Annotated in this window: 55 protein-coding genes and 2 tRNA genes (1 of these 57 running past the window's edge); 40 read left to right on the top strand and 17 right to left on the bottom strand. The window is 52.7% G+C overall.

The window, feature by feature from the left end:
- A protein-coding gene (locus PHN51_11505; protein ID MDD2819403.1) for a maleylpyruvate isomerase family mycothiol-dependent enzyme crosses the window boundary here: on the bottom strand, window positions 1-483 show its 5' portion. 336 nt of this gene lie to the left of the window's left edge; the window shows 483 of its 819 coding nt (coding positions 1-483); it begins with the start codon at window positions 481-483; its stop codon lies beyond the left edge, outside the window.
- A gap of 47 nt (window positions 484-530) precedes the next feature.
- On the opposite strand from PHN51_11505, the gene PHN51_11500 reads away from it, so the two are divergent.
- A complete protein-coding gene (locus PHN51_11500; protein ID MDD2819402.1) occupies window positions 531-1,331 on the top strand; it encodes a carbon-nitrogen family hydrolase in 801 nt (266 codons plus the stop codon).
- Here PHN51_11500 and PHN51_11495 read toward each other — a convergent pair.
- Entirely contained in the window at window positions 1,321-2,061 is a 741-nt protein-coding gene (locus PHN51_11495; GenBank protein ID MDD2819401.1) for a L,D-transpeptidase family protein, read from the bottom strand. The two genes, PHN51_11500 and PHN51_11495, sit on opposite strands and share 11 nt — an antisense overlap.
- Entirely contained in the window at window positions 2,058-4,067 is a 2,010-nt protein-coding gene (locus PHN51_11490; protein ID MDD2819400.1) for a cytochrome c oxidase assembly protein, read from the bottom strand. Before PHN51_11490 ends, PHN51_11495 begins: the two co-directional genes overlap by 4 nt.
- 129 nt (window positions 4,068-4,196) lie before the next feature.
- Between PHN51_11490 and PHN51_11485 the strand changes: the two genes are divergently transcribed.
- The 6 genes from PHN51_11485 to PHN51_11460 all read left to right on the top strand — a co-directional run bounded on the left by PHN51_11485 (window position 4,197) and on the right by PHN51_11460 (window position 10,438).
- Window positions 4,197-4,706, top strand: a complete 510-nt coding sequence (locus PHN51_11485; GenBank protein MDD2819399.1) for a DUF6069 family protein — start codon at window positions 4,197-4,199, stop codon at window positions 4,704-4,706.
- Window positions 4,703-5,608, top strand: coding sequence for a decaprenyl-phosphate phosphoribosyltransferase (locus tag PHN51_11480; protein MDD2819398.1), 906 nt, complete (start codon window positions 4,703-4,705; stop codon window positions 5,606-5,608). Before PHN51_11485 ends, PHN51_11480 begins: the two co-directional genes overlap by 4 nt.
- Before the next feature lies 1 nt (window position 5,609).
- Window positions 5,610-6,974: an FAD-binding oxidoreductase gene (locus PHN51_11475; GenBank protein ID MDD2819397.1), complete on the top strand. Its 1,365-nt coding sequence runs from the start codon at window positions 5,610-5,612 to the stop codon at window positions 6,972-6,974.
- A gap of 24 nt (window positions 6,975-6,998) precedes the next feature.
- A complete protein-coding gene (locus PHN51_11470) occupies window positions 6,999-7,757 on the top strand; it encodes a decaprenylphospho-beta-D-erythro-pentofuranosid-2-ulose 2-reductase (GenBank protein MDD2819396.1) in 759 nt (252 codons plus the stop codon).
- 99 nt (window positions 7,758-7,856) lie between these two features.
- A complete protein-coding gene (locus tag PHN51_11465) occupies window positions 7,857-9,431 on the top strand; it encodes an MFS transporter (protein ID MDD2819395.1) in 1,575 nt (524 codons plus the stop codon).
- A gap of 35 nt (window positions 9,432-9,466) precedes the next feature.
- Window positions 9,467-10,438: an aldo/keto reductase gene (locus tag PHN51_11460; protein ID MDD2819394.1), complete on the top strand. Its 972-nt coding sequence runs from the start codon at window positions 9,467-9,469 to the stop codon at window positions 10,436-10,438.
- Between the two features lie 18 nt (window positions 10,439-10,456).
- Here PHN51_11460 and PHN51_11455 read toward each other — a convergent pair whose 3' ends face one another.
- The gene (locus PHN51_11455; protein MDD2819393.1) at window positions 10,457-11,560 is read right to left on the bottom strand and encodes an AI-2E family transporter; all 1,104 of its coding nucleotides are present in this window, start codon (window positions 11,558-11,560) and stop codon (window positions 10,457-10,459) included.
- A gap of 27 nt (window positions 11,561-11,587) precedes the next feature.
- Between PHN51_11455 and PHN51_11450 the strand changes: the two genes are divergently transcribed.
- Window positions 11,588-13,111 (top strand): MFS transporter, encoded by a 1,524-nt coding sequence (locus PHN51_11450; GenBank protein MDD2819392.1) that lies wholly within the window; start codon window positions 11,588-11,590, stop codon window positions 13,109-13,111.
- Between the two features lie 2 nt (window positions 13,112-13,113).
- Here PHN51_11450 and PHN51_11445 read toward each other — a convergent pair whose 3' ends face one another.
- From PHN51_11445 to PHN51_11435, 3 genes are read right to left on the bottom strand one after another with little or no spacing between them, the layout of a single operon-like run.
- On the bottom strand, window positions 13,114-13,938 hold the full coding sequence (locus tag PHN51_11445) for an ABC transporter ATP-binding protein (GenBank protein ID MDD2819391.1): 825 nt from the start codon (window positions 13,936-13,938) through the stop codon (window positions 13,114-13,116).
- Window positions 13,939-13,962: 24 nt separating this feature from the next.
- Window positions 13,963-14,877 (bottom strand): ABC transporter permease, encoded by a 915-nt coding sequence (locus tag PHN51_11440; protein MDD2819390.1) that lies wholly within the window; start codon window positions 14,875-14,877, stop codon window positions 13,963-13,965.
- Window positions 14,878-14,889: 12 nt separating this feature from the next.
- Window positions 14,890-15,786 carry a sulfotransferase gene (locus tag PHN51_11435; GenBank protein ID MDD2819389.1) on the bottom strand — a complete coding sequence of 299 codons (897 nt, stop codon included), beginning with the start codon at window positions 15,784-15,786 and terminating at the stop codon, window positions 14,890-14,892.
- Between the two features lie 88 nt (window positions 15,787-15,874).
- Between PHN51_11435 and PHN51_11430 the strand changes: the two genes are divergently transcribed.
- Window positions 15,875-18,118 carry a bifunctional glycosyltransferase family 2 protein/CDP-glycerol:glycerophosphate glycerophosphotransferase gene (locus PHN51_11430; GenBank protein ID MDD2819388.1) on the top strand — a complete coding sequence of 748 codons (2,244 nt, stop codon included), beginning with the start codon at window positions 15,875-15,877 and terminating at the stop codon, window positions 18,116-18,118.
- Here the strand turns inward: PHN51_11430 and PHN51_11425 are convergent.
- Window positions 18,090-19,775, bottom strand: a complete 1,686-nt coding sequence (locus PHN51_11425; protein MDD2819387.1) for a sulfatase — start codon at window positions 19,773-19,775, stop codon at window positions 18,090-18,092. The two genes, PHN51_11430 and PHN51_11425, sit on opposite strands and share 29 nt — an antisense overlap.
- A 173-nt stretch (window positions 19,776-19,948) precedes the next feature.
- Between PHN51_11425 and PHN51_11420 the strand changes: the two genes are divergently transcribed.
- Both PHN51_11420 and PHN51_11415 read left to right on the top strand, forming a co-directional pair.
- Entirely contained in the window at window positions 19,949-21,985 is a 2,037-nt protein-coding gene (locus tag PHN51_11420) for an acyltransferase family protein (GenBank protein ID MDD2819386.1), read from the top strand.
- A 55-nt stretch (window positions 21,986-22,040) separates the two neighbouring features.
- Window positions 22,041-22,439, top strand: a complete 399-nt coding sequence (locus PHN51_11415) for a DUF2237 domain-containing protein (GenBank protein MDD2819385.1) — start codon at window positions 22,041-22,043, stop codon at window positions 22,437-22,439.
- Window positions 22,440-22,518: 79 nt separating this feature from the next.
- Here PHN51_11415 and PHN51_11410 read toward each other — a convergent pair.
- A tRNA-Gly gene (locus tag PHN51_11410) sits at window positions 22,519-22,589 on the bottom strand.
- 60 nt (window positions 22,590-22,649) lie between these two features.
- On the opposite strand from PHN51_11410, the gene arfB reads away from it, so the two are divergent.
- Window positions 22,650-23,078 carry an alternative ribosome rescue aminoacyl-tRNA hydrolase ArfB gene (gene arfB / locus PHN51_11405; GenBank protein MDD2819384.1) on the top strand — a complete coding sequence of 143 codons (429 nt, stop codon included), beginning with the start codon at window positions 22,650-22,652 and terminating at the stop codon, window positions 23,076-23,078.
- On the opposite strand, the gene PHN51_11400 is transcribed toward arfB, so the two are convergent.
- Window positions 23,079-23,549 (bottom strand): hypothetical protein, encoded by a 471-nt coding sequence (locus tag PHN51_11400; protein MDD2819383.1) that lies wholly within the window; start codon window positions 23,547-23,549, stop codon window positions 23,079-23,081. It abuts the gene before it with no gap.
- A 145-nt stretch (window positions 23,550-23,694) separates the two neighbouring features.
- Here PHN51_11400 and dcd point away from each other — a divergent pair, with 145 nt between their 5' ends.
- From dcd to clpB, 6 genes are all read left to right on the top strand, one after another.
- Window positions 23,695-24,270, top strand: coding sequence for a dCTP deaminase (dcd, locus tag PHN51_11395; protein MDD2819382.1), 576 nt, complete (start codon window positions 23,695-23,697; stop codon window positions 24,268-24,270).
- A 233-nt stretch (window positions 24,271-24,503) separates the two neighbouring features.
- On the top strand, window positions 24,504-26,330 hold the full coding sequence (gene dnaK / locus PHN51_11390) for a molecular chaperone DnaK (protein ID MDD2819381.1): 1,827 nt from the start codon (window positions 24,504-24,506) through the stop codon (window positions 26,328-26,330).
- Window positions 26,327-26,884 carry a nucleotide exchange factor GrpE gene (gene grpE / locus PHN51_11385; protein MDD2819380.1) on the top strand — a complete coding sequence of 186 codons (558 nt, stop codon included), beginning with the start codon at window positions 26,327-26,329 and terminating at the stop codon, window positions 26,882-26,884. Before dnaK ends, grpE begins: the two co-directional genes overlap by 4 nt.
- Window positions 26,885-26,897: 13 nt before the next feature.
- Window positions 26,898-28,052: a molecular chaperone DnaJ gene (gene dnaJ / locus PHN51_11380; GenBank protein ID MDD2819379.1), complete on the top strand. Its 1,155-nt coding sequence runs from the start codon at window positions 26,898-26,900 to the stop codon at window positions 28,050-28,052.
- Between the two features lies 1 nt (window position 28,053).
- Window positions 28,054-28,398, top strand: coding sequence for a MerR family transcriptional regulator (locus PHN51_11375; GenBank protein ID MDD2819378.1), 345 nt, complete (start codon window positions 28,054-28,056; stop codon window positions 28,396-28,398).
- 12 nt (window positions 28,399-28,410) lie between these two features.
- Window positions 28,411-30,990 (top strand): ATP-dependent chaperone ClpB, encoded by a 2,580-nt coding sequence (clpB, locus tag PHN51_11370; protein MDD2819377.1) that lies wholly within the window; start codon window positions 28,411-28,413, stop codon window positions 30,988-30,990.
- On the opposite strand, the gene PHN51_11365 is transcribed toward clpB, so the two are convergent.
- Both PHN51_11365 and PHN51_11360 read right to left on the bottom strand, forming a co-directional pair.
- Window positions 30,980-32,155: an aminotransferase class I/II-fold pyridoxal phosphate-dependent enzyme gene (locus tag PHN51_11365; GenBank protein ID MDD2819376.1), complete on the bottom strand. Its 1,176-nt coding sequence runs from the start codon at window positions 32,153-32,155 to the stop codon at window positions 30,980-30,982. The genes clpB and PHN51_11365 overlap by 11 nt on opposite strands.
- A 16-nt stretch (window positions 32,156-32,171) precedes the next feature.
- Window positions 32,172-33,575: a serine protease gene (locus PHN51_11360; GenBank protein MDD2819375.1), complete on the bottom strand. Its 1,404-nt coding sequence runs from the start codon at window positions 33,573-33,575 to the stop codon at window positions 32,172-32,174.
- Between the two features lie 59 nt (window positions 33,576-33,634).
- On the opposite strand from PHN51_11360, the gene pyrE reads away from it, so the two are divergent.
- Entirely contained in the window at window positions 33,635-34,177 is a 543-nt protein-coding gene (gene pyrE / locus PHN51_11355) for an orotate phosphoribosyltransferase (protein ID MDD2819374.1), read from the top strand.
- A gap of 9 nt (window positions 34,178-34,186) precedes the next feature.
- Here pyrE and PHN51_11350 read toward each other — a convergent pair whose 3' ends face one another.
- Complete coding sequence (locus PHN51_11350; GenBank protein MDD2819373.1) at window positions 34,187-34,846, bottom strand: VTT domain-containing protein; 660 nt, start codon at window positions 34,844-34,846, stop codon at window positions 34,187-34,189.
- A 23-nt stretch (window positions 34,847-34,869) separates the two neighbouring features.
- Between PHN51_11350 and PHN51_11345 the strand changes: the two genes are divergently transcribed.
- The 8 genes from PHN51_11345 to purD all read left to right on the top strand — a co-directional run bounded on the left by PHN51_11345 (window position 34,870) and on the right by purD (window position 43,311).
- Window positions 34,870-35,490, top strand: coding sequence for a TrmH family RNA methyltransferase (locus PHN51_11345; protein ID MDD2819372.1), 621 nt, complete (start codon window positions 34,870-34,872; stop codon window positions 35,488-35,490).
- Window positions 35,491-35,493: 3 nt separating this feature from the next.
- Window positions 35,494-36,711 (top strand): MFS transporter, encoded by a 1,218-nt coding sequence (locus PHN51_11340; GenBank protein MDD2819371.1) that lies wholly within the window; start codon window positions 35,494-35,496, stop codon window positions 36,709-36,711.
- A gap of 90 nt (window positions 36,712-36,801) precedes the next feature.
- The gene (gene fbaA, locus PHN51_11335) at window positions 36,802-37,824 is read left to right on the top strand and encodes a class II fructose-bisphosphate aldolase (protein MDD2819370.1); all 1,023 of its coding nucleotides are present in this window, start codon (window positions 36,802-36,804) and stop codon (window positions 37,822-37,824) included.
- Between the two features lie 74 nt (window positions 37,825-37,898).
- On the top strand, window positions 37,899-38,306 hold the full coding sequence (locus PHN51_11330) for a DUF3151 domain-containing protein (protein ID MDD2819369.1): 408 nt from the start codon (window positions 37,899-37,901) through the stop codon (window positions 38,304-38,306).
- On the top strand, window positions 38,299-39,303 hold the full coding sequence (locus PHN51_11325) for an NAD(P)-binding protein (protein MDD2819368.1): 1,005 nt from the start codon (window positions 38,299-38,301) through the stop codon (window positions 39,301-39,303). Before PHN51_11330 ends, PHN51_11325 begins: the two co-directional genes overlap by 8 nt.
- Window positions 39,304-39,365: 62 nt before the next feature.
- Window positions 39,366-40,652 carry an adenylosuccinate synthase gene (locus PHN51_11320; GenBank protein ID MDD2819367.1) on the top strand — a complete coding sequence of 429 codons (1,287 nt, stop codon included), beginning with the start codon at window positions 39,366-39,368 and terminating at the stop codon, window positions 40,650-40,652.
- A 37-nt stretch (window positions 40,653-40,689) separates the two neighbouring features.
- Window positions 40,690-42,027: an aspartate aminotransferase family protein gene (locus tag PHN51_11315; GenBank protein ID MDD2819366.1), complete on the top strand. Its 1,338-nt coding sequence runs from the start codon at window positions 40,690-40,692 to the stop codon at window positions 42,025-42,027.
- A 24-nt stretch (window positions 42,028-42,051) separates the two neighbouring features.
- Entirely contained in the window at window positions 42,052-43,311 is a 1,260-nt protein-coding gene (gene purD, locus PHN51_11310; GenBank protein ID MDD2819365.1) for a phosphoribosylamine--glycine ligase, read from the top strand.
- A gap of 133 nt (window positions 43,312-43,444) precedes the next feature.
- On the opposite strand, the gene PHN51_11305 is transcribed toward purD, so the two are convergent.
- Window positions 43,445-43,517 (bottom strand) — tRNA-Val (locus PHN51_11305).
- A 114-nt stretch (window positions 43,518-43,631) separates the two neighbouring features.
- Between PHN51_11305 and purB the strand changes: the two genes are divergently transcribed.
- The 11 genes from purB (at window position 43,632) to purM (ending at window position 53,839) form a co-directional block, all read left to right on the top strand.
- The gene (gene purB / locus PHN51_11300) at window positions 43,632-45,059 is read left to right on the top strand and encodes an adenylosuccinate lyase (protein ID MDD2819364.1); all 1,428 of its coding nucleotides are present in this window, start codon (window positions 43,632-43,634) and stop codon (window positions 45,057-45,059) included.
- Window positions 45,056-45,955 (top strand): phosphoribosylaminoimidazolesuccinocarboxamide synthase, encoded by a 900-nt coding sequence (locus PHN51_11295; GenBank protein MDD2819363.1) that lies wholly within the window; start codon window positions 45,056-45,058, stop codon window positions 45,953-45,955. The genes purB and PHN51_11295 overlap by 4 nt, the downstream gene beginning before the upstream one ends.
- Complete coding sequence (gene galE / locus PHN51_11290) at window positions 45,952-46,914, top strand: UDP-glucose 4-epimerase GalE (protein ID MDD2819362.1); 963 nt, start codon at window positions 45,952-45,954, stop codon at window positions 46,912-46,914. Before PHN51_11295 ends, galE begins: the two co-directional genes overlap by 4 nt.
- Before the next feature lie 28 nt (window positions 46,915-46,942).
- Window positions 46,943-47,158, top strand: a complete 216-nt coding sequence (locus tag PHN51_11285) for a ribbon-helix-helix domain-containing protein (GenBank protein ID MDD2819361.1) — start codon at window positions 46,943-46,945, stop codon at window positions 47,156-47,158.
- Window positions 47,155-47,565, top strand: coding sequence for a PIN domain-containing protein (locus tag PHN51_11280; GenBank protein MDD2819360.1), 411 nt, complete (start codon window positions 47,155-47,157; stop codon window positions 47,563-47,565). Before PHN51_11285 ends, PHN51_11280 begins: the two co-directional genes overlap by 4 nt.
- 81 nt (window positions 47,566-47,646) lie before the next feature.
- Window positions 47,647-47,898, top strand: coding sequence for a phosphoribosylformylglycinamidine synthase subunit PurS (gene purS, locus PHN51_11275; GenBank protein ID MDD2819359.1), 252 nt, complete (start codon window positions 47,647-47,649; stop codon window positions 47,896-47,898).
- A 3-nt stretch (window positions 47,899-47,901) separates the two neighbouring features.
- Complete coding sequence (gene purQ, locus PHN51_11270; GenBank protein ID MDD2819358.1) at window positions 47,902-48,573, top strand: phosphoribosylformylglycinamidine synthase subunit PurQ; 672 nt, start codon at window positions 47,902-47,904, stop codon at window positions 48,571-48,573.
- Window positions 48,570-50,861, top strand: a complete 2,292-nt coding sequence (purL, locus tag PHN51_11265; protein MDD2819357.1) for a phosphoribosylformylglycinamidine synthase subunit PurL — start codon at window positions 48,570-48,572, stop codon at window positions 50,859-50,861. Before purQ ends, purL begins: the two co-directional genes overlap by 4 nt.
- Window positions 50,861-51,205, top strand: coding sequence for a sterol carrier family protein (locus PHN51_11260; GenBank protein MDD2819356.1), 345 nt, complete (start codon window positions 50,861-50,863; stop codon window positions 51,203-51,205). The genes purL and PHN51_11260 overlap by 1 nt, the downstream gene beginning before the upstream one ends.
- 10 nt (window positions 51,206-51,215) lie before the next feature.
- Window positions 51,216-52,751, top strand: a complete 1,536-nt coding sequence (purF, locus tag PHN51_11255) for an amidophosphoribosyltransferase (GenBank protein MDD2819355.1) — start codon at window positions 51,216-51,218, stop codon at window positions 52,749-52,751.
- Window positions 52,748-53,839, top strand: a complete 1,092-nt coding sequence (gene purM, locus PHN51_11250) for a phosphoribosylformylglycinamidine cyclo-ligase (GenBank protein ID MDD2819354.1) — start codon at window positions 52,748-52,750, stop codon at window positions 53,837-53,839. The genes purF and purM overlap by 4 nt, the downstream gene beginning before the upstream one ends.
- Here the strand turns inward: purM and PHN51_11245 are convergent, their stop codons facing one another.
- A complete protein-coding gene (locus PHN51_11245) occupies window positions 53,840-54,061 on the bottom strand; it encodes a DUF3073 domain-containing protein (protein ID MDD2819353.1) in 222 nt (73 codons plus the stop codon). It lies immediately after the preceding gene.
- A 276-nt stretch (window positions 54,062-54,337) separates the two neighbouring features.
- On the opposite strand from PHN51_11245, the gene PHN51_11240 reads away from it, so the two are divergent.
- Entirely contained in the window at window positions 54,338-54,547 is a 210-nt protein-coding gene (locus tag PHN51_11240; GenBank protein MDD2819352.1) for a BldC family transcriptional regulator, read from the top strand.
- On the opposite strand, the gene sulP is transcribed toward PHN51_11240, so the two are convergent.
- Both sulP and PHN51_11230 read right to left on the bottom strand, forming a co-directional pair.
- A complete protein-coding gene (gene sulP, locus PHN51_11235) occupies window positions 54,544-56,250 on the bottom strand; it encodes a sulfate permease (protein ID MDD2819351.1) in 1,707 nt (568 codons plus the stop codon). The two genes, PHN51_11240 and sulP, sit on opposite strands and share 4 nt — an antisense overlap.
- A 25-nt stretch (window positions 56,251-56,275) precedes the next feature.
- A complete protein-coding gene (locus tag PHN51_11230) occupies window positions 56,276-56,980 on the bottom strand; it encodes a Pr6Pr family membrane protein (protein MDD2819350.1) in 705 nt (234 codons plus the stop codon).
- A gap of 132 nt (window positions 56,981-57,112) precedes the next feature.
- Here PHN51_11230 and PHN51_11225 point away from each other — a divergent pair, with 132 nt between their 5' ends.
- Window positions 57,113-57,508: a hypothetical protein gene (locus PHN51_11225; protein MDD2819349.1), complete on the top strand. Its 396-nt coding sequence runs from the start codon at window positions 57,113-57,115 to the stop codon at window positions 57,506-57,508.
- Window positions 57,509-57,671: the final 163 nt, after the last annotated feature.

The raw sequence follows: 57,671 nt of genomic DNA, 5'->3' as shown, positions 1-57,671 counted from the left end.
CCCACCTGGTTGGCCGATGGCAGTGCGGATATCTTGGCCGTGAACCCAGGTGTCATTGATGCGCATCTCAAATGATTTTTGCAGAGTCCAGTCAGTGCCAGTAGGCCCCTTGACGAGTGATGTGAGGTCATGGGAACCAGACATCAATTGAGTTTGACGTTGGGCGATGACCTCATCAAATTCATCGAGTAACTCCGCCAGGTTGTGGTTTCGGCGACCATCAACACCAACTTCAGTCACGCGACCTGAACGCCCTAGTTCTGGAAGTGATTCCCAGTCGGGTTCGTGGTCCATAGGTGGCTGCCCTGACATCAACCATTCGATGTCGATGATGTGGGCGAAAATATCTTGCACGTTCCATGCACTACACCCAGTGGGCAGAGCAAGTTGCTCAGGTGCCAGATCGGCGACGATCTCTCGCACTTCCAGACTGGCCGATAGCCAAGCAGTGAAGAGATCGTCGAAGGTAAGAGAGGAATGCATGGTGCGAACATTAACCGCAATTGATGGGTTGCACTTAGGCTTTGGTGATGCCAGTGAACGTTGCTTTAGTGCAGCTAGATGTTTCCAGCCGAGAGTCAGTTACTGCTCGCATCGCTCGAACAGTCGAGCTCATCAATGAAGCAGCACAAACAGCAGATGTGGTTGTGCTGCCAGAGCTATGGCACGTAGGCGCCTTCGACATTCCTGCGGCTGCGCAATTCGCCGAGTCTGCAAGAGGCCCACTAGTGACATTGATGAGTGAATTAGCAGCAAGCAACGGAATCTGGTTACACGCGGGCTCTTTTGCCGAACGAGATACTTCCGGAAATCTCTACAACACAAGTGTGCTTATTGATCCAAATGGGGAAGTCATTGCGACCTATCGCAAAGTGCACCTCTTTGGTTTTGATTCCGGTGAGGCGGCTGTGCTCACTGGGGGCAATGAACTTGCTGTTGTGCAAACTGTGCTGGGAAGTACGGGTTTGAGTACGTGCTATGACCTCCGCTTCCCCGAACTTTTCCGACTCCTTGGTCAACGCCATGCCACAACCGTGATCGTCAGTTCCGGCTGGCCAGCGGCGCGTATTGAAGCTTGGAATGTTCTCGTTCGTGCGCGCGCAATTGAAAATCAATGCTGGGTCATTGCATGTAATGAAATTGGTGTGCAAGGTGATGTGGTTTTGGGTGGATATTCCCAGGTTGTGAATCCCCAAGGCGATGTCGTTGCCATGGCTGGAAGTGACGAGTGCATTCTTTATATAGATGTTGACCCAGAAATGCCATTGCGCGTTCGCGAGGAGTTTCCCGTGCTGCGAGATATTCGTATTACTGGTTCAGTCATGAATTGAAATCTTTCGCAAGCCCAATCACGACAACCGGGTGAGCTGAAGGCTCAAGCCACTGAAGTAGGGCACGCATGACATTTCTTTGCATACTCACGCAACCGGCTGTAGGGATGCCTTTTGAGACGTGCAGAAAAATTCCGCCACCCCGATGAATATTTGCATGCGATGTTGCTCGATTCACGCCATCGTGGCCTTGAGCGATCGGGCCTGGAGGTTGATTAAAGCTCGTGGTGATGACGTAGTCATATTGCGGACCTAGCTGCCACAGATGTTCAACGTATTTCCCGTACGTTGCCCAGGTTCGGTCAACGCTTTGAAATACGTTGTAGGTACTAGGAACCTTGGGGTTATAGGTCCAGGCATCGTTGTGATCAACGCGCGTATACGCCATTTGGGTGCCGGGATTAGTTTTGCGACCAAAGGCTGTGAGAAGGTCAAACGTGCCCATGGGGGTAGTGCCACTTGACTGCACTCGCGCGACACCCGGTACCAACCCTGATCGCCCTAAAAATACTGCAGCGGGTGACTGAATCAAATCCCATTGACCATTGACTCGTTGATACGCGCGAAGCGTGCCTACCGTTGCGGATCGGTGGGTTGCGGTGACAACGACAACTTGATCGCTCGTAGTTATGGCGTTTAGCCATTGAAGCTGTTGTGCCTCTGCTGGTGTTTCTAAGAATGCAATAGGTATCGCGAGGGCAACGAATATCGCGGCAACTCGCTTGATCATTGGGAGTTGTGTTTGTCGTATTCAGCCAAGCGTGCAAGACGCTCGTTGTAGGCATTCATTTCCGCATTGCCATCCCGATCGGCTTGCCTATCGTTGCGCTTGGATTCCCGGTCATCATTTCTAGCCCATTGGATAGCAATGATGATCATGACAAGCACGGTTGGAATTTCTGCGAGAGCCCAAGCGATTTGGCCGCCCGTTTCAGAATCCGCAACTAGATCAGTCACCCACGGCGGACGAACGATTGAATACCACTCTGGTGCCAAGGACAGATCCGTACTCATCATCAGAATCACGGCGAAGAAGCCATGGACCGAAATTGCCATGAGCAGCAACATGAAACGGCCCCAGTACGGCAAAGGTTTTGGCCTTGGGTCGATGCCAATCACGATCCAGTAAAAAAGATACCCGGCGAAAAGAAAATGCATTTGCATATAGATGTGACCAACGTGGCTACCCATCAACCATCCAAATGCTGGCGTCAGGTAAAGGCCGTACAAACCAATAACGTAAATGAAGAACACATAAAACGGATTCGTCAAAATCTTTGTTGGCCAACTGTGCAAAAACCACACCAGCCATTCGCGTGGCCCACGGTCGTTGCCATGACTTGGCTTAATTGCACGCAATGCCAGAGTTGCGGGTGCACCCAGTACCAACAGAATTGGTGCAAGCATTGCCATGGTCATGTGCTCTGTCATGTGCAATGAAACGGAAACTTGTGAGTACATCGCGATACCTGAATTCGTGCACCAGATCACGACGCCAATCCCCAATAGCCAGGAAACGGTTCGACCTATTGGCCATTTGTCGCCACGGCTACGTAGGCGGGCGACGCCAAAGCAGTACAAGCCGGCTGCGATCAATGAACCTGTGAAGAACAGGGGATCAAGACGGAACCCAAGCATCACCGAGGAGATCGTTGGCGCTGGCGGATAACCAAAGCCAAGGAGACTCTCACCAAGCGAACTGAATTGCGTTTCAATTCGAGGGGGCGCAGATGAAGCCAGAGCAACGCCAAGTGCAATTGCAATACCCATTGCCAACAATTCAAGCGATGCCACGCGAGCAAATACCCATGTGCGGCTGGTCGATAACGAATTGGAAATTCTCGAGCGAATGATCCAGGCAATGGTTCCCAGTGCGATGAGTACGATCAATTTTGCAACGGTGATTTGACCATATCCAGTTGTGATCAACTGTGAAATTGAATCAAGGCGGGTATAGGCATTCGCGAGTCCACTTACTGCAACCAAGATAAATGCAACAAGGGCGATCGAAGAAAACCGTTGGACTGCTTTGTGAATAGGGAAGTCTTTGCGTGCCGCATGAATTGCGAGTGCGAGTAAGCCGCCGATCCATAAGAATGCGCCAAGCACGTGGGCAATGCCTGCTGTAAGTGCCAGAGCGTGGTCACCTAAACCCGCGCCGTGTCCACCCAATGATGGAAGTGAGGCTGCAACTAGCCCGACAACTAGCCAGCTGAGTGCAGCGCCTGTTGTCGCGCTGACCAAGGCGCCAACACCGATGACGAGGGCGAGTACTGAGACCGCCACAAGTGCACGTGTCAGGGGTACCTCGTTGGCGAAGGTACCGATGACCTGAGGGTTAAACACTTCACTGAGTGGTAGCCCGAGGATGTTTGCCAAGGCAAAGATCATTTGGGTGATGGCCAAGAACGCCCAAATAAAGGCAGCGATGGCTGCACGCATGAGGTCACGGCGACCAGCGGGCGAGACCACCCCGCCCTTACCGGCCGGATCCAAGATGCTTGCGGCCAGGAGCCAACCAATCGTGGCGATAGCGGCGAGATCTGTGAGGAGTCGAAGGATTGGGGTTCCCCAGACCACCAGGGCGCCCGGGTCGGGTAGCCCAGGGGCTGGAACGGAGTAGGAGCCCCCGGAAATCACGAGGGAAACCATCAAGACACTCACCATCGCAATGACCAAGGAAACTGCCACCAAACCCAAGGGGGTCGAAGGTGTTTTTACGGTGGGCTTGGTCATTCCTGATGCTCCTGATGCACCCCTTGACCTTACGCCGAACCCTCGCATTGTTGCGAGGGGATGGGGCAAGGTCACATATTGGGCAATCCACCTCCCGCCAATACAAGCCGCATTCGACACAATGGGTCCATGACCTCCCGTCCGTGGCTGCGCTCGGTGACCCCGATTGCACCCCCAAAGGCGCTCAACCCCAAGGTCCGGTTTTTGCTCTACGCGGGGCTTGTGACCGGGATTTGGTCTGGCCTGTTGAGCCTGATCGTGTTTGGGATCGCTGTGCTCTGCGGTGTGCCTTTTGATGTCAGTCGATCGCAAGATGCAGACCCCACGTCATTGTCATGGGTATTCGTACTCCTCATGCCGGTGGCTGTCGCACTTGTTGGAGCACTCTTGTCAGGTCTAACCCTTGGTCGTCGTTTTGCAAAACGAATCGTGTTTTGGATAGGGACTCTGATTGCTCTGGTGTCACTTGCAGGACCGATCATGCAGCCGGAATCCGTGCTTTGGTCAACACGAGTGTTGCTGATCGTGATGCATGTCATCACGTGGTTCTTAGTGGTTCCTCAACTTGCCCGAATCGTGGGTGATTCCGAGCCACGCAATAGTGAGATTCGAACTTTTGATCTTGGCGTGAGCGCATGAGCACAGACATGAAGCAGCGCTCAAGGCTAACTGCAGCCTTCGTTGCATTACGACCACGACAGTGGCTCAAGAACGTTTTAGTTTTTGCGGCACCGTTAGCAGCCGGTTCAGTTTTCGAAGTTGACGTGTTCTGGCCAACAGTGGGCGCCTTTATTGCATTTTGTTTAGTATCGAGTTCAACATACTTAATCAATGACCTACGAGATATTAAGAATGATCAGCAGCATCCAATAAAGCGTTTTCGCCCGATTCCCGCAGGAGAACTTTCCCCAGCAGTAGCAACGGTTATGGCCGCAATGCTGGTTGTGGCTTCAGGAGTTCTCGCGTTTGCGATTAGGCCAGAGCTCGCAGGTGTCATCGGGATCTACTTTGTCTTCACGCTTTCGTATTCACTTGGGTTAAAGCATGAGCCAGTCATTGAACTTGCGCTGCTCTCCATGGGCTTCCTTTTGCGGGCCGTCGCCGGCGGTGTTGCATCAAATCTTCCTATCTCGCAATGGTTCTTAATTGTCGCTGGTTTTGGATCCCTGTTCATGGCAGCAGGTAAGCGCTATTGCGAGCTTGCTTGGCTAGAAGCAGCTGCTGACGATCAGCCGAAAGTTAAGCGCAAGAGCCTTGAGGGTTACACCTTGAGTTATTTACGATTTGTCTGGGGAACTGCGGCAGCGGTAACCATCACGGCATATTGCTTGTGGGCATTTGAAGTAGGTGCGGCACCATCAACCCTGCCCTGGGCACAATGGTCAGTGCTCCCTTTCGTTTTAGCCATCTTGAGATACGCAGTGGGCATCGATAAAGGTAAAGCCGAAGCACCCGAAGATGCCGTACTGCACGACAAGGTGTTGCTGATTCTTGGCTTTGCTTGGATCGTGCTCTTTGGTCTCGGCGCGTTGGGAGTTTGAAATGACACAGTCACTCTCGCTCACTCACGGTGAGCAACTTCTTACTGGTTGGGGTCGCACCTGCCCAAGTTCTGCACGAGTCACTGAGTGCTCATCGGTTGAGCAAGTACAGGTAGCCATTCGTGCGGCCGGGCCACGTGGCGTTCTAGCCCGCGGATTGGGGCGTTCTTACGGCGATGCGGCTCAAAGCGGTGGGGCAACAGTCCTGAATTTGCGGGCGATGAATTCCATTTCATATGACGCGAAAGCGGGAACTATCACCGCTGGTGCAGGCGCAAGCCTGGATGCGATCATGCGCGCGACAGTCCCGCAAGGTGCATTTGTACCTGTAACTCCGGGCACTCGCATGGTCACAGTTGGTGGAGCCATTGGCGCCGATGTGCATGGCAAGAACCACCATGTTGATGGAACCTTCGGATCGCACGTGAAGTCATTGACTCTTGTTGATGGCGCTGGCGAAGTGCGTGAGCTAACCCCTGAAGGCGCAACTCAAGAACAGTTTTGGGCAACTGTTGGTGGCATGGGGCTCACGGGCGCCGTCACACAGGCAACTTTTGATGTCATCCCGGTCACGAGTTCACTGATCAGCGTTGATACCGAGCGTGTGAACGATCTTGATGAAGTGATGTCGAAGATGGTCGCAGGCGATAATAAATACCGCTACACCGTTGCATGGATCGACACTGTTTCACCAAGTGGTCGAGGGGTAATTACCAGCGGAGACCATGCTCCAATAGAGCAACTGAATGCAAAGCAGAAAAGTGAAGCACTCGCGTTTGATCCCAAAGCGATCGCCACAGCGCCTTCAATCATTCCGGGTGGGTTGTTGAACAAACTCACCATTCGCGCATTCAATGAAGCGTGGTTCCGCAAGGCACCAAAGTCGCGCACTGATGAACTTCAATCGATTGGCGCCTTCTTCCATCCACTGGATGGTGTTGCTGATTGGAATCGAATCTATGGGCCTCGGGGCTTCCTGCAATATCAATTCGTGGTGCCTGATAGCGCCGGACACCTCATTCGCACTGCACTAGATCGGCTACGCGAAGTTGGTGCACCGAGTTTCCTCACTGTGCTGAAGCGATTCGGCGCTGCAAATCCTGCGCCATTGTCTTTTCCGCAAGCAGGTTGGACACTTGCCGCAGATGTGCCTGCAGGCATTGATGGGCTAGGTGCTGCTCTGGATGAGTTGGATGAGCTTGTCGCGAATTCAGGAGGGCGTCTGTATTTGGCAAAAGACTCTCGTCAGTCACCACAAATATTTGCACGGACCTATCCACGGTTAGGTGAATGGCAAAAGGTTCGAGATGCTCTAGATCCGCAAGGTGTATTCACATCAGACCTTGCTCGCAGACTTTCTATTTAGTACGTCACTTATAAAGGGGAACACATGAACGACGCTCTCGGTGAACCACAGTCAGTACTCGTACTGGGAGGATCCAGTGAGATTGCATTGGCAACCGTTAAGGCGCTGCCACACCGCCGCCTGCGTCGCGTAATTCTTGCTGCGCGCCCTTCAGCTGCCCGTGACCTTGCAGTTTCGACATTGACCGCCGAAGGTATTTCAGGAGTTACGGCTGTTGACTTCGATGCCAAGAGCACGGATTCACACAGCGCTTTTATTAATGAAATCTTCGATGCAGGAGATATCGATATCGTGCTGTTGGCGTTCGGTGTTCTTGGTGATCAAGAGGCTGCCGAAGCAGATCCTGCTCTGGCTGTAGAAATCGCAACAACGAACTACACAGGTGCCGTAAGTATTGGCCTTCACGTTGCTCGTCGATTGCGTATACAAGGGCATGGTTCACTCGTTGTGTATTCAAGTGTTGCCGGTGACCGCGCTCGTCGTTCGAACTTCATCTACGGTTCAACGAAAGCTGGTCTCGATGCCTTCGCGCAAGGGCTCGGTGATGCACTGCACGGAACTGGTGCTCATGTGCTCGTTGTTCGCCCGGGAATGGTGCGTACAAAGATGAGTGCGGGATTACCTGAAGCACCAATGACAACCGATGCCAGCGTAGTTGCTGACATCGTGGTGAAGTCGTTGCGTAGGGGCAAGGAAACCGTATATGCGCCTGGTCCTTTGCGCTTTGTGATGGCGGGTCTTAAGTCAATGCCACGATCGGTATTTCGCAAGCTTCCTCGGTAAGGCTTCGATAAGCATGATCCCTTTGTGATCTTGCTTACTATGCGGGTTACTTTCGCAAAGGCTTGAGCGCCCGTGTGTGCTTCGTGCCAAACTGCGAATATGTCGCAATCAGCTCACCTGGGTCACCCACGCCGGTGGCTAGTGCTGATTGTGTTGTGTCTTGTACTGGTGACAGTCACGATGCAGGTGTCAATTCTGAATACTGCACTACCTACCTTGGTGCATGAACTTGATGCATCGGATTCACAACTTCAATGGATCGTGGATGCCTACATCGTGGTGTTGGCAGGGCTCACGCTGACCGGCGCAGCAATTGGTGACAAGTACGGCCGAAAGAAAGCGTTGCTCCTGGGTCTAGTGCTCACAATGATCACTATCGGTGGAGCTTCAATGGCTACCGACCCAACTCAATTAATAGTGTGGCGCGCATTGATGGGCGTGGGAGCTGCACTCACCATGCCAGCAACACTGTCGATCTTGGTTGATGTGTTTCGCGAGAAGAAGGAACGCCGAAAGGCCATCGCCTACTGGTCGCTGATGAATGCAATCGGTTCCTTCATCGGGCCGATCACGGGAGGCTTACTTCTGGCTTGGTTCAGTTGGCAAGCGTGCTTCATCGTGAACCTGCCAGTGCTCGCTATCACCGTGGTGTTGTGTGCGCTCCTAGTTCCGGATTCATATGACCCGGACACTGCACGCTTTGATTTACTCGGAGCCCTCTTTTCTACGGTTGCGCTGGCAACCCTCATTTGGGCAGTGATTGAAGCTCCTGGCCACGGGTGGACGAGCCCACCAATCCTTGCTGGCTTCGCAGTTGGATTCCTGTTCGCCTTGTTGTTCTTTTGGTGGGAGAACACGACGTCTTCACCAATGTTCGAACTGACACTCATGAAGAATCGTCAATTGAGCGCCGCAGCGGTCACACTTACCTTCGCGTTCATTGCGATGTCAGGTGCAATGTTTTTGGCAACGATCACGTTGCAACTCGTAAAAGGATATTCGCCACTGCAAGCCGCGATCGCTACCTCTGGTCCCATCGTTTGCGTGAACCTGCTCGTTGTACCTCGAGCACCATGGATCATGCAAACCTTTGGGCTGCGGCGCACGATTGCCTTTGGCACAGCGATGACAGGTGTTTCCGCATTAGCAATGACTGCAACAAGCGCGACCTCCCCATATTGGATGCTTGGGTTGGCCTTTGCATTCATGGCGACATCATTCAGCGTATTTATGCCTGCCAGTACAGAGGCCATGATGACTGCGGTACCACCAGATAGATCAGGCGGCGCATCGGCACTGAATCAGATCACGCGCCAATCGGGACAAGCCCTTGGTATTGCGCTCCTGGGAGGTATTGCCACCGTTGGTTTCCAGAGTCGATTCAGCCAATCAGCAGATTCAATTCCAGGTCTCACACCTGAACAACTCCAAGGAGCTGATGCATCGCTTTCGGCAGCTGTGCACCTTGCTGACACGCTTCCGATCGAGAGTCATCAAGCACTCATGGAGGTTGCGGGAACTGCGTATCTCTACGGCATGAAGATTGCTTTGATCGTGGCAGCAGTTCTCGCCTTCTCTGGAGCGATATTCGCTGTCCGGTCGATTCCTCATCGCATCACACATGTTGGTGACGTGGAAGAAAGTTGGGACGAAGAACAGGATTATGCGAAATGATGGGTAATCAATAGGTGAGATGAAAGTGGGCCGCTGTGCGTTACACCAAGTTGGGCAACTCAGGACTATCAGTTTCAAAAATCTGCCTTGGCGCAATGAGTTTCGGCGCCCCTGATCGTGGGCCTCACGCATGGACGATGAATGAAGATGACAGTCGCGTCATCATCAAGAGCGCACTTGAAGAGGGAATCAATTTCTTTGACACAGCTAACGTCTATTCAGCGGGTAGCAGTGAAGAGATCCTCGGTAATGCACTTAATGATTTTGCAGATCGAGATGAAGTAGTGATTGCGACCAAGCTCAACGGCGCGATGCGAAAGGATGCAAATGCAGCCGGTCTTTCTCGCAAGGCAGTGATGACAGAAATCGACCATAGCCTGCGTCGACTTGGTACGGACTATGTAGACCTTTATCAGATCCACCGTTTCGATCGACGCACGCCGGTTGAAGAAACGATGGAAGCTCTTCACGATGTTGTGAAAGCAGGAAAAGTTCGTTACATCGGCGCATCCTCAATGTATGCCTGGCAGTTTTCGAAGATGCAATACACAGCAGAACTCAATGGCTGGAGCAAATTCATTTCTATGCAAGATCACTACAACCTGCTGCATCGCGAAGAAGAACGCGAAATGCTGCCATTGTGTGTCGATCAGGGTGTTGGTGTAATTCCATGGAGCCCGCTGGCGCGCGGTCGACTTACCCGCCCTTGGGACACGGTGAGTGCTCGCAGCGAAACGGATGAGTTTGGGCAGAGCCTGTATCACGACAGTGACAAGGCCATTGTTGAACAAGTAGAAGCGGTAGCCCATCGCCATGGAGTGCCAGCAGCGCAGGTTGCTCTCGCATGGGTGTTAGCAAAGCCTGGAATCACATCACCGATTGTTGGCGTGACAAAGCCTCACCATTTATCTGATGCAGTCGCCGCACTCGATGTGAAACTGACGGAGGATGACATGGCGGCCCTCGAGGAGCCTTACACGCCTAGGGCCATCGCGGGATTCCAATAACAACTTGGCTTGTGTTGCCTACTGGTCAATCTGTGCAGCGACATCGGCGCGCACAGAGTGTCGAGCATTGTTCGCTTCACCCAACGCAATGATCATTGCGCAGACAGGTACTGCAAGCAGGGCACCTGCCACTCCAAAGAGAGCTGCGCCAAGCATGACTGATGCGAATGCAACGGCTGGGTGCACATTCACTGCGCGTGCGCTTATTTTAGGTTCGATGGTGAGGTTTTCAACTTGCTGGTACACCAGTGCCCAAGCCAAGGCCATGACACCGATCCATGGGTTGGGGCTAAGGAAGCCAACGATTGCAGGGAAAATTACGGCGATGTAGGTACCAATCGTCGGAACAAATTGCGCAACGATGCCAACCCAAATTCCAAGGGCAAGCCATGAGGGCATACCGATGATCCAAAAAACCAGGGCAGTGGAGGATCCATTGATTGCTGCGAGTAACACACGCGCAGCCACGTAACCGCCAACTTTGTCTTGGGTGATCGTCCACACTTGCATGGCACCTGCCTGTGCCTGCTGTGGAAAGAGCGAAGCAAAGTATTTCTTGAAGCGCGGGCCATCTGCTGAGAAATAGAAAGTAAACAAGCCAAAGGTAAACAGGCCAAAGACGCTGCCGACAACCGATCCAAGAATTCCTAGAACGCCACCTAGAACCTGTGTGGCGTAAGAAGCGACGTCATTTGGTGTCAGATTCAGTTGGTTCAGCACATCTTGTGGCTGGTAGTTTGAATTGAACTTCTCATTGGCCCAAGCAATTACCTGATCAATGAGTTCAGGTAAGGCCTTGATCAATTGTGCAATTTGATCGACGAAGAGTGAACCGAAGGCAAGAGTGAAGACGACCATGAAGGCAATAACCATGCCCATAACTAACAAGGTCGCTAGGCCGCGCTTCATGTGTTTTGCGAAGCGACGGACAGCCGGCTCCATTGCAATCGAAGCGAACCAAGCCATCAACAAGGTGAAGAGGACCGAGCCGCCATCTTCCATCAGGAATTTGACGAACAGGGCTACCGCAACAACGCCGAGCACCACGAAGCCGATCTGCCAAATATTTCGCGGATCGAGCTTGATGGTGGTCTTGGTCGGGGTGGTTGGTTCCTCACTCATGAGGAAGACCCTATATAGAGTGCCGGCATGAGACAGGTCAACCGCTGGGCAGTGCTGATTGTGCTGTCATCAGCACTGGCAATCATTTCCCTGGATAACACGATCGTGAATGTCGCCTTGCCAAGGTTACAGGAGGATCTAGCGGCTACCACCTCACAATTGCAGTGGGTGGTCGATGCCTATTCAGTGATGTTTGCCGGCTCCTTACTCCTAGCTGGCTCGCTTGGTGATCGGTTTGGGCGCCGAAAGATGCTGATTCTTGGATTATTGATTTTCACGGCGGGCTCATTGCTGGCTATTTTCGTGAACCAGGCAACCACCCTGACCCTTTGTCGAGGGCTCATGGGTATGGGTGGGGCCTTCATCATGCCTTCGACTCTGAGCATTTTGGTTCAGGTATTCAAAGAGCCCAAGGAGCGGGCTCAGGCAATTGGTATTTGGGCGGCGGTGGCTGGGCTAGGTGTAGCAATCGGCCCCATCGTGGGTGGTCTCTTACTCGAACATTTCACTTGGCACGCGATTTTTTGGGTGAATCCACCTATTGCGGTAGCGGTGATCGCAGCGGTGTTGATTTTTGTTCCTGAATCAGCGGACCAGTCCAAACCTCGTCTGGACCTGGTCGGTGCAGTGTTATCCGGCCTTGGCCTTGTTGCTCTCGTTGTAACAATTATCGAATTGCCTGAAGCAGGTATCGAGGCGTTCACCGTTACAGCTGCTGTGTGCGCAGTTCTTTTCTTAGTTGGATTCGTATTGTGGGAAAAGCGCGTGTCACGCCCGTTGCTACCGATGCAGTATTTCAAAGAGCGATTGTTTTCGACTTCAATCGTGATTGTCGCACTTGTGTATTTCGCACTTATGGGTGCGATGTTCTTTCTTCCACAATTTTTACAACTCGTGAAGGGAATGTCGCCACTTCAGTCAGGTATTGCAGTGTTACCAGGTGCTGGCGGCCTACTCCTTGCTTCACTTGTGAGCCCAAAACTTGCCGAGCGGTTCGGCACCCGCAGGCTCGTGGTTATTGGAATGTCAGTGGTGACAGCTGGAATGCTCGCCTTTAGTTACCTGCAGACAGACACCGCGTACATCTTTATTGCAGTCGTGTTTGGATCTATTGGTGCAGGTCTTGGACTCACGTTGCCCCAGGCAACAAATGGCGTTCTGGCCTCAGTTCCAGCAGAGCGGTCGGGCATGGGGTCAGCCGTCAATGATGCTATGAGCGAGTTGGGCGGATCGTTTGGTGTCGCAATTCTGGGTGCGACCATGTCGATTTTCTACCGACAAAATATTGAACAGGCAATCTCTAATGCGGGAGAAAAAATTCTGCTCCTTCCGCCGCATGCGATTGAGGCGGCCCGGGAGTCTCTCGCTGCAGCATCAATTGAAGCAACACGCATTCCGGATGCAATTGGAAAGGTGTATCGCGATGTTGCTGGCCAGGCATTTGTTACTGGAATGACGTGGGCTTTATTTATTGGGGCAATTATTACTTTTGCGGGCGTTCTGATTGCTTGGAAATTCTTGCCACAACATGTCGAACGTATTGAGGAATAGCGTTACATGTCATTCATGGTTGCACTGGTCTTCTTGACATGCACAAAATCTGTGTAGGCATCGACTACTTCTTCAGGATTGCCGCGCATCATCAATTTTCCATGATCCAGCCAGATACATTCAGTGCTCATATTGATGATTGTTCGCAGCGCGTGCGAGATCAGTAACATCGTGCTTGAGTTATCAACGAGCTCCTGCATGCGTGCCGTGGCTTTTTCTTTGAAGACCGCATCTCCCGTTGATAGTGCTTCGTCAATCAAGAGAATATCTGGATCAAGGTGCACCGCAACGCTAAATGCAAGACGAGCACCCATGCCTGATGAGTAGGTGTTCATTGGCATATCAATGAAGTCACCCAAGCCGGCAAATTCTGCGATGCGCTCGTATCGATCTTCAAGTTCGTCTTTGGTAAGCCCTGCGGCAAGACCACCGAGAATTACATTCTCACGACCGGTGAGTGCCCGATTAAAGCCAACGCCGAGGGAAAGCAGAGTGCTGGTGCGACCAACCACTTCAATGCGGCCTTGGGTTGGCGGCACGATGCCCGCGATTGCTCGCATGAGGGTACTTTTTCCCGCACCGTTATGACCGACGATTCCAAGTACTGAGCCTCGGTTCACATCAAAGGACACGTTTTTGAGTGCTTCAACTGTTTTGACGGAGCGCTTTCCTCGGCCAAGGCGCACGATTGCCTGCTTGAGCGTTGGCTTCTTCTCGAAGGTAGTTCGATACGTGACATCGAGTTCTCGAACTGAAATCGCGATTTCATCAGAGATCGACCGGTCAGGAGCAACAGGAATAGTTGCGCCAGTTTCTTCATCAATCATCGTTGCCTCCTTTCCAAGTTCTCATTAAATCCGCACCGCAAATTCACGTTCTCGCGACATAAAGAAGAATACGCCGATGAACAATGACGCGAATGCCCAAGCTGCAGATCCCAGCCACCAAGACAACGGCGGAATAGTGCCTTCCACCAACGTCTGACTCCAAATACCGAGCAGTGGGTACAGCGGATTCAAAATTTCCAGTTTCAGCATCCAAGGCTTCATCTGGTCTGCGTAGTAGAGCACGGGAGACAGGTACAACCAGATGCGAGTTGCGTATGGGAGCAGCTGTGTGGTGTCGCGGAAATAAATCTGCACGGATGCCATCAGTGCAGATAGGCCGGCTGCGAAAATGAAGATCAGCAACAACGCTGGAATCGCCATGAACATAATTGGCGTGAAATGAATCGTGTTGAGTTCTTCGCAAACTCCGGTTACGGCATCGCATGCTTGTGAGTGCGTGCCGAAGTAGTCAAAGTAAATGAAGAAGGCAAGCAAAATGATGAGTGACGGGACAAACCTGAAGAATGCGGTTCGCAATGCCGAAAAGGGAAGCAGCAGGAGTGGGAAAGCAGTGTTCAACACCAAATTGCCACCCTTGGTTACCGAGGTAGCGCCGTTAGACATCACTGCCTGAATGAAGTTAAAGGCAAAAAGGCCAGCGAGTAAGTGCATAAAGAAATTCGGGCCGGCATTGCCGCCACGAATCACACTGACAAGTAGGAAATACACGCCGGCGTTAAGTGCGGGACCGATAACTAACCAGAACTGTCCAAAAAAGGTATTGGTGTGGGCCGAACGCATCGAGGCCCGTGACAACTCAACTGCAAAGTGGCGACGATTCCAAAGGTTCTTGAAATATGGCGCCAAGCGAGGCAAACCTGCGCGGTGTGGCAGGAAAACCTGAACCGGGCGCGTTTCCGCGGGAGTTGGAGAGCTCATGACCTAGGCAGTCTATGACTCAAGCGGAATCTGAACGCCTTGAGCCCGAAGACGTTCAACCATTTCCCCGTAGACCCGGTCGATTTCCTTCGTGGTTTCTGCATCAAACTGTGTACGCCAGCGGCCCACATTCGCATTCTGGGCATTAACTGTCTCGTTAAACCAGGCCTTCATGCCTGGGTCAACAGGAACATCAATGAAGTCACAGATGAGTTGCAGAGTGTTATCGCGATCTCGATCAACAAGGTCAAGCATGTCAACGATGATGCAGCGACCTGGTCGACTGGCCAAGGTCGCCTGATGGATCAGCAATGAACGTTTTTCCCACTGACGAAGTGAAGCAAAGATTTCGTTTGGGCCAAAGGTTTGTGCAACGAAGGATGCAGCAACATCTCGACCGTCGCGGATCATTGAAATGACCTGTGAATCGGGATAGATGGGTTCGATTTGCTCTGAGATTCGCGAATTTGCGGGAGTGGTGTCCACCCAGCGGCGGCCTTCTGCCTTGGCTGCCACCTTGCGCATGATCGCGTAAGTGAAAGTCCGTGAAGCTGCTACCGGATCGCGCCCAAAATCATCGAGGTAGGACTTGCCCAGTGCATCGACTTCTTCAATAGAAATGGAGGTATGCAGACCAATCTTGGCCGCTCGCCAGAACCAAAGCGTTTTCGTGCGTTCTAGGCAGAATTTGGCCTCAGAATTAGCTTTTCGGCGGGACATCCAGCCACCACGCGTCATGGTGAGCGCCTCGGCAACGCCGTGGTCATTGGCCAGAAAACGGATCTCAGGGGGATCCGTCAAAAAGAGATCGGGATGCTGCCCAAGGAGCTGACCTGTGATGGTTGAGCCGCTACGGCCGGTACCACCAACGAGAACGGGATTTAAGCAATCTGAGCCGCCTGAATTCACCTGTTGACCCTACTACAGCGCGGCTTTTTTCCTCCCCAAAGTTTCGTGCGTGGGAGAGTCGCAAAGACACCGCCTATTCTCATCACCTATGGCGTTCTTCTCCATCATCGTTCCGGTCTACAACGTGCAGTCATACCTGCGCGCTGCAGTGGAATCTGTGCTTGAGCAGGACTTCGAAGATTTTGAGGTCGTCATCGTTGATGACTGCACGCCAGACCACAGTGGTCAGATTGCAGATGACCTTGCGCGCGCGGATTCACGGGTGCGTGTTCTTCACTTGGACAAGAACGTTGGTCTTGGTCAGGCGCGTAACACAGGCGTGGAAGCCGCTCACGGTGACTACATCTTGTTCCTTGACGGGGATGACACATTTGCCCCAGGTTCACTCAAGGCGATTTCGGAAAAACTTCAACGAAATCAGCTCCCAGAAATTTTGATCTACAACTACTCACGCGTGTGGTGGGACGGCAAGGAAGCCGTGAGCTGGGGCGCCGAACTCCTAGCGAATCTTTCAGTTGGATCATTTAGGCCTCAGGATCATCGACGCTTATTCAATCTGCTTCCAATTGCTTGCAACAAGGCTTATCGCAGAGATTTCTTGCAGGCACTTGGTGTGCAATTTCCAGCAGGTCTCTATGAAGACATTTCTTACACGTACGCAGTACTCCTCAATGCGCAGCGTGCTGTTTCGTTAAATCGCGTGGTGCTGCTTTATCGCCAGCGACGCTCAGGCGGCAACATTCTTGGGACGCCTAGTCCTCGGCATTTTGATGTATTTGCGCAGTACGACCGCGTGTTTGTTGAAGCAGACCGCGCAGACGTAAGTGATGGAATGCGTAAACATTTGTACGACATCATGGTGAATCACTACGTCACCATCATTCGTCACCGTGGTCGGATTGCAAAGTCAGAACGGAAACGTTTCTTTGCGGCTGCCTCGGAATCATCCAGAAAGCACTATCCAAAAAATTCCGATGAGCACGGTAAAAATCTTCCGAGCAACATTCGAGGAAAACTCTTTCGCAATAACTCGTACACGACATTCAAGTTGTATAGCTGGGTAGATGAGCGCCGCGTACCTACCCGTCGCTTCTTAGGCAAGATCTACTGGCCAGTTCGCCGTACTGTGCGCAAAGTCCGTGCAGTTGGGCGCCTTTGGTACGGCTTCTTCCGCATGTTGCCCATCAAAAAAAATGTTGTGGTGTTCTCTGAATATTGGGGAACTGGTTATGGTTGTAATCCGCGTGCAATTTATGAAGCGATGCCTCTGCATGCACCGAATCTCACTGCTGTGTGGGTGATTGAGAAAGACAAGGTCGGAAAGTTGCCGACAGGCGTGAAGCATGTAGCGCCGAATACTTTGAGGCAGTGGGCTGTCTTTGCTCGTGCGAAATTCTTTGTGAACAATGTGAATTTCCCCGGTGCATTTAAGAAACGGCCAGGTCAAATAGTCATACAGACAATGCACGGCACGCCATTGAAGTACTGCGGTTTGGATGTCATGAACAACGCAGTGGCAAGTTCGGCAATCGATCCAAAGCGGGTAGCTCCTCGCAAGGGTGACCAAGTAGTAGCCCTTGATCCTTCGCGCAGTCGCCAAGAGTTTGCTGACCTGTTACGCAGAAGCGATAATTGGGATTACGCGATCAGTTCCAACGCATACTCAACCGAAATGTGGGGCCATGCCTACCCATGTCAGTACACCTGGCTTGAAGTGGGTTATCCGCGCAATGACGTGCTTGTGAATGCTGGTCCGGATGAGATTGCCACTGCGCGAAATCGGATCGGAGTTCAGTCGAGTCAGAAAGTCGTTCTCTATGCGCCTACGTACCGAGATGTCGAGGGCGACAGTTCCCTTCGTATTAACTTCGAAGAACTCATCGACAATGTTGATGACTCTTATGTTTTTATCTTGCGCGCGCACCACACCACGAATTTGGGCCCCAAAGTAAAAGAACTCGTCAGCACAGGTCGAGTTATCGATGGGTCAGCGTTCCCATCGATCACTGATTGCTACCTGGCTGCTGATGTACTTATCACTGACTATTCGTCTGTGATGTTCGACTACGCGGTGCTTAATCGACCAATCGTGATCTTTGCTGATGATTGGGAAGCGTACGGTGATGCGCGAGGAACATACTTTGATCTCCTGGCCACTCCTCCTGGCGCTGTTGCAACGAATCAAGCCCAGATCAATGCGATTTTCAAGGATGAAACCTTTAGTTCTTCTGAAAGCAATGAACGACTACGAGCGTTTCGTGCTCGTTTTTGTGAGTTTGATCAGGGAACTGCAGCGCAACAAGTTATTGAACGAGTGATGTTGCAGAAGTAGTTGGCGTTGGTGTCGCAGTAGCGGAAACCGAAGGTGTTGGCGTTGGTTCACCGGTTACCTGAGGAAATGGCAAGATTGATGTCCCGTTCGGCATCGCATCGGCAATGCGGCAGGTCGCTGCTTTGCAATGAATCATTGCTTGTAACTGCGCATGTAATTGAGCCACGATCGCTGGATTTGTCGATGCTTGCACGTTGTGCATTTCGAATGGGTCCGACTTGAGGTCGTATAGCTCAACATCGTTGTTGCGGTACTCAATATAGAGCCAGTGCTCACTTCGTAGCGCATGAAATGGTGGCGCAGTTACGGGTGAGTAATCGGGATCACCGGGCAACGTGCGGCTGAGGTTTTCAGTCAAGGTTGCCGTACGCCAGGAGACATCCTTTTCTCCGCGCAGAAGAGGCGAAAGGTCACGCCCATCAACATATGAAGGTGTGCGAGCGCCAAACACTGAGCTGATCGTTGGGCCTAGATCCACCATTGATGTGACCTGAGAGATAACGGCACCCTTTGAAATGCCGGGTCCAATAAAGATGGCAGGAACAACCGAGTCTTCTTTGAACGCTGTTTGCTTCCCAGTCTTCAGTCGATGAACTCCTGCGTGGTAGCCATTGTCAGAAGTAACGATGATTAACGTGTCATCAGCGTGACCCGTGGCCTCCAGTTGAGCCTTCAGGGCCACATACGTATCAGCAATTGATTCTGTTGATCGAAGTCGGTTCTGCCAAAGCCGATCTAAATTATTGACTCGCTTGGAATTCAGCACATCATGTGAGGCCAGCCAGCCCACCTCATTGGTGCCTGGTGAGTTGAAGGAAGGTGTTCGTGGAACCGTTCCCGTGGAATACGCAGTTGCGTACTTAGCATCAAAGGGTGCGGGGGTATGCGGGTTGTATGAAGAGAATTCCAAAAAGAATGGGGCCTTCACGGTTTTCAGGTAGTTCTTGGCATTTCGGACGAGCACGGCATTCATATAGTCCGCTGGTTTATGCCCGTAATCCTTGAGTGTGCCATTCTCGTTCAAGGTGTAATCGAATCCTTGGTAAGCCTGATTCTTTGATGTTGAGGTTACGAAGTAGTCGTAGCCTGGCGGGATATACGTTGGTGTTGGGGTGTTATTCGGAAAGCCATTGAGGTACTTACCTATCAGGGCTGTCTCAACGTCAGACTTTTGTAACCACGTTGGTAGGCAGTCATCTTCTAGACCTCGTGCTTGAAATTTTTCCCAACCGCCGCCGGTCGCCGGGATATTTGAGATGACTCGGTGGTTATGGACATATTGCGCACGCATGAAGGAGGTGCGAGATGGGCAGCACAGTGAATTGGTTACGACGAAATTTGAAAGCGTTGTGCCTTCTTTCTTCAATGCAGCCAATCGTGGCACTTCATCAAATGTCGGCCAGTCCAAGTCGTCAGCCAAAATCATGACGACATTCTTGATGTCAGACAGCGATCCCTCTGCTGGCGCAATCACAGGTGCTGACGTTGCATCGGTGCTGGAACCAATTGTCGGAGTGGCGTCTGGTCCGGCCTCACCCGCACGTGCGGCCTTTGTCGTGCCCATCAAGATCAACGCAAACACAGCCAAGACAACGCCGATGGTGACCAAGGTGGCAGTCGTGAGTTCGATCCGCTTTCGGCCGTGTACTTCGGTCAAGATTGCGCTCCAGGGGAAGGTGAAGGACTGTCCTACAGATAGGTAATGAAGAATACGGCAGGTTTACGGCACCGGCGGACCGCTCGTGGGTGGTGTTGCTCTCGTCCATGTGGCCTAAGAGGCCCCATAGACTTCCGATTCGCCACCGCGGTGAGCTAATTCTGGAGGGTTCAATGGCACAGAGCAGCCAAGCTGAATCCTTACGCTCATCCCAGCAAAATCGCCGCGATGACATCCAGGGCCTGCGCGCGATTGCGGTGGGTACCGTCGTGGCTTTTCATGCTGGTCTTCCCATGCCGGGGGGTTTTCTTGGCGTTGATGTGTTCTTCGTCATTTCTGGTTTTGTGATAACGGCCATGCTTGGCCGGGAATGGGCAAAGAATCAAACCATCCGGTTTTCGACGTTTTATGCACGCAGATTTCGTCGCTTAACTCCAGCACTTGCACTGCTCGTCATTGGTGTTGTGCTGTTGTCTGTATTCATCGCTTCGCCCATGGGCGATCAGCAAGTCGCAGCCCAAACGGGTATAGGTGCCTTGCTATTGAGCGCCAACATCGTGATTGCCAACACCACAGGTGGCTATTTCGACGCTCCCGCAGCAGCGAATCCACTCTTGAATACTTGGTCACTTTCCGTTGAAGAGCAGTTTTATTTGATTTTTCCGCTCGTTCTTTTCCTTGGATGGAAGATGGCGCGCAATCGGGCGACGCGGTTTATGCCCTATGTGTTGGTGGGAATTGTCGGAGTGGTGTCGTTCGCAATTGCCATGCTTGAGGCTGCGGGCCACACCATTCCTTTGCTACCAAGTTGGCTGAGCGGTTTCTACGGACCAACAAGTCGTGCATGGGAGTTTGCTGCCGGTGCCGTGTTGGCTCTCTTCGCGTTCAGAATCGAACCAATAATTTCCAAACGCATCGGTTTCGTTCTCGGTGCACTTGGCATCGCGGGGCTTGCGCTTTCGCTTTACCTTGTGAATGACCAAACAATCTGGCCAGGGCCACTTACGCTTCTTCCGGTTGTCAGCACCATGTGTTTACTTGTTGCCGGTTATGCAGAATCCAATGCCGTGAGTCGTTTCCTTGGGCGCTCACCTTTCGTTCATGTCGGCAATATTTCTTATTCCCTGTACCTCTGGCACTGGCCGTTCATTGTTTTCGCATTGATACTTTGGCCAACCACGCCAGGCATTGCGGTGCTTGCCGCCGCCGCATCTCTCATTCCCTCATTAATGTCGTATCAATGGCTTGAGCAGCCGATTCGCAATCTTCGTGATGTCACCAAGCGCAAGATGACTGTCATCATCACTTGCACAATGGTGCCCCCAATTGTCTTGGCCCTGGGTTTGTGGACGGCGGCTGACAACGGATTTTGGAACACGAGAGTGCAGCAATTCATAGCGACAGTTCAGCCAATGCACGCCGGCAACGCAGAAGGCTGTAACAAGTCAATTGCACCGAGTGACCGCAAAGCCACGAAGTGTGTGTGGAATGCCAATGGCGTTGGAACACCTGTGTATCTCATTGGTGATTCGCACGCAGATCATTTGAGTGAGGCAGTAATCGCTGCAACGAGAGAACTGAACGATCCACTGACGATCGCTACCGCGAATGCATGCCCATTTTTTGACGTGTATTTACATTCAACTGCCGCACCGAAATCCCGGTGCCGTGCGTTTGTGCAAAAAACTTTGACATGGCTCAAGCAACAACCACCTGGAACTGTGATTCTCTCGTCTTCCAGTGTGTATTGGAACTCCAAGGTATTCAGTGCGGGACTCTCGAAAGATTCACTCACCAATGACGTTGTTGCCAAGCGTGCAAGCCTTCAGGCTGGGTTGACCTCTGCGGTAGAGCAACTTGAAGCAAGCGGCCACCGAGTAGTGCTCATCCAAGATGTTCCGTACTTTGCAAAACCTTATGCATCGGACCCACATCAATTCTCTGTGCTGCAGATTGCAAGTGGAGCAAATCTTGGAAGTCAGATGCCGCGCAGTTTCGCGGACCAGAATCAGCAAGCTGCCCGCGAAGCAATTGATGCCGTCGGTGAAAAAACGGGCGCAACGGTGGTGGACCTACGTGATCATTTCTGCCCACAGGATTCATGCACGACCCAATTAGGAACGACTTATCTCTACCGCGATGACGGGCATATCTCGATTGGTGCGGCCAAGGAACTCGCACCGATATTCACTCAAGCCTTACAGCGCTGAAACAGCAAGCAGTGTCGTGCCTGTGGAACGCCTTCTTTATTCATAGACTCACATCATGAGTCAGCGCAATGTGTTCGGAGACGAACTAGAAGTGTGCAGCCTCGAGCCGGTCACAGGGTTTTATCGTGACGGCTACTGCAACACAGGCCCGGAAGATATTGGTTCGCACACCGTATGCACGGTGGTCTCGGCCGAATTTCTTGAGCATCAAAAATCCATCGGTAATGATCTTTCAACACCTATGCCGCAGTTTGGCTTCGCTGGGTTACAGCCGGGGGATCGTTGGGCCGTGTGTGCTGGACGTTGGTGGCAAGCCTTTGAAGATGGCATCAAGGCACCAGTGGTGCTTCAGGCAACCAATGAAGCTGCGCTAGAAATCATCCCGAGCTGGGCGTTGCGTGAATGCATGGCTGATGTGCCAAACGATTTGTCGGAACTCCTTGGCGACGAATAGCGTGCCGAGGCCTCTCCTGCGGAGCGGGCGACGGGATCCGTCACTACGTTCCTCCCGATTCGAAAGGCCTCTCCTGCGGAGCGGGCGACGGGAATCGAACCCGCATATCCAGCTTGGGAAGCTGGTGTTCTACCACTGAACTACGCCCGCGAAGGTACTCAATTACTTTAGCGGTTTTCAATTGTCAGCGTTCTGCTCCATGCTTATGGAATGGCAGACGACCTCGTCATTCGTGGGGCTGTGGTGATTCCGCAGGCCGAGTTGGTCGTGAAATTTTCCCGCTCGTCCGGCCCTGGCGGACAGGGGGTCAACACAGCGGATTCGCGTGTGCAGCTCAGCTATGACATTGCTAAATCCCTAAGCCTGCCCGAATACCTACGCCAACGAGCATTGAAAAATTTGAAGTCGAAGTTAGTAGACGGCTGCATCACCATTACGGCCTCAGAGCAACGGTCTCAATTACAAAACCGAAGAGCGGCTGAACAGCGCTTGGCTCAACTTCTGCGTGAAGCAATTGCGCCGCCGGCGCGTACACGCAAGGCAACCCGGCCCACAAAGGGATCAGTTGAACGCAGACTCAACTCGAAGAAGTCGCGAGGTGAAACAAAACGTTTGCGAAGTTCCAAGGAACACGACTAGTTAATCGGCAAGTGTGTGAAGTTGCCTGCCCAGCGTTTCAAAGGCTTGAAGTGATTGATCCAAATCATATTTCGCACGAAATGCTTCAAAGAGTGAGAGCTTTGGCTGCAATATTGGTTGAACTTTTTCAAGACTTGTCATCGCATGTGAGTAGGCGATGTCGAACGACTTTGCCGCTGTGCGAGCTGCGTCTTTTTGTTTCGCCTTGGCCGCGTGCTGTTGTGCAAGTTTGGCACTTGCCTGAGTTTTCCTTTGAAGAACAGAAAGTTCTTGGTCAACTTGTTTCATAAGTGTGCTCATCTGTGCTTGCTCCGCAAGTGAAAGTCGACTTCCGTAGGTTAAGTAATACGAGTTCAACACGGTTCCAATGGATTGTCGAAAATCGGAAACGCTGGATGAGACTGTTGTCGGATTTAGTTGTGATGCGGCCTGAGCCATAGTCGGAATTATTCCGATGACAAGAAGAGCCATCGGTGCAATAAGTAGGCGTGTTACCCATGAGCGCTTCACACGGCTTGGACGGGTACAGCTGAAGGAAAGTTCCCCGAGAAGCCGCAGGACGGACTCTTTGGCGGGCGTCTGTGCATTAACGGGCGGGGTTAGATAACCTCGTCCCGTGCTGCTTTCAGATGGAGATTTCAAGGCCGAGATCGCTTCGGGTCGCGTTGCTGTTGAGCCTTATGACGAGGCGATGATTCAGCCTTCGAGCATCGACGTGCGCCTGGACCGTTGGTTCCGCGTATTCGAGAACCACAAGTACCCGTTCATTGATCCCAGCACTGAACAGCCAGAGCTCACTCGCCTGATTGAGCCAGAGGGCGACGAGCCTTTTGTGCTGCATCCTGGGGAATTCGTGCTGGGTTCCACCTATGAAGTGGTGTCACTTCCCGATGATTTGGCTGGCCGTCTAGAGGGCAAGTCTTCCCTTGGCCGCTTGGGCTTGCTCACTCACTCGACGGCTGGATTCATTGACCCTGGCTTTTCTGGTCACGTGACCTTGGAATTGGCAAACGTTGCGAACCTGCCGATCCTGTTGTACCCAGGCATGAAGATTGGCCAGCTGTGCCTATTCCGTCTCTCTAGCCCAGCCGAACACCCATATGGCTCAGAAAAGTACGGCTCGCGCTACCAAGGTCAGCGCGGACCAACCCCGAGTCGGTCATTCGCGAATTTCCATCGCACCTCGATCTAGATTCAGCCAGCATGAGCCGCCCTTCGGGGCGGCTTTTGTTTTATGTGATCCAAATCACATAATTTCCAAGAAAAGCCGGGAATGAAAGCTCAGCACTCTGAGTTGTATACATATGAGTCCACTCGACTCAAAGGATCTGATGCAGGACTTGCAACAGACCTTGAGGGCGAGGAAACTAGAAGACATGAACTTCTGACGATCCGGTCAGGTAATAAAGAAGGAGTACGACCACTATGTCCCGTGCAGTAGGTATCGACCTGGGTACAACCAACTCCGTTGTCTCAGTTCTTGAAGGCGGAGAACCCGTCGTCATCGCTAATGCTGAAGGTGCTCGGACCACCCCGTCCGTTGTCGCATTCGCTAAAAACGGCGAGGTGCTCGTTGGTGAAGTTGCCAAGCGCCAAGCTGTGACCAACGTTGATCGCACTATTCGGTCGGTCAAGCGTCACATGGGTACTAACTGGACTGTCGACATTGACGGTAAGGCGTACACCCCCCAGGAAATCAGTGCCCGCACGCTCATGAAGTTGAAGCGCGACGCCGAGGCCTACTTAGGTGAGAACGTCACAGATGCAGTCATCACTGTTCCTGCGTACTTCAGCGATGCTGAACGTCAGGCAACCAAAGAAGCCGGCGAGATTGCAGGTCTGAACGTACTTCGCATCATTAACGAGCCAACATCAGCAGCACTTGCTTATGGTCTTGATAAGGGTGACATCGAACAAACTATCTTGGTCTTCGACCTTGGCGGCGGAACGTTCGACGTTTCACTTCTCGAAATTGGCGACGGTGTTGTTGAAGTCAAGGCAACCAGTGGTGACAACCACCTTGGTGGCGACGACTGGGATAACGCAGTTGTTGACTGGATGGTGACGTCGTTCAAGAACGCACACGGCGTGGACTTGTCGAAAGACAAGATGGCTACGCAGCGTCTTCGTGAAGCGGCTGAAAAGGCAAAGATCGAACTCTCAAGTTCAATGTCGACATCAATCAACTTGCCGTACATCACTGCAAGCACTGAAGGTCCATTGCACTTGGAGGAGACTCTGTCTCGTTCACAGTTCGAGCAGATGACTGCTGACTTGTTGGAACGCACCAAGAAGCCAGTGCGTGCCGTCCTCAAGGATGCTGGCATTGATGTGAAGAACATCGACCAGGTCGTACTTGTTGGTGGATCAACTCGTATGCCAGCAGTGAGCGAATTGGTGAAGGCGGAAACCGGCAAGGAGCCAAATAAGGGTGTTAACCCTGATGAGGTTGTTGCAATCGGAGCAGCTCTTCAGGCTGGTGTACTGAAGGGCGAGGTGAAGGATGTTCTTCTTCTCGATGTGACTCCACTGTCGCTTGGTATTGAAACCAAGGGCGGCGTGATGACCAAGCTCATTGAGCGCAACACCACTATTCCAACAAAGCGTTCAGAAACCTTCACAACTGCTGAAGACAACCAACCATCCGTGTTGATTTCGGTGTACCAAGGTGAGCGCGAGATGGCTGCATACAACAAGCGGCTTGGAACCTTCGAGCTCACAGGTTTGCCACCAGCGCCACGTGGTATCCCTCAGATCGAAGTGACCTTCGACATCGACGCCAACGGCATCGTGCACGTTTCCGCTAAGGACCGCGCAACGAGCAAGGAGCAGTCGATGACCATCTCGGGTGGTTCAGCACTGAGCAAAGACGACATTGATCGCATGATGCGTGATGCAGAAGCACACGCTGATGAAGACAAGGCTCGTCGCGAAGAAGCTGAAGTACGCAACACCGCAGAGTCTCTCGTCTACCAGACTGAAAGGTTCCTGGCAGACAACGCTGACAAGGTGCCAGCAGATGCAAAGGCAAATGTCGACGGCCCACTTGAAGAACTCAAGCAGGCAATCGAGGCCAATGACCTGCCAGCAATGCGTGAAGCTACCGAAAAGGTTGCTCAGGCAAGCCAGGCACTTGGCGCAGCTATGTACGAAGCAACCGCAGCTGCTGATGCGGCAGGTGGCGATGCACAAGCTGACAACGATGACGACGTTGTTGACGCAGAGATCGTTGATGAGGACGAGACCAAGTGAGCAACGACGAAACCGACGAAGTCGGCGTTCGGGTAACCGATAAGCGCCGCATCGATCCGGAGACCTTCGAGGTACGTCAGCAGGAAACTGCTGACGTACCTGAAGAGGGTGCTCAGGTTGAAGGTGACATCAATGAAGTCGAAGCAAAGGTTGCTGAACTCACTGGAGATCTCCAGCGAGTTCACGCTGAATACGCCAACTACCGCAAGCGTGTTGATCGTGACCGCGAAGTCAGTCGAGAAAATGCAATCGGTGGCGTGCTCAACGAGTTGCTTCCGTTGTTAGACGACATCAATCGGGCGCGGGAACATGGCGAACTTGAAGGTGCCTTCAAAACTATTGGTGAGTCACTAGAAGCAACATGTACCAAGCTCGGCCTTGAAACCTTTGGTCAAGCAAATGAACCATTTGATCCAGCAGTGCATGAAGCACTCACGAGTGAATCAAATGACGCTGTTGCAGAACCGACCGTTGTTTCGGTGTACCAAGTTGGTTACCGATACGCAGGAAGAGTGCTTCGCCCAGCTCGGGTAGCCGTAGCTGGAACGGACTAAGCAAGGAAGAATTGTGAATAAGGATTGGCTTGAGAAGGACTTCTATGCCTCATTGGGTGTGAGCAAAGATGCCGCAGCCGATGAGATCAAGAAGAAGTACCGCAAGCTAGCCCGTGAATTGCATCCGGATAAGAATCCAGACAATCCAAAGGCAGAAGAGAAGTTCAAAGAAGTCTCCGAGGCCTATGACGTGTTGTCTGATGCAGATAAGCGTCGGGAGTATGACGAAGCCCGTGCCATGTTTGCATCAGGTGGATTCGGCCCAGGCGGCTATGGCGCAGGTGCACCAGGTGGCGGTTCCTACAACGTCAATATGGATGACCTCTTCGGCGGGCAAGGCGGTGACTTCAGTGATCTCCTCGGCGGCATCTTTAACCGCGGCCGAGGCGGCGCACGTTCACCACAACCACGTCGTGGTGACGATCTGGAAACTGAATTGAATCTCAGTTTCGATGATGCACTCGATGGCGTGACTGTTCCCTTGAATCTGCGCACTGAAGCAGCATGCGATTCATGTCGCGGTACTGGTGCAAAGCCTGGAACGATGCCGCACACCTGTCCAAGTTGTGGTGGGCAAGGTCAGGTGGCTCGCAATGCTGGTGGGTTTGCCTTCCCTGAAACTTGCCCAACATGTCGCGGCCGAGGTCAACTCATTGATGACCCCTGCACCGCATGCCGTGGTGCAGGGCGTGCAATGAAAACACGCACAGTTCAGGCGCGCATCCCAGCAGGTGTGAAAGATGAGGCTCGTATTCGTCTTGCCGGTAAGGGCTCACCCGGCGAGCGTGGCGGACCAGCCGGTGATCTCATGGTGAACATCCACGTGGCATCGCATCCGCTGTTCACGCGCAAGGGCGACAACATCGTCTTCACAGCGCCTGTCACCTTTAGTGAAGCCGCATTGGGGTCACAGATCACTGTGCCAACACCTCGCGATGGCAATGTCACGTTGAAGATTCCTGCGGGAACGACAACAGGCAAAACCTTCCGGGTGAAGGGCAAGGGGATTAAGCGCAAGGATGGCAAGCAGGGAGATGTTCTTGTCACTGTTGAAGTTGCTGTGCCGCAGAAGCTCACCGATGAAGCACGCAAAGCATTAGAAACCTACGCAGGTCTCACCGAGGATCACGACCCTCGTCGAGATCTTATGAATCTGGCAGGGCAGTGAGATGGACCGCTTCCAAGTAGCCGATGACCATCCGGTCTTTGCTATCTCGGTCGCGGCGCAGCTTGCAGCCTTGCATCCGCAGACCCTGCGTCAATATGACCGACTCGGGCTGGTGTCACCAACGCGAGTGGGCGGCCGAAACCGGCTTTATTCTGCGCGCGATATCGCGCGTTTACGAGAGATCGCAGATCTCTCTGCTGAAGGCCTTTCCTTGGAAGGTATTCGACGCATTCTTGTGCTGCAAGAAGAAGTCGAAGGATTACGCAATCAAGTGCGTGAATTCCATAAGGAAAAGTCCTCAACTGCTCTTGTGGTGTGGCGCCCAAATCGTCGCTCCCAGCGATAAGGAAAGCAAACGATGGACATTCAATTCACAACAAAAAGCCAGGATGCCCTTGGCGCTGCTGTGCGAATTGCAGCAGCAAAAGGCAATCCTCAGGTAGAGCCACTTCATGTACTTGATTCTTTGCTTCAGCAGGGTGAAGGCATAGCAAGTGCACTTCTCAATGCTGTAGGTGCAGATGTATCTGGCTTAACTGCACAAGTTCGACAGGCGCTTGATGCACTTCCAAGCGCAAGTGGTTCCTCTGTTTCGTCTCCACAACTCAGTAATGCCACATACAAGGTGCTCAACGCTGCTCAGGATCTCGCCAAAGAACGCGGCGATGAATATGTCAGTACAGAACACCTCCTCATTGGACTTTCCAAAGATGGCGGTGTTGGAGTCAGTGATCGACTCGCTCAGGTTGGTGCAACGCCAGCTGCACTTATTGATGCACTACAAAATGTACGGGGGTCAGCACGCGTGACATCTCAAGATCCAGAACAAACCTTCCAAGCACTAGAAAAGTTTGGTGTTGACCTCACTGCTCGGGCACGCGAGGGAAAAATTGACCCCGTTATTGGTCGGGATGAAGAAGTTCGACGCACGATTCAGGTGCTGTCGCGCCGCACCAAGAACAACCCAGTACTTATTGGTGAACCTGGTGTCGGAAAAACTGCAGTAGTTGAAGGCCTTGCCCGACGCATTGTTGAAGGTGACGTTCCAACGTCATTACAAGGCAAAACTTTGTACTCCCTTGATTTGGGTGCCATGGTTGCTGGAGCGAAGTACCGCGGTGAGTTTGAAGAGCGCTTGAAGGCTGTCCTTGATGAGATCAAGGAATCAGATGGCCAAATCATCACCTTCATCGACGAGCTTCACACCGTTGTTGGCGCCGGAGCTGGCGGTGAAGGCGCGATGGATGCTGGCAACATGCTCAAGCCGATGCTTGCTCGTGGTGAACTTCGCATGATCGGTGCCACCACTCTTGATGAGTACCGCCAATACATTGAGAAAGATGCAGCACTGGAACGTCGTTTCCAGCAAGTGATGGTGAACCAACCATCAGTTGAAGACACGATTGCAATCCTGCGCGGAATCAAAGAGAAGTACGAGGCTCATCACAAGGTGGTCATCTCTGACTCTGCCTTGGTTGCCGCAGCTACGCTTTCTGATCGCTACATCACTGCGCGATTCTTGCCGGACAAAGCAATCGACCTCATGGATGAATCTGCATCTCGCCTTCGCATGGAAATTGACTCGTCTCCAGTAGAGATCGATGTGTTGCAACGCCAAGTGGATCGTCTACGCATGGAAGAGCTTGCGGTCGCCAAGGAAACTGACGATGCATCGAAGGATCGCCTGAAGAAAATCCGCGATGAAATTGCGGATAAAGATGAAGAACTCAAAGGCCTACGCGCTCGTTGGGATGCTGAAAAGGCAGGTCTTGATCGTGTAGGTGAAATTAAGGTACGCATTGATGACCTACGCGCGATCGCGGAACGCGCTCAACGTGAAGGTGACTTCGAGCAAGCTTCTCGAATCCTTTATGCAGAAATCCCAGGCTTGGATGAAGAGCTGGTGCGCGTTTCAAATGAGGCAAATGAGCGCTCGGCTATGGTGAAAGAAGAAGTCACGGCCGACGATATTGCTGAAGTTGTTGCGGCATGGACGGGCATTCCGGCGGGGCGCTTACTTGAAGGTGAAACGCAAAAGCTGCTTCGCATGGAAGAAGAACTCGGCAAGCGAGTCATCGGCCAAAAGGAAGCAGTTCAAGAGGTCAGCGATGCTGTGCGTCGTGCACGCGCGGGCATCTCAGATCCCAACCGTCCAACAGGTTCATTCATGTTCCTTGGTCCAACAGGTGTCGGTAAAACCGAACTCGCCAAGGCTCTTGCTGAGTTCTTGTTTGATGATGAGCGCGCAATGGTGCGTATCGACATGAGCGAATACTCCGAGAAGCATTCGGTTTCGCGGTTAGTTGGTGCCCCACCGGGGTACGTCGGTTATGAAGAAGGCGGGCAGCTCACTGAAGCAGTACGTCGTCGCCCGTACTCGGTTGTACTGCTCGATGAGGTTGAGAAAGCACATCCAGAAGTCTTCGACATCTTGCTACAGGTTCTCGATGACGGTCGCTTAACAGACGGTCAAGGTCGCACGGTTGATTTCCGCAATGTGATCTTGATTCTCACTTCGAACATGGGCAGTCAGTTCCTCATTGAAACTGACGTGCCATTCGAGGAGCGTAAGGAGCAGGTGCTGGCAGTTGTGCGTCAACAATTCCGACCGGAATTCTTGAACCGACTCGATGGCATGATCACGTTCGAGCCACTTGATCGTGCTCAACTGACCAAAGTTGCCGATATTCAGATCGCGGCCCTGCAACAACGTCTTGACGACCGACGCATCACCCTGGATCTTTCAGAAGATGCGAAATTGTGGCTTGTGAATATGGGCTTTGACCCTGCTTACGGTGCTCGACCATTGCGTCGTTTGGTGCAAACCGCCATTGGCGACAAGCTTGCAAAGGTTTTACTCAGTGGTGAAGCCCATGATGGTGACACTGTTCATATCGGAGTTGCGTCAGACGGTTCAGCACTCACTGTCACCGTGTAATCGCTGATGCCATTCGATCGAGTGCCCCTTGAAGCACTGCTGGTTGCTTGCAAAAAGCCCAGCGCACATAAGGGGCACCGATCGAAACATCTGCACAGAAGACTTGGTGGGGAATAGCGACCACTCCGGCCTTAAGTGGGAGCTCTCGGCAAAATTCCAAGCCATTCTCATAGCCAAGTGGGCGTACGTCGGTGGTGATGAAATAGGTGCCCTGTGGAGTGATCACATCAAAGCCAAGATCACGCAATCCGCAACCGAGTAAATCTCGCTTCATGAGTAAATCAGACCGCAGATTCTCAAAGTACGAATCTGGGAATGCAAGGCCTTCGGCGATTGCCCATTGGAATGGTCCGCCAGATACATAGGAAAGATGCTGACGTACGGTTCGCACAGCACCGATGAGGTCAGCTGGTCCGCTTGCCCAGCCAACCTTCCAACCAGTAAATGAAAACGTCTTGCCACCCGAACCCACAGCGATGGTGCGCTCAAACATTCCTGGCAATGTGGCAACTGGAATGTGTCGCGATTCGTCGAACCACAAATGCTCATACGCTTCATCGGAAATCACGATGAGGTCGTGCTTGATGGCTAGATAAGCAACAACTTGAAGTTCTTCGCGCGTGAAGACGGTTCCTGTTGGATTGTGTGGTGAATTCAGCAAGATCACGCGAGTGCGCGCAGTGATCGCAGCTTCGAGTTGTTCAAGGTTGGGCCGCAAACCACTGCTATTCATTGGCACACCAACACGCACACCGTGCGCCATATCAATGATGGCTTCATACACGTCGAACCAAGGTTCAAACATGATGACTTCGTCGCCAGGTTCCATAAGTGCCAGCATGGAAGCAGCGAGAGCCTCTGATGCACCAGTTGTCACGACAACATCGGTATCTGGATCAAGCCCGATCCCATAAAACCGCTGCTGATGGTCAGCGATTGCTGAACGAAGCGCAGGAACCCCGTGCACAGGTGGGTATTGATTCCCGCGACCTTCGGAAATTGCCAGCCATGCTGCGTCTTTAAGTTGCTGTGGGCCGTCTGTATCTGGAAAACCTTGGCCGAGGTTTATTGCGTCGAGCTCTAAAGCGAGCTTTGACATCTCGCCAAAGATTGAAGTTGCGTGACGAGCCATTCGAGGAGCAAGGGGTGGGTTGCGTCGAGCCATTGCAAAACGCTATCGGTTACACACCGATACGAACGAGACGTTCAGGGCCTCGAGCCGAACCAAGTTCATTGCGCGCAATTACGGCACATGTGTAGTCACCTGCCTGGAGACTTTTCACTATCGCCGATCCTTCAATGAGCTTGGCACTGCGACCGGCACCGCCGCTAACGGGCAAACAGGCAACTCGTTCTCCGAGAATTGGAGTTGTGCTTACGGATTTGGTGGCTTTCACGATTACTCGCTGACCTGAGACTTGAGCCTTCTTGATACGTCCAGCATCGGGAACCGCGATTGGTGTTGATGTAAGTGAGTTACTTGCTGCAGACATTCCAGCTGCAGATGATCCTGTCGCAGCTATTGCGTAGGAGGTTCCATTCGCAAGGCCAATGATGTCGCATGATGCTGCACGCCCGTTGGTTGTTGCAGCAGCTGAGCACTGTTGGGTTGTGCTGCCCACAACTGTTGCAGTAAACGAGGCAAAGTTTGCATTTTCAGATTTTTTTGGAAATGTGACTCGCACCCGCTCGTTGAGGGGGGTAAGCGAGAGTTGTGGTGGCGCTGAAATACCTAAAGCGCCAGTACTCGTGAGGAAATCAGTCATCGCAGAAAGTTTCGTGTACACACCGGGATGACGGGTCGCACAGTTAAGTCCCCAACTCACTAAACCAATAAGGCGCTGAGCGTCACCGTCACCTGCAACAAGCGGACCTCCAGAGTCCCCCTTGCAACTATCGATGATTCGCCCTGTCGGTGAGACCCCGATCGCGCATAACATCACCGCAGAGTTGGCCTCCCCTGGTTGATAGGCCAAGAAGGTAATGCCATTGAGTGACGTGTTCTGACCCTGACCGCAGGCTCCCGCCGGTAAAAGAGTGAGTTCACCTACGCGGAACGCATCGGCAAAGGAATTGCCAAAGGAGTTGATCGATCCCCAACCGGCGACCGTGACCTTCGTTCCCGGTTGTTCAAGCACGGAGGCTTCCTCTGCGGCAGTTGGCTTAATCGTCGATATATCGGTGACAGGTGAAGTGAGAGTCAAAACAGCGACATCGTTATCACCGTTACTGATGTTGTAGTTCGGATGCACAGTGATGAGTGAGACCCCAACAGTGCGAATCGAAGGGTCATTGAGTGATCTTCCAAATCCCACGACAACACTCGTTGGCAAATCACGAACCCCTGATTTTTGATCAACCAGGCAATGGGCAGCCGTGACCACGGTGGTGGGTGTCGTCAGTGATCCGCCACAAAACTGGGATTGAAAGACTCCTTGAGAGGCTAGGCGTTGTGTATCAAGCAGCGCCACAAGGAAGCCGAAGGTGCCAGGGGTTGAGGGCGCTCCATTCACGACAGCCCCGGCTGGAGCGGCTATGCCAACTCCGATAGCAAGGGCGATGAAGAGGGTGAGGAACCTGCGCACCTGCCTACGGTATGTCTCCACCAAACTTGGACGTAGCAGGGTTCCCCTAGGATTCATCTGTGCCTTCAGAATCCTGGGAAAAACTTCGTCAGTTGATCATCGAACGTGCCGTGGTGCACGGCAAGGTCATCCTTTCGAGCGGCAAAGAGGCTGACTATTACGTCGACCTTCGTCGCGTCACATTAGATGGCGAGGCCGCCCCTCTCGTGGGTGCCGTGATGAATGAGCTCACCGCTGATCTCAACTACGACGCCGTGGGCGGGCTGACCCTCGGCGCGGATCCAGTTGCCACAGCGATGCTTCACGATGCAGCTCGCAACGGCAAGGTCCTTGATGCATTTGTAGTGCGCAAGGAAGGCAAGGCTCACGGCTTGCAGCGTCGCATTGAAGGCCCGGATGTTGCCGGTAGAAACGTGCTTGCAGTTGAAGACACATCGACCACTGGTGGTTCTGTGCTGACAGCAGTGGAAGCGCTCGATGAAGTTGGCGCAAAGACGATCGCAGTTGCAGTGATTGTTGACCGTGGTGCAGGTCCGAAGGTTATTGATGCAGGCTACGAATACCGCGCTGCGTATTCACTTTCAGACCTTGGTCTTGCTTAACAACAATCGTTAAGCGCGGTGTTGCCGCTTGTGACGAATAAATTCGATCACAATCGGAATCACACTGATAAGAACAATCAAGATCAACACCTTTTCGATGTTGTTTTTGATGATGTCTATGTCTCCTAGGAAGTACCCTGCGATGGTCACCAGGCCAGCCCACAACACCGCACCGATCGTGCTGTAGATGAAGTATTCACGAAAGTTCATGCGACCAATTCCCGCAACTGCGGTAATGAAGGTACGCACAATAGGGACGAAGCGAGCCAGGATGATGGCTCGTGCTCCGTATTTCTCAAAGAACGTATGTGTCTTGTCGACGTATTCCTTGCGGAAGAGTTTTGAGTCCGGTTTCTTGAAAAGCGCTGGGCCTGCCTTGTAGCCGATCCAATAACCCGTGAGGTTGCCAACGATCGCAACGATGATTAGCAAGATCACTGCAACCCAGATGTTCATGCTGATAATGCCGCTGGCAATACATAGGCCAGTGATGAAGAGAAGTGAGTCACCTGGAAGGAAGAAGCCCAGAAGAATGCCGCATTCGGCAAAAATGATCGCGAGCACTACCCAGAACGCCACATCACCAAGATTGTTGATGAGCTGTTGAGGATCCATCCAGCTTGGACCAAGGGCTTGTACGGACGCTGCGGCTGCCATCACGAGATTCACCCCTGCAGGCTATCGTCGAGTGCGTGGATCCCCATGACATCTCGGTAGGAGTTGGCCCACATCCTTTGCCGTGGCCAACGGATGATCATTTTGATTCTGCACTCCTTGAACAGGGCGATCGCCGCAATGTGGTGGATGAATTCCGCTATTGGCGCATGGATGCCATCGTTGCCGAACTTGATACGCGACGTCATGGCTTTCATGTCGCCATCGAAAACCTTGAACATGATTTCAATATCGGTTCGATCGTGCGCACGGCGAACGCATTTCTTGCTCAGGAAATCCACATCATCGGTAAGAAGCGCTGGAATCGTCGTGGAGCGATGGTGACTGATCGCTATCAACACATTCGTCACCACGAAACTCCTGAGGAATTTCATGCGTGGGCAAAGTCAAAAGGTTTACCGATTCTTGGTCTTGACAATGTAGAAGGTTCGGTACCGCTGGAAACAGCACAGCTTCCGAAAGATTGCATTCTTCTTTTTGGGCAAGAAGGGACTGGGCTTTCCGAGGGAGCACGTGAAGCGTGCGACGGACTTTTCGCCATCAGTCAATATGGATCAACGCGCTCTATCAATGTTGGAGCCGCTGCGGCTATTGCGATGCATGCTTGGATCCGTCAACATAATTGGCCACTGGCATAAATCATGTTTGCGCGACTGATACCAAGCAATTCGGTCCTTAGAATTCGTACGTATCGCCGCATATTTATCTCACGCTTTATTAGCAATCTCGGAAACGGCATCGCGCCTATTGCTTTGGCCTTTGGAGTTCTTGCAATCCCAGGAACCGATGCCACTTCGCTCAGCATTGTGTTAGCAGCGCAAGCCATTCCATTGATTTTGGTTCTACCCTTTGGTGGAGTAATCGCGGATCGTTTAGGTCGAGCAAAAGTGATTGCATTGAGTGACACCGTGCTTGGCGTAGTGGTGATGACTATTGCGGTGTTGTTTCTCACCGATAGCGCCACTGTGTTCTGGCTGGCGCTACTTGGTGCCATTGCAGGATGCCTCAATGGATTGTGGTGGCCTGCGTATGCAGGCATGGTCCCTGATGCTGTCGAAGATGAATTTCTTCAGCCAGCCAATGCATATTTGAGCATTGCCTCCAATGGCGGGCTCATTTTGGGAAGCGCACTTGGTGGCATTCTCGTTGCGCTATTCGGGCCTGGTCTAGCAATAGCGATTGATGCTTCGAGTTTCCTGATTTCTGCGTGGCTGATCTTCACGATCAGACATATTGCAAAACCACATGATTCAGGGGAATCGATGATGGGTGATCTCGCAGAAGGTTGGCGGGTGTTCGTTTCATATCGCTGGGTAGTGGTGATTGTTGCTGCGTTTTCAGTGGTGTTACTCGCTGGACGTGGTGCACTTGAAGTGCTTGGGCCGGTACTTGCTATTGATCATTACGGTGGAGCCGCCGGCTGGTCGGTGGTACTTGCCTGTGAGTCCCTTGGCCTTCTGCTTGGCGCTTTCATGGTTTCGAAACTTCAGGTGAAGCGCCCAATGGTGTTCGCCATGTCACTGACATTCGCACTCCCAGTGCTACTCGTGTTCTTGTCATTAGCTCTGCCGTTATGGCTGATCGCGCTAGCTGCATTGGCACTTGGCATCGCCTATGAATCTCTCGGCGTCTTGTGGTTCACCGCATTACAGACGCACATTCCACGTGAGTCACTTTCGCGGGTGAGTGCATATGACGCGATGGGCTCGCTCATGCTTGGGCCGCTTGGATTAGCGCTCGCTGGGCCGCTTGCTGCAGCCATCGGGTTACAAGGTGCATTCTTGATCGCGGCAGCAGTCGCGTTCTTGGCAATTGCTGCGTCACTTGCTGCCCCTTCCGTAAGAAAACTTCGCGCATAACGTATATATAGGACACGCAAGAGCCCGATCTTGAAAACGCTTACAGGGAGTGGAAGGATGTGCTCACTACTACCGATCTAGGAGTGAGTTATGCCAATCGCATCCCCAGAGGTTTATGCCCAAATGCTCGACCGAGCAAAGGCCGGCAAGTTTGCTTACCCAGCAATCAACTGCACCTCATCGCAGACCATCGTTGCTGCAATGCGCGGCTTTGCTGAAGCCGAGAGTGACGGCATCATCCAGGTTTCATGGGGTGGCGCAGAATTTGCATCGGGCCAAGGCGTCAAGGACATGGTTGCGGGCGCTGCAGCACTCGCTGAGTTCGCTCACTCAATTGCAAAGAGTTACAACGTGAACTTCGCCCTTCACACTGACCACTGCCCAATCGACAAGCTCGGCAGCTTCATGGAGCCACTCATTGCAATCTCGCAAGAGCGTGTGAACAAAGGTCTCGAGCCGTTGTTCCAGTCGCACATGTGGGATGGCTCGGCAGTGCCGCTTGCGCAGAACATGGAGATCTCGCAGCGTCTGCTTGATGCTTGCCATGCAGCAAACATCATTCTTGAAATTGAAATCGGCGTTGTCGGTGGCGAAGAAGACGGCGTAGAAGCAAGCCACGATGCAAAGCTTTTCTCAACTGAAGAAGACGGCCTTGCAACTGCAGCAGCACTGGGTCTTGGTGAGCGCGGTCGCTACATGGTTGCTGCAACCTTTGGCAACGTTCACGGTGTCTACAAGCCAGGCAACGTTGTGTTGACCCCGCACATTCTTGATGACATTCAAAAGGCTGTTGGTGCGAAGTACGGCGTCGACAAGCCATTTGATCTTGTCTTCCATGGTGGTTCAGGTTCGCTCCTGAGCGAAATTCGTGAAGCACTCGACTACGGCGTTGTCAAAATGAACATCGACACCGACACCCAGTACGCCTTCACCCGCCCAATCGCTGATCACATGTTCAAGAACTACGACGGTGTCTTGAAGATTGACGGCGAAGTTGGCAACAAGAAGCAGTACGACCCTCGCGCCTACGGCAAGTTGGCAGAAGCCAGCATGGCAGCGCGTGTAACCCAAGGTTGCGAAGATCTTCGCTCAACGGGTACTGCAATTAAGTAATAAGAAATCTTGGGAATGCCGGGTGCGATGCACCCGGCATTTTCCATTTGTGAGGGCAGTGGCACTCTAAGCAAATGGACATCGGCAAAGACCTTCTGGGCGGACCACCCCCAACCCTGCTTCCACTAGACACCGAGGTGGTTGCTGCATTTGCTGCAGGTGATACCCATGAAACCGTTGCGGCGCTATTCCCTTCCAGTTCGCTTGCTTGGGCTGCAATGAGTGATGAAGCGTGGGCGTATGGGCGAGTGATCGAGTCTTACGCATTTGCCCGAGTTGGCTATCACCGTGGTTTGGATGCCTTGCGGCGCAATGGCTGGAAGGGTCATGGCCCCGTGCCATGGAGCCACGAAGGCAACCAAGGCTTCCTGCGCTGCTTGAAGGCGCTCGGTCGCGCAGCTGCGGCGATCAATGAAACCGAAGAGTCAGTGCGCATTGAGGCGTTCTTGATTGATTGCGACCCGAGCATTCCTCGTGACTAATCAATTACCGATTGCTGTCATCGGTGCAGGCATGAGTGGCATTGCATGCGCACGAGTGCTGCATCATCACAACATTCCATTTCGCATCATTGATCGCGGACGCGTTGTTGGTGGCCGCATGGCAAGTCGTCGCATCCGTGAATCGGGAACCGCTTTTGACGGTCACATTACGGATATCGGTGCTTCGTACTTCACTGTGCAGGATCCTGATTTCGCGTCTGTCGTAAATTCATGGATTGATGCGGACATTGCACGGGAATGGACAGACACGTTCCATGTAGCAACACCAGCAGGCATCAGTGGCATTCGCACGGGGCCAATGCGTTATTCAGCAACCAACGGCCTTCGCTCGATTATTGAACATCAGGCGGAAGTCATTTCAGATGAACAGATTCAGTCATCAACGCAAGTTGCGTCTATTACTGTTGAAGGCGATCACGTTCTCGTTGATGGTGAGTCTTTCAGCGCTGTCGCAGTATGCGTGCCTGATCCGCAGGCAACTCAGTTCATCGATGCTGAACTCATTGAGACCCATGAACTTCTCAACCAAATTGAATGGGAAGCCGTCATTGCAGTGACAGCTGTTTTTGAGCAAGGAACATTGCCAAAGTTTGATGGAATTTTTGTGAATGATCATCCAGTTCTGACTTGGATCGCGAATGACGGCCATCGTCGTGGCAATCAAGATCCTGTGGTGGTTGCGCACGTTCATCCAGACCTTGCAGCGCATTACCTCACGGATCCAGCAGGAGTCATTCCTCAAGCACTGGATGCACTTTTACCGATTCTTGGATTGACTGAACATCCGCAGTGGTCATCGGCAATGCGTTGGACCTTTGCCAAGCCGACCACGGCCAGAGAGGAACTGTGTTCCTTCGATGAAGGCACCCACATTGGCTTTGCTGGAGATTCATGGGCTGGCGGGCCAAAGGTTGAAGCTGCCTGGAAGTCAGGTCACGCTCTTGGATTGGCACTCGCAACTTGGTCGAGATCCTAAATTCGTGAGGAAAAAAGCCACCGAATAGGGGAAATCTGGCTACTCGGGTACGCTCGTGCAACGTGCCTGCGATCATTTTGCTCGGCTCCCAGTGGGGAGACGAAGGTAAGGGAAAAGCAACCGATCTCCTCGGAGGTCGCGTTGATTACGTCGTCCGCTATCAAGGCGGCAATAACGCGGGTCACACCGTAGTTATTGGTGATCAGAAGTTCGCCCTCCACCTCTTACCTAGCGGCATTCTCACACCTGAGGTCATTCCGGTGATCGGCAACGGCGTCGTCATTGACCCCACTGTGTTGCTGCAGGAAATGCGCGGACTTAATGAGCGCAACGTCGACACTTCAAAGCTTTTAATCAGTGCGAACGCGCATTTAATCACTCCATATCACGTAACTCTCGACAAGGTCTCTGAGCGATTCCTCGGAAACTCAAAGATTGGTACTACCGGTCGCGGTATCGGACCAACCTATGCCGACAAAATTTCTCGCATTGGTATCCGTATCCAAGATCTGTTTGACGAGTCAATCCTTCGCCAAAAAGTTGAAGGCGCACTTCTGAGTAAGAACCAGGTGCTCGTCAAGGTCTATAACCGACGTGCGCTTGAAGTTAATGCAATTGTTGAGTCGCTTCTTGAATACGCAGAAGCGCTTGCACCTTATGTTGTTGACACTGCATTAGTGCTGAATAAAGCTCTTGATGCAAACAAGGTTGTGTTGCTCGAAGGTGGTCAAGGAACACTGCTTGACGTTGACCACGGTACTTACCCGTTTGTCACCTCAAGTAACCCAACTGCTGGCGGTGCCTGCACAGGTAGCGGCATCGGCCCAACACGCATTGACCGCACGATCGGAATTCTGAAGGCCTACACCACTCGCGTGGGATCAGGCCCGTTCCCAACTGAGCTCTTTGATGCGGATGGCGAACGCCTTCGCACTATCGGCGGTGAAGTTGGCACCACAACTGGTCGCGCGCGCCGCTGTGGCTGGTTCGATGCGCCGATTGCGAAGTTCGCAACACGTATAAACGGTTTGACGGACACTTTCTTGACCAAGCTCGATGTGCTCACTGGGTTTGATCGCATTCCTGTGTGTGTCGCCTACGACGTAGATGGCACCCGTATGGAAGAGCTACCAATGACACAGACTGGTTTCCATCATGCAAAGCCAATCTACGAAGACCTTCCAGGTTGGACTGAAGACATCTCGAATGCTCGATCGATCGAAGATCTCCCAGCGAATGCTCGCTCGTATGTGCAGTTCCTTGAAGACATTTCAGGGACTCGCATCAGTGCAATCGGCGTTGGCCAAGATCGCGATGCAACAATTTCGTTGCACGACTTGATCGCATAACCTCGCATCTGCTGCAGTTGGAAGGAGTTGAACAACTGTGAATTCGCAAGAGGGTAAGCGCGTCTACGATCTTGATCGTGCGCACGTATTTCATTCATGGAGCGCTCAGTCAACGCTCGCACCACTGACCATTGAGGGTGCGGAAGGCTGTTGGGTCTGGGATTACGACGGTAACCGCTTCTTGGATATTTCATCTCAGCTCGTCAACGTAAATATTGGCCATCAGCATCCGAAGGTTGTTCAGGCCATCGCAGATCAGGCTTCAGTTCTTTCCACCATTAGCCCGAATCACGCAAATGACAAGCGGGGCGAAGCTGCCCAGCGCATCACCTCGCTAGCACCTGCACATCTCAATAAAGTTTTCTTCACGAATGGTGGCGCGGACGCTGTCGAGAATGCGATCCGCATGGCTCGGATTCACACGGGTAAGCGCAAGGTGCTCTCGTTTTATCGTTCGTACCACGGCAACACTGGTGCAGCGATTGCCTCAACGGGTGACCCACGACGTTGGCCTAATGAGTATGCGGATGCCCACGTTCATTTCTTCGGCCCGTATCTCTACCGCTCAAGCTTTTGGGCAACTACACCTGAAGATGAATCAGAGCGCGCACTAGCTCATCTTGAGCAGGTCATTCAATTTGAAGGCCCGGGAACGATCGCTGCAATTTTGATGGAGACAGTGGTTGGCACCGCAGGGATCCTGGTTCCACCACCTGGGTATCTCGAAGGTGTGCGTGAACTCTGCAATCGCTACGGAATCGTATGGATTGCTGATGAAGTGATGTGCGGGTTTGGTCGTACAGGCAAGTGGTTCGCCTTTGATCATTTCAAAGCGCAACCAGACTTGATCACTTTCGCAAAGGGAGTGAACTCGGGATATGTGCCTGTTGGTGGTGTCGTGATCTCTGATGAGATTGCAGCAACCTTCGACAATCAAGTCTTCCCTGGTGGTCTTACCTACTCAGGGCATCCGCTTGCTGCAGCATCGATCGTCGCGACGCTTGACGCAATGCGCGAAGAAGGCATTGTGGAAAACGCAGCGATGATTGGCGAAACAGTTCTTGGCCCGGGTCTGCGCGAGTTGCAGGAAAAGCATCCTGTTATTGGCGAAGTGCGTGGCCTTGGCGTGTTCTGGGCTGTTGAACTCGTCACTGATCGTGCAACCAAGGATCCACTGGCTCCTTACGGCGGCTCGTCTCCTGCAATGAACGAGTTTGTAAGTGAATGCAAGAAGAACGGTTTATTACCATTCACTAATTACAACCGCATCCATGTGGTGCCACCGTGCACGATTACAGTTGATGAAATGAACGAGGCACTGGTTCGCCTTGATTCCGCACTTTCTGCAATCGATAAGCATTACGTCGGCGCGTAGGCGTCAGAGAAGGATCCTTGGGTTATGCGCGTTTTAGTTATTGGTTCCGGTGCACGTGAGCATGCGCTTGTCACCGCTCTACGAGCCGATGAGGCAGTTACTTCGATAATTTGTGCGCCAGGCAATGCTGGTATCGCTGCTGATGTTGAAGTGCTTCCTGTTGATGCATCGAATCCTGATGCTGTCGCTCAACTGGCTGTCGATACTAAAGCCGATCTCGTAGTTGTCGGCCCTGAAGTTCCATTGGTGGCAGGGGCAGCGGATGCAATTCGCGAGCGTGGAATCGCTTGCTTTGGTCCGTCAAAGGAAGCTGCGCAGCTTGAAGGAAGTAAGGCCTTTGCTAAGCAGGTCATGAGTGAAGCCAACGTCGCTACGGCGCAGGCGCATTCGTGCACCACTCTTGATGAAGTTGCGAAAGCGCTCGATGAATTCGGCGAGCCATATGTTGTGAAGGACGATGGTCTTGCCGCAGGCAAGGGCGTGATCGTGACTTCAGATCGTCATCAAGCGCTTGAACACGCAGACAATTGTTTTGCGCAAGGCGCATCAAGTGTGTTGGTCGAGGAATACCTCGATGGTCCTGAAGTTTCGCTCTTCGGTATTACCGATGGTGTCGACATCATCGCGTTGCAGCCAGCGCAAGATTTCAAGCGCGCGCATGATGATGATGAAGGCCCAAACACCGGCGGAATGGGTGCGTATTCACCGCTTCCTTGGGCGCCTGCTGGTTTAGTTGAAGAAGTTACAGCTTCTGTGCTGCAACCGATGGTTGATGCAATGCGTCGTCGTGGCACACCGTTCGTCGGTTTGTTGTACGCGGGCCTAGCGCTAACCAAGCGCGGTGTTCGCATTGTTGAATTCAATGCGCGCTTCGGTGATCCAGAAACACAAGTGGTGCTCGCACGATTGAAGTCACCGCTTGGTCAAGTACTGCTTGCTGCGGCAACTGGCAAGGTTGCTGAACTGCCCCCACTTGAATGGCGCGAAGGTGCAGCGGTGACTGTGGTCGTCGCATCCAAGAATTACCCAGACTCCCCGGTCACTGGTGATGTCATCTCTGGTCTCGAAGAAGCCAATGCACTTCTTGATGTGGATGTGCTTCATGCAGGTACGCGCATCACTGATGAAGGCGATGTAGTTTCTGCAGGAGGTCGCGTGCTGTCAGTCACTGCCGTCGGTGATTCGTTGGCGCAAGCACGTGAGCGCGCATATGCCGGTGTTGATCTGATTTCGCTGGCTGGGTCACATCATCGCCGTGACATCGCCAAGCGCGCTTCGGAGTAATCCACAGCCGTTGACTGGCTCGTTAGCCTCGTCGTAGGCTTTGGGTAGTGAGAGGTCAGCGACTTTGGGAAACCAAGTAGCCGAACAACATTTGTAGGACCCCCGTCTTTGCCGACGGGGGTCCTACGTTTTGTGCCCCTGACTGGATTCGAACCAGCAACCGAACCTGAGTGAGAGGTCAGCTCTATCCCTTGAGCTACAGGGGCACCCTTTGACCATATGCACCCATATCCGTGAGGAAAAGGCTCGATGAGTGACCTGTGGAGAACCCGGGTCGCGGTGTGGCCTGTGGACAACTTGCGGCGTGGAAGAATGGACCAGTGACGGCCTCAATTCCCAATGTCCTTGCTGGTAGGTACGCCTCAGCAGCCATGAACCAGATCTGGTCCCCAGAGGCCAAGATCGTCATGGAACGTCAGCTCTGGATTGCCGTGATGAAGGCGCAGGCCGAACTCGGTTTGAATGTTTCAGCCGATGCGATTGCCTCGTATGAAGCCATCATCGATTCAGTCGATCTTGATTCGATTTCCGCACGCGAGCGCGTGACCAAGCACGATGTGAAGGCCCGTATCGAAGAGTTCAATGATCTTGCAGGTCACGAACTCATTCACCTAGGCATGACCTCTCGCGACCTCACCGAAAACGTTGAGCAGTTGCAAGTGATGAGTTCAATGCTGCTTGTTCGAGATAAGACCGTTGCAGCATTGCAGCGCCTTTCATCGTTGGCTATGCAGTACTCGGAAACAGCACTTACTGGTCGCTCGCATAACGTTCCGGCGCAGACCACGACGCTTGGTAAGCGGTTCGCATCGGCAGCAGATGAAATGTTGATTGCGTACGAACGCATCGAAGATTTGATCAGCCGTTACCCACTGCGTGGCATTAAGGGCCCAGTGGGCACGGCTCAAGACATGCTCGACTTACTTGACGGTGATTCGGCGAAGTTAGAACAACTTGAATCACGCGTTGCCTCGCACCTTGGATTCCAACGGGTACTCAGCAGTGTTGGTCAGGTGTATCCACGCACTCTCGACTTCGATGTGCTTTCTGCATTTGTTGAAGTTGCTGCTGGTCCATCAAGCCTTGCAACAACTATTCGTTTGATGGCCGGCCTTGATTTGGTGACTGAAGGTTTCCGACCAGGCCAGGTTGGTTCGTCTGCTATGCCGCACAAGATGAATTCACGCTCATGTGAACGAGTCAATGGCTTTACCGTGTTACTGCGCGGGTACATGACGATGGCTTCAGAGCTCGCAGGTAATCAATGGAATGAAGGTGACGTTGCGTGTTCTGTCGTGCGCCGCGTCGCATTGCCTGACGCGAGCTTTGCTCTCGACGGCTTGTTTGAGACCTTCTTGACCGTGCTGGATGACTTCGGTGCGTTCCCTGCTGTCATTGATCGAGAACTTGATCGCTATCTTCCATTCCTTTCCACCACAAAGGTGTTGATGGCTGCTGTGCGTAAGGGCGTTGGCCGCGAGATTGCTCACGAAGCCATTAAGGAGCATGCGGTATCTGTTGCACTTTCCATGCGCGAACAGGTTGCTGGCGAGAACGACCTACTTGAGCGGCTGGCAGCTGACTCACGTTTGGAACTTTCCATCGATGAACTTCGCGCATTGATCGCTGAACCACTTGCATTCACCGGCGCTGCCGGCGCTCAGGTTCAAGCAATTGCTAACCGAGTTTCCGTTATTGCTGCAGCGCATCCAGCTGCTGCCGCTTACTCACCTGGAGACATTCTGTGACCACGATTGAAGCAACCGACTATGGCTTGCCTCCAGAGTATGAGCACGTGTATTCGGGCAAAGTGCGCGATCTTTACCGCACCCCTGAAGGTCGTTTGCTCTTCGTGGCAAGCGATCGCATCTCTGCGTACGACTACGTACTCCCGTCATTGATTCCTGACAAAGGCCGCATTCTTACTGCGCTTTCGCTGTGGTGGTTTCGTCAGCTAGAAGACATCGTTCCCAACCACATCACTCCGGGAAAGGTGCCAGATCAGGTTGCTGGACGCGCAATGGTGTGTGCAGATCTCGACATGCTTCCGGTGGAGTGTGTAGTTCGCGGCTACATCACCGGCTCAGGGCTGATCGAATATCAAGAGAAGCGTTCAATCAGTGGTGTGAATCTGCCCCCAGGTTTAAAAGACGGCTCACTTCTTCCAAAGGTGATCTTCACACCGGCCACCAAAGCCGCGGTTGGCGATCATGATGAAAACATCAACTTCGATCAGGTCATCACCATGATTGGTCAGGAAGAAGCGCAAGAGCTCAAGCGTCTTTCGCTGCTGGTGTATGAACGTGCATCGGAAATTTCTGCTGACTGCGGCTTGATTCTTGCTGACACGAAGTTTGAATTTGGTATTGCTAAGCAAGGTCGATTTGCTGGGAAAATTATGTTGGCCGATGAAGTGCTGACCCCAGATTCATCTCGCTACTGGGATGCAGAGAAATGGGCGCCAGGTGGCCCGCAGCCTTCATATGACAAGCAGTTTGTCCGCGACTGGCTTACTTCTCCTGCATCAGGCTGGGATAAGAACAGCGGAGAAGCACCTCCAGCATTGCCTGAAGAGATCATCGAAAAGACGCGCGCGAAGTATGTTGAAGCGTATGAAGTGCTGACAGGAAAGACTTTTAAATGACCACATGGCTAGTGACAGGTGGTGCCGGCTATATCGGCAACCATGTCACTCGCGCATTGCTTGCTAGTGGTCGCAAGGTTGTCGTGCTCGATGATCTGTCTTCGGGTCATGCTGATCGCATTCCTGCCGGTGTTGCATTTGTCGAAGCCAATGTCACGGATCGTCAGAGAGTTGTCGCTGCTCTCAAAGAACATCAGGTTGATGGAGTTATCCATCTTGCTGCGAAAAAAGCCGCTGGTGAATCTGTGGATATTCCGTTGTATTACTACCGTGAAAATGTTGCCGGCATGCTGTCACTGATGGAAGCAATGCAAGAAGCAGGCGTAAAGCGGCTTGTGTACTCGTCATCTGCTGCTGTGTATGGAACACCGAAAGTTAATCCGGTAACCGAAGATGCAGAACTTGCCGCCGAATCTCCATATGGCGAAACCAAAGTGGTGGGCGAGTGGATGGCGAAGGCCGAAGGCGTCGCCAACGGTCTGTCTTGGGTTGCCTTGCGTTACTTCAATGTTGCAGGTGCAGGCAGCGACAAGCTTGGCGACAGCAGTGTGAATAATCTGATCCCGATGGTGTTCCGCGCCTTGGAAGAAGGCAAGCGCCCGCAGATCTTCGGTGATGACTACCCAACCCCGGATGGCACATGTATTCGCGACTACATCCATGTCGCTGACCTTGCCGATGCTCACGTTGTTGCAGCGGCCTATAGCGAAGGCAAGCAAGCAGCTGACGCCTTCAACGTTGGGCGCGGTGTGGGCTCGTCCGTCCATGAAGTGATGTCGATGGTCTCTGAAGTGATCGGCAACGATGTGAATGCGGAAATCGTGGGCCGGCGAGCCGGAGATCCACCTGCATCAACTGCGGCCACCGAGAAAATCGCTGAAGTGCTGGGCTGGCAGTCCAAGCGCGATCTGCGAGACATGGTGTCTTCTGCTTGGTCGGCTTGGCAGGCACTTCACTAATTCTTGAACGTATGTCACTATGTATGGCATGAAGCGCACCACGGTCTATTTCCCCGAAGAAATGAAGGCTCGCCTAGAGGCCGAAGCTGCCAAGCGCGGGGTGAGCGAAGCCGAGCTGATCCGCGAGGCTGTGGATAAAGAGATGCGCCGCAGTCGATCCTTTGCTGGAATCGTCACTGGAGATACCGGTGGGGTGACGTCAGAAAACCTCCACGAACATATGGAGGGTTTCGGTGAGATGTGATCATTCTGGACACAAGTGTTCTGTACGCGTATGCGGTCAGAACCGATCCAAGGAATACCGTTGCAGCGGCCTTTGTCGATCAAAACGAGGGGGCATTCATCATTAGTCCCTATGTAGTGGCAGAAATTGACTATCTCATCGCCACTCGATTCGGGGTCAGAGATGAACTTGCAGTTCTCCAGGGGATCGCTTCAGGGAATTTTCAACTCCCAGTACTTGCTGCGCCTGACTTAATCGACTGTGCCGGTCTAATCGAACGATATTCAGACCACGAAATCAGCGTTGCAGATGCCTCGTTGGTGGTCCTGGCACATCGATACCAAACCCGAAAGATAGCCACCTTTGATCGCAGGCATTTCTCAATTTTGAAGACCTTTGAGGGTGAATCATTTGAGCTTTTGCCTTGAAAGAGGCAGATATTTCGCGTTCTTTTCAGCCGGTAGACTTGACCTCTCAAGTTCGATTTGCGACTAGCAACTGGAGTGCCCGTGGCCCGCGTCGTCGTTGACGTCATGCTCAAGCCGGAAATTCTCGACCCACAAGGTCGTGCAGTTCAAGGGGCCCTTGGCCGCCTTGGCTTCACGGGCGTCACTGACGTGCGCCAGGGAAAGCAATTTGTGATCGAGGTCGAAGGTGAGATCACCGACGAGCGTCGTGAGCAGTTGCACACCATTGCTGGAGAGTTGCTCTGCAACCCAGTAATCGAAGATTTCATCCTCATCGTCGAAGAGGATCAGTAGCCCATGCGAATTGGCGTTGTGACCTTCCCAGGTTCACTCGATGATCGTGATGCCGCTCGCGCAGTTCGCCTTGCTGGTGGCGAGGCTGTTGCACTGTGGCACGGCGACGCAGATCTCAAGAAGGTTGACGCAGTCATTCTTCCTGGTGGTTTTTCCTACGGGGATTACTTGCGGTGCGGAGCGATTTCACGCTTCGCACCCGTGATGACTGAAGTGGCAGCCGCAGCAAATGGTGGATTACCAGTGCTTGGTATTTGCAACGGTTTCCAGATTCTTTGCGAATCACATCTGCTTCCGGGTGCGCTTACTCGCAATGAGCATATGCACTTCATTTGCCGCGATCAGAAGTTGCGCATTGAAGATAACACTTCGGCGTGGACAAACAGTTACGACGCCGGCCAAGAAATCGTGGTGCCATTGAAGAATGGCGAAGGTTGCTTTGTTGCTGACACCGCTGTTCTTGATGAACTCGAAGGTGAAGGTCGAGTTATTGCTCGCTACCTTGATGTCAACCCAAATGGCAGCTTGCGTGACATCGCAGGCATTCGTAATAAGCGTGGCAATGTTGTTGGTTTGATGCCACACCCTGAACATGCTGTTGAAGAACTCACTGGTCCAACAACTGACGGACTTGGATTCTTCACCAGCATCCTCACATCGATGGTGAACGCATGAGCATTGACACTGTTTCGAAAGCTAAAGAAACCCCAGATCAAGGACAGCCTTTTGCTGAACTTGGTTTGAAGCCAGACGAATACGAACGCATTCGCGAGATTCTTGGGCGTCGCCCAACGAGCAGTGAGCTAGCCATGTATTCAGTGATGTGGTCTGAGCACTGCTCATACAAGTCGAGCAAGGTGCACCTCAAGCAGTTCGGCGACAAGAAGCCAGAAACTGACAAGCTCCTAGTTGGTATCGGCGAAAACGCTGGTGTGGTTGACATTGGCGAAGGCTGGGCCGTCACCTTCAAGGTGGAAAGCCACAACCACCCTTCATATGTTGAGCCGTATCAAGGCGCAGCAACAGGTGTGGGTGGCATTGTCCGCGACATTATTTCTATGGGTGCACGCCCGCTCGCTGTGATGGACCCATTGCGCTTTGGACCAGCTGATGCCGCAGACACTCGTCGCGTGCTCCCAGGTGTGGTTTCTGGCATCGGTGGTTACGGCAACTGCCTTGGTCTGCCAAACATCGGTGGCGAAATCGTTTTCGACGATACCTACCTCGGCAATCCGTTGGTCAACGCACTCTGCATCGGCGCGATGCGCCACGATGAAATCCACCTTGCAAGCGCAAAGGGAGTCGGCAACCTTGTCGTGCTCTACGGCGCTCGCACCGGTGGCGATGGCATTGGAGGCGTTTCTGTTCTTGCATCAGAAACCTTTGATGCTGACGGTCCCGCTAAACGCCCAAGCGTTCAGGTTGGCGACCCCTTCATGGAGAAACTACTGATCGAAGCAACTCTTGAAGTTCTTCACGCAGGGCTTGTTGAAGGAATTCAAGACCTTGGTGGCGCAGGTATTTCATGTGCAACCAGCGAGCTCGCATCCAATGGCGATGGCGGCATGCACGTGTGGCTTGATCGCGTGTTGTTGCGCGATGCAACGCTGAGCCCAGAAGAAATCTTGATGAGCGAATCCCAAGAGCGCATGTGCGCAGTGGTTGCTCCAGAAAACGTAGATGCGTTTATGGCAATCATTAACAAGTGGGATGTTGAAGCAGTTGTGATTGGTGAAGTGACTGATTCAGGTCACCTCACTGTTGACTGGCATGGCGAGCGCATCGTTGATGTGCCACCTCGCACAGTTGCGCATGAAGGGCCAATCTACGAGCGCCCATATGCACGACCATCTTGGCAAGATGCATTGCAAGCCGATGCACCAACGGCAGAGCGCCTTGCACGCCCAACAACTGCTGAAGATATTCGTGCAACAGTGTTGAACATGGTGGGTGCACCAAACCTCGCGTCAAAGGCGTGGATCACCGATCAGTACGACCGTTACGTGCTTGGTAACACAGTGCTTTCCCAGCCAGAAGATGTTGGCATGGTTCGCATTGATGAAGAATCTGGTTTGGGCGTTGCAATCTCCACTGACTGCAATGGCCGTTTCACCAAGCTTGATCCGTACACCGGAACGCAGCTTGCTCTTGCAGAGTCTTACCGCAATGTGTGCGCTTCAGGCGCGATTCCACTTGCTGTCACCAACTGCTTGAACTTTGGTTCGCCTGAAGATCCCGATGTGATGTGGCAGTTTGCTGAAGCAACTCGGGGCCTGGCTGATGGCTGTTTGCAACTTGGCATCCCAGTTACCGGTGGCAACGTCTCGTTCTACAACCAAACAGGTGACACTGCAATTCTTCCAACACCTGTAGTTGGTGTGCTTGGTGTAATCGACGATGTTGATCGTCGTACTCCAATTGCTTGGGATCTTGATGGCGAATTGATTTACATTCTTGGTGATACCAATGATGAATTCGCTGGTGGCGAATGGGCCAACCACGTACACAAGCATCTCGGTGGTATGCCACCAAAGGTTGATCTTGAGCGCGAACGTTTACTCGGTGAAGTCCTTGTAGCCGGTTCACGCGATGGCATGTTGAGCGCTGCCCATGACGTATCTGATGGTGGCATTGCTCAGGTGCTCGTTGAAATGGCATTGCATGCAGGCAGCGGTGCTCGTTGTTGGATTCCTGACAACATCGATCCGTTCACTTTCTTGTTTAGCGAATCTGCTGGTCGTGCTGTTGTTGTGGTTGCTCGCACAGAAGAACTGCGCTTCACCGAAATGTGTGCAGCTCGTCAGTTGCCAGCCCAACGTGTTGGTGTTGTGGATTCAGGTCTTGGGCCAGATGCTGGCTATCCAGTTGGAACCCAAGTGCTTCAGTTCAACGACTGGTTCACCTTGACCTTGGATGAGTTGCGTGATGCTCACACCAAGACCCTCCCAGCCCTGTTTGCGTAATGGCCTCGGCACTTGAACAGGTGCTTGCTGCACTTGATGCGCAGCAGGTCCCTGATCGGGCAATCCTGAAAACAGCCGTGAAGGAGTCGCTGGCAGCTTTGGTTGAGATTGCTCCGGGACGTAGTGTTGAGGTACGTATTCCTCCCTTTGCAGCAGTGCAGGCCATTCCAGGGGCAACCCACCGTCGTGGTACTCCTCCAGCAGTGGTGGAGACCGATCCCATTACCTGGTTGCTCCTGTGTTCGGGCAAATTGACGTGGTCTGAGTCACGTACAAGCGGCAAGGTTCACGCCAGTGGCGAACGCTCTGACCTGTCGCAATGGCTACCCCTAAAAGTCGCGTAGGCTAAGCACCGTGCGAGGCGACGGGCTTTTATCCCACGATCTACTCCCGGGCGAAAAAGGCCCACAAGATGCATGCGGCGTCTTTGGTGTTTGGGCACCCGGTGACGAAGTAGCAAAGCTCACGTACTTCGGTTTATATGCACTTCAGCATCGCGGTCAGGAATCTGCTGGCATTGCAGTCAGCGATGGTGGCAACATCGTTGTGTACAAAGACATGGGCTTGGTCTCACAGGTATTCACCGAAGCAAGTCTTGAATCACTCCATGGTCACGTCGCAATCGGCCACACGCGTTACTCGACCACTGGTGCAAGTGTTTGGGAAAATGCTCAGCCAACATTTCGTTCGACCGCCACAGGCCACATTGCATTAGGTCATAACGGCAACATCACGAACACACCTGAATTACGCGCTCGACTGCGCGAACTTTCAGAGCAGTCAGGTGAACTCGCACTTGGCGATCGAATGAACATGACAAGTGACACTGATGTGCTCACAAGCTTGATTGCGGCCCACCCTGACTTGAGTATCGAAGCTGCAGCAAAACTTGAACTACCAAATGTTCGAGGCGCGTTCTCTCTCGTATTCATGGACGATGATGCGTTGTACGGCGCTCGTGATCCACAGGGCATCCGCCCACTTGTGCTTGGTCGCTTGGAAGCCGGTTGGGTGCTCGCCAGTGAAACTGCAGCCCTCGACATTGTTGGCGCCTCATTTGTGCGCGAGGTTGAGCCAGGTGAACTCATCACAATCGATGAACAAGGTTTGCGTTCGCAGCGCTTTGCTGAAGCTGATCCAAAGGGGTGCTTGTTCGAGTACGTCTACCTCGCACGCCCGGACACCACTATTGCTGGTCGTGGCGTTCAAGCATCACGTGTTGAAATTGGACGCCGTTTAGCCATTGAGCATCCAGTTGAAGCAGATCTAGTGATTCCGGTTCCTGAATCTGGTCGTTACGGAGCCATTGGTTATGCCCAAGAGTCTGGCATCCCATTTGCTGAAGGCTTGGTAAAGAACGCCTACGTTGGCCGCACCTTCATTCAGCCTTCACAAACTATTCGTCAACTTGGTATTCGTTTGAAGTTGAATCCATTGCGCGATGTGATCGCAGGCAAGAAGCTTGTTGTGGTTGACGACTCAATCGTGCGCGGCAACACCCAACGTGCGCTCGTTCGCATGCTTCGAGAAGCTGGAGCACTTGAAGTACATGTGCGTATTTCCAGCCCACCAGTGAAATGGCCATGTTTTTATGGCATTGACTTCGCAACACGTGCTGAGCTCATCGCTAACGGGCTAACGATCGACGAAATCCGCACATCGATTGGAGCGGATTCACTTGGCTATGTCTCGCTAGACGAACTCATCGAAGCAACAACGATTCCAGCAGAAAAGCTTTGCCGTGCTTGCTTCGATGGCGTCTACCCAGTAACTATTCCCGACCCTCAGGTCGTGAGCACTCAGGTTATGGAAGGCATCGAGCGTCGTGTTGCAGCATCAAGCGACGCAGATGGTAATTCGCTTGTGACGAATGAGGATGGACGTTCATGACCGGTGCGTCATATGCAGCTGCTGGTGTAGATGTTGAAGCAGGTGAACGAGCAGTTGAACTGATGCGCTCATCGGTGAAGGCTGCACAGCGCAAAGAAACTGTTGGTGACTTCGGTGGCTTCGCTGGCCTCTTTGACGCCAGTGCATTAATCAAGTACCGAAAGCCACTGCTTGCAACTTCAACCGATGGCGTCGGAACCAAGATCGCTGTTGCGCGGGCAATGGACGTGCACGACACGATCGGCATTGATCTTGTGGCTATGGTCGTGGACGATCTCGTGGTCTGCGGCGCAGAGCCATTGTTCATGACTGACTACATCGCTACTGGATCAGTTGATCCAGAACGCATTGCTGCGGTGGTTTCAGGTATCGCAAAGGGATGCATACTCGCAGGCTGCGCCCTTCTTGGCGGAGAAACAGCAGAGCACCCTGGCTTGATGGCCCCTGATGAGTACGACGTTGCTGGTGCTGGCACTGGTGTTGTTGAGGCCGATGAGCTCCTTGGCCCGGATCGTGTGCAGGTTGGCGACGTTGTAATCGCCATGGGTGCATCGGGTTTGCATTCAAATGGTTACTCACTTGCGCGTTATGTATTGCTCGGTGATTCTGGTCCAGGCCTCAACGCCCACATTGCGGAACTTGGTCGCACTGTTGGTGAAGAAATGCTGGAGCCAACGCGTGTGTACTCACTCGATTGCCTTGCACTCGCAAAGGCCGTTCCGGTCCATGCCTATAGTCATGTCACCGGCGGAGGGCTTGCGGCAAATATTGCACGCGTACTTCCTGACACCATGGCTGCGGATATTAATCGCAGTAGTTGGCAGCCACTCCCGATCTTTGATTTGATCACGCGCACGGGCAATGTTGCTCAGTTGGAAAGTGAGCGCACCTTCAACATGGGTGTTGGCATGGTCGCCTTGGTGAGTGCCTCGGACGCGGATGCCGCAATTGCATTCTTAGAAAATCGGGGAATTCCCGCTTGGATCTGCGGTGAGGTCCGAGCGCGTGAACTTGGCGAGCATGGCGATGCTGAAGCTAAGGGCGGTAAGGGTGGTGCGGTGACTCTGCGAGGCGAGTATCAGCGCTAGTTAGCGCTTGTCGTCCTCGTCGTCTTCATCATCCTCGTAGTACTTCGCGTAGGGATCTTCTTCGAGATCTTCCTCAACGTCATCTTCCACAGCAAATGTGCGCACAGGAACTTCACTGTTCGCTAACTCAGCTTGCAGACGGCTCAGATCAGTCTGTGGCCCGCCGTATTTCAACTCGCGAGCAACCTTGGTCTGCTTTGCCTTCGCTCGGCCGCGCCCCATGGCTCGACCCCCTCATCCGGGATTCGCCCCGGCTCGTTTGGACGGAAAAATTCTTCGCGCGGGCTGGCCCTGCGCAGGTCAGTAGCGTACCTGTTCCAAGGAGGAGTGGTGATCAACGGGTTGGGTTTCTTGGCGGTCTCCTCATAGATGACCCAGAAAAGGCCTATTCGTGAACATTTCTCCCAATTAATTAGGACAAACCCCTTGCTCTATTGGGTGGCCAATGTCATAGTACGTCCCACGCACGGCAAATTGCCGAGCCGACAGGAGGATCTCGTGACAGGTCGCGGGGCAGACATCGAGCAATTGCTCACTCCATCAGAGGTAGCCGCCCTCTTCCGGGTTGATCCAAAGACCGTCACACGTTGGGCAAAGGCTGGCAAATTGACCAGCATCCGCACCCTCGGTGGGCATCGTCGTTATCGCGCGACAGAGGTCCAGGCCCTTCTTGAATCCCAGGGGCTACTCGCAGCACACACTGCCTAGGCCATACCCATCTCTGCCCGATAAGCCGCAACGGCGGTTGGCAGGGTTGGGTACATCCGGTTCGATCCAATTCGTTGCCCCACACCGTGGCGATCAAGATCCTGGACCACATCGAGTTTAACTCTGACCAACGCCAACGTCACCCCTGCACGCGCACAGTGACTGCGAAGGCGTTCCAGTGCATCCAGGCCAGTGATGTCCACCTCGGTATTGGCCTCCATATTCAGTAATAACCATTGAGGCGTGGGATCAGATTGATCGACTGCGGCTTCACATTTTGAAACAAAGTCCATTGCGTTTGCGAAGAACAATGGTGAGTCATAACGAAAGACAAGCAAACCGGGGATCTGTTCTGAGTGTTCGTAATCAGTAATGTCATGCCAACCCGGAACACCTGGGACTTCACCGAGAATCGCTGAGTGTGGTCGAGCGACTCGGGTGAGCAGTTCAAACACCGATAGGGCCACGGCAAACAGGATCCCCCAGAGAATGTCAAAGAGTAAGACGGCAGCTGCGGCAGAGATAGCTAGGAAAAACTCACGGCTACGAAATTTCAAAAGGCGGCGAAATTCCGAGATGTCAATGAGCTTTATTGCTGCGTAAGCAACCACACCACCAAGAGCGGCAAGTGGGAAGCTCGCAAGTAATCCACCAAAACCAAACAGCACGACGAGTGCACCTGCGGCAGCAATCAATGAATACAACTGTGTGCGTGCACCGGCGGCCTCGCCAAGACTTGCACGACTGGCACTGGAACTGACTGGGAAACCTTGCGCAATGCCGGCGACAACATTTGTTGCACCTAACGCGAGCAACTCTCGGTTTGGATTGATGTCGTGATGATGACGATCGCCGAACATGCGGCCAGTAAGTAAGTTATCTGTGTACCCCACGATAAATACCCCGAAAGCGGGGAGCAGCATCATGGAAACGTCACTTCCGGAAATTCCAGCAAAACTTGGAGTGGGAATTCCAGTTGAGATTGTTCCAACTGTGGCAACTCCATGATGTCCAAGATCAAAAACAGCCGTGACGAGCGCTGCCGCTGCAATAACAATGAGCGGGATTGGAGCTGCGGGAAATCGTTTACCTAAAGCTAAGAGTAAAACAGTGACGCTGACACCCATTGCCAAGCTTGCCCACGAAAGCGAATCCCACGAAACGTTTTGAACGAATGACTGGATAGAGCCGATAAATGAATCACCTGAAATTTGAATTCCCGTAATTTTTCCCAACTGACTCACGATCATGATTACCGCGATTCCAGCCATGTACCCAACGAGAACTGGTTTAGATAACGCATCACCTATAAAGCCAAGCCGTAAAGCCCACGCAAGCAACGCAAAAATCCCGCACAAGAGTGCCAAGAGGGCAGCCAATGTTGCGTAGCGGCCTGAGTCGCCCACAGCTAAAGGCGCAAGCGTCGCGGCTGTGAGCAATGCCGTTGTTGATTCAGGTCCGCTGCTGAGGAGTCGCGAGGTGCCAAGCAGGAAATACACAAAGAGCGTGAGAGCAATGATCCAAAGACCAATCTGTGCGGGCAGGCCTGCCAGCGTTGAGTAAGCCATTACTTGCGGCACAAGATATGCAGTGACTGTGAGGCCACCAAGGAGATCGCCGCGCAAATGGCGGCGTTCATAGTGACGCAGCGTTTGCAAGCCCGTCTGAACGGGAAATGCTGAACGACTACGGCGGAGTTTCACAAGGACACGCTAGTTGCCTACGGCGCTAGATGGCGCGCTGGCGTTTGCTCGCGAACCGGTCAATGGCGACAAAAACCAAACCGAAAAGTAAACCGATGATCACAATCACGACAAGGTTGACAAAGACAGTTCCGTATCCCCACTTTGCGACGTTAATGAACCCATATGGATATGCGTGAACGATTGCACCTCTAAGCAACGTAAGGGCCAGCCAAATCATTGGCAAGAGCAATGCTGGAAGTACTTGGTCGTAGCTCAGTTGCTTGCGCGGTCCGAACACAATGAACACCACGATGGTCAGCACAGGTGTGATGTAGTGGAGAAGTGAGTTTGAAAGCAATTGCCAACCTTGCAAAGAATCTACCGGTGCAAGCACGAGAGCGTAGACAAGTCCGGTAACCGTAATCATGATGAGTGCGTCGATACGCAAAACAGCGAACAGTCGAGTGCTCACACGTGAACTATTTCGCCAGAGCAACGTCATCACGATTGCGACAACGAGGTTGCTCCAAATTGTGAAGTAACTCAGGAAGTCACTGAGTCGTCCAATTGCGCCGTCAGATCCAGTTTCATTGAAACCGAAAAGTGTCGGATCCTCATTCGTATTTGGGTACGTTCCTAAGAGGTTCAATACAAATGACACAGCTAGACCAAGCCAAGCTGCGATAGCTGTCACAGCAAAAAACTTGCGAGCAGTTGGTGTCCCCGAGGGGGACGTGTATGCCGACATGGACGTGAGCCTAGGCATTGATGCGGGCACTTCTCTGATCTAACCCAAACATTTGGGGCATGTATTTCAAACATAACCCGGGCATTCTTGAATCAGTGACTCGCGCAGTGCGGGCCAAATCAAGGAGAAGCAATGTCTGATCAGCCTGAGAACACTGAAGCCGAAACTACGGAATTTGCTCCAGTAGAACCAGCTCCACTTGCCGCCCCGGTTGAAGCCAAGGTAACCCCACAGGATTCGAAGAAGCGAACCATCTGGGCAGCAGCAGCTGGTGCTGGTGCTGTTCTCCTTCTTGTCTTGGCGGGCCTTGTCGGTTATGTCGTGGGTTCCCATGATGATGACCACGGGAGAGGTGATTTCGGCCCAGGTCAGATTGGTCAAATGATGCAGGATTTTGATCGAGGTCATGGCCAAATGGGTCAAGGTTTGAGTGGTCCAATGATGGGAGACCACGAAGATGGACCGCAGGGCTATGGCCCAGGGCAGATGAATCAAGAGATGCCTCACATGCCTTCGACTCAGCAGTAATTTAGGTTCCTACCCTGTATAGGAAGGGCAGTCCCACTGAACTGAACCCCGAAAGTTGGAGTTCATTGCGGGAGTGGGCTCAGGCTACTTGAAGGGATTGGGTCCGGTATTCGACCGGGCTCAATCCCTTCAGTCGTTCCTGGATGCGGTCGTGGTTCCACCA

Source organism: Candidatus Nanopelagicales bacterium (assembly GCA_028687755.1).
Classification (GTDB): Bacteria; Actinomycetota; Actinomycetes; order S36-B12; family S36-B12; genus UBA11398.
Note: the sequence above shows the minus strand (reverse complement) of the source record. Positions and strands in the feature narration are given on the sequence as shown.

Excerpts from the sequence above, each read along its gene's own strand:
- PHN51_11500 (MDD2819402.1), top strand. The coding sequence starts at position 531 with ATGCCAGTGAACGTTGCTTTAGTGCAGCTAGATGTTTCCAGCCGAGAG.
- PHN51_11495 (MDD2819401.1), bottom strand. The coding sequence starts at position 2,061 with ATGATCAAGCGAGTTGCCGCGATATTCGTTGCCCTCGCGATACCTATT.
- PHN51_11490 (MDD2819400.1), bottom strand. The coding sequence starts at position 4,067 with ATGACCAAGCCCACCGTAAAAACACCTTCGACCCCCTTGGGTTTGGTG.
- PHN51_11485 (MDD2819399.1), top strand. The coding sequence starts at position 4,197 with ATGACCTCCCGTCCGTGGCTGCGCTCGGTGACCCCGATTGCACCCCCA.
- PHN51_11480 (MDD2819398.1), top strand. The coding sequence starts at position 4,703 with ATGAGCACAGACATGAAGCAGCGCTCAAGGCTAACTGCAGCCTTCGTT.
- PHN51_11475 (MDD2819397.1), top strand. The coding sequence starts at position 5,610 with ATGACACAGTCACTCTCGCTCACTCACGGTGAGCAACTTCTTACTGGT.
- PHN51_11470 (MDD2819396.1), top strand. The coding sequence starts at position 6,999 with ATGAACGACGCTCTCGGTGAACCACAGTCAGTACTCGTACTGGGAGGA.
- PHN51_11465 (MDD2819395.1), top strand. The coding sequence starts at position 7,857 with ATGTCGCAATCAGCTCACCTGGGTCACCCACGCCGGTGGCTAGTGCTG.
- PHN51_11455 (MDD2819393.1), bottom strand. The coding sequence starts at position 11,560 with ATGAGTGAGGAACCAACCACCCCGACCAAGACCACCATCAAGCTCGAT.
- PHN51_11450 (MDD2819392.1), top strand. The coding sequence starts at position 11,588 with ATGAGACAGGTCAACCGCTGGGCAGTGCTGATTGTGCTGTCATCAGCA.
- PHN51_11445 (MDD2819391.1), bottom strand. The coding sequence starts at position 13,938 with ATGATTGATGAAGAAACTGGCGCAACTATTCCTGTTGCTCCTGACCGG.
- PHN51_11440 (MDD2819390.1), bottom strand. The coding sequence starts at position 14,877 with ATGAGCTCTCCAACTCCCGCGGAAACGCGCCCGGTTCAGGTTTTCCTG.
- PHN51_11430 (MDD2819388.1), top strand. The coding sequence starts at position 15,875 with ATGGCGTTCTTCTCCATCATCGTTCCGGTCTACAACGTGCAGTCATAC.
- PHN51_11420 (MDD2819386.1), top strand. The coding sequence starts at position 19,949 with ATGGCACAGAGCAGCCAAGCTGAATCCTTACGCTCATCCCAGCAAAAT.
- PHN51_11415 (MDD2819385.1), top strand. The coding sequence starts at position 22,041 with ATGAGTCAGCGCAATGTGTTCGGAGACGAACTAGAAGTGTGCAGCCTC.
- arfB (MDD2819384.1), top strand. The coding sequence starts at position 22,650 with ATGGCAGACGACCTCGTCATTCGTGGGGCTGTGGTGATTCCGCAGGCC.
- PHN51_11400 (MDD2819383.1), bottom strand. The coding sequence starts at position 23,549 with ATGGCTCTTCTTGTCATCGGAATAATTCCGACTATGGCTCAGGCCGCA.
- dnaK (MDD2819381.1), top strand. The coding sequence starts at position 24,504 with ATGTCCCGTGCAGTAGGTATCGACCTGGGTACAACCAACTCCGTTGTC.
- PHN51_11375 (MDD2819378.1), top strand. The coding sequence starts at position 28,054 with ATGGACCGCTTCCAAGTAGCCGATGACCATCCGGTCTTTGCTATCTCG.
- clpB (MDD2819377.1), top strand. The coding sequence starts at position 28,411 with ATGGACATTCAATTCACAACAAAAAGCCAGGATGCCCTTGGCGCTGCT.
- PHN51_11365 (MDD2819376.1), bottom strand. The coding sequence starts at position 32,155 with ATGGCTCGACGCAACCCACCCCTTGCTCCTCGAATGGCTCGTCACGCA.
- PHN51_11340 (MDD2819371.1), top strand. The coding sequence starts at position 35,494 with ATGTTTGCGCGACTGATACCAAGCAATTCGGTCCTTAGAATTCGTACG.
- fbaA (MDD2819370.1), top strand. The coding sequence starts at position 36,802 with ATGCCAATCGCATCCCCAGAGGTTTATGCCCAAATGCTCGACCGAGCA.
- PHN51_11330 (MDD2819369.1), top strand. The coding sequence starts at position 37,899 with ATGGACATCGGCAAAGACCTTCTGGGCGGACCACCCCCAACCCTGCTT.
- purD (MDD2819365.1), top strand. The coding sequence starts at position 42,052 with ATGCGCGTTTTAGTTATTGGTTCCGGTGCACGTGAGCATGCGCTTGTC.
- galE (MDD2819362.1), top strand. The coding sequence starts at position 45,952 with ATGACCACATGGCTAGTGACAGGTGGTGCCGGCTATATCGGCAACCAT.
- PHN51_11285 (MDD2819361.1), top strand. The coding sequence starts at position 46,943 with ATGAAGCGCACCACGGTCTATTTCCCCGAAGAAATGAAGGCTCGCCTA.
- purQ (MDD2819358.1), top strand. The coding sequence starts at position 47,902 with ATGCGAATTGGCGTTGTGACCTTCCCAGGTTCACTCGATGATCGTGAT.
- purL (MDD2819357.1), top strand. The coding sequence starts at position 48,570 with ATGAGCATTGACACTGTTTCGAAAGCTAAAGAAACCCCAGATCAAGGA.
- PHN51_11260 (MDD2819356.1), top strand. The coding sequence starts at position 50,861 with ATGGCCTCGGCACTTGAACAGGTGCTTGCTGCACTTGATGCGCAGCAG.
- purM (MDD2819354.1), top strand. The coding sequence starts at position 52,748 with ATGACCGGTGCGTCATATGCAGCTGCTGGTGTAGATGTTGAAGCAGGT.
- PHN51_11245 (MDD2819353.1), bottom strand. The coding sequence starts at position 54,061 with ATGGGGCGCGGCCGAGCGAAGGCAAAGCAGACCAAGGTTGCTCGCGAG.
- PHN51_11230 (MDD2819350.1), bottom strand. The coding sequence starts at position 56,980 with ATGTCGGCATACACGTCCCCCTCGGGGACACCAACTGCTCGCAAGTTT.
- PHN51_11225 (MDD2819349.1), top strand. The coding sequence starts at position 57,113 with ATGTCTGATCAGCCTGAGAACACTGAAGCCGAAACTACGGAATTTGCT.